Source organism: Paenarthrobacter sp. CAP02, assembly GCF_040137855.1.
Classification (GTDB): Bacteria; Actinomycetota; Actinomycetes; order Actinomycetales; family Micrococcaceae; genus Arthrobacter.
The window spans coordinates 286,037-343,149 of sequence record NZ_JBEEII010000004.1 but is presented as its reverse complement, the minus strand read 5'-3'; the positions used below and the strand labels follow the sequence as shown (position 1 = coordinate 343,149).

The following is a 57,113-nucleotide window of genomic DNA, read 5'->3' as shown; positions in this document are numbered from 1 at the left end:
ATAGCGGAGGGGTCGTTGGTGCCGGTCAAGTCTGATCGGTACCCGGCATGGCATGCTCCGCGTCCGCCGAAGTTCAATGTTCAGCCCATTCGGGCGCCTAAGAAAGAGGAAAGCTAAATGGCTGAAATTCCAGCACAACCAGCGGATGGTATGACCCTTGTGAAGGTTGTCACTGCCATCGCTGATACGTCCGCGCCGAAGGTTGCGACGGAGCTTAATGCTGTGTCTTCGGTGGATATTTCTTGTTACTTGACTGCTGGTGGTTGGAAGCCGTCGCTGTCTGAGCAGGTCATTACGGATGAGCGTCTTTGCACGACTCAGACGTATGAGCAGAAGGGCCGTTCGCAGCGTGGTCTTGAGGTCGAGTACATCGACAACACCAACACGGCGAACGAGACCTTGTACAACAAGGCGAAGGACACTCTGCTTCCTGGCACGAATCTGTTCATTGTTGTTCGTACTGGCCTTCCGTATACGACTGCTTTGGCGGCTGGGCAGAAGGTCACAATTTATCCGGTTACTCCTGGTGAGTACAACGAGATGCCGCCTGAGGCGAACTCGGTTTTCAAGATCGGTCAGAAGTTGTTTGTTCGTGCCGGTGTGAAGATCAGCGCGACTACTGTCGCGTAGCTTAGTCCACCTGCCTGCCCCTGTGTTGTGGGACCGGGGGCAGGCAGGTTCCACGTCCCACTCGTCCCGCTAAAAGACTTTGGAGTAGTAATGACTTTGACGGTGAAGCGTCCCGAAACGCGTGTGAGTTTTTGCTTGGACGGCGATTTGAAGGCTGCGCATGAGGCGGCTGATGCCGAGTACACGGCTGCTCGTGCCCGGTCTGTGGTTGATGCCCGTTTGAATGATCCGACGAAGGACCTGGCGCAGAAGGTCATTGACCTTGAGGATCAGATGAAAGCGGCGTCGGTGACGTTCCTGATCCGTGGGTTGCCGCGTGGTGATTGGTCTGGGTTGAAAGCTGCTCACGCTCCCCGCCCCGAGAACACGACGGATAAGGCTTATGGGTTCAATGTTGAGGCGTTGATGGTTGAGGCTTTGCCGAAGTCAATTGTCAGCGTGGAGAACCACTCTGGCGAGGCGCTGCCGTTTGATCCTGCTAAGGAGTGGGATGCGCTCGCTGATGACATGACTGATTCCCAGTATGAGGATTTCGTGTTGGCGGTTTTGCGTGTGAATGCGGGGCGAAATGATGTCCCTTTTTCGCTCAGCGCATTCAGGATGATCCAGGACTCAGAGCAGAAGTAGAGGCTGCGGCGTCTCTTGGTATTTCGTTGAAACGGTTTCATGGGTGGGAGCCCGAGACTGTTTACGAGTACCGGGCTGGCGTGCTGGTGTCGTCGCGTGCTGAGCCTGAGTGGGACGAAGCTGAGCAGACGGTGATGCTTGGCTTGCAAATGTACCGGTCAGGGTTGTGCCCGAAGTGTGGCGGCCCGATTTCGGTGTGCACGGATCCGGCTAACGAGATGCGATTTGACGCGGGTTTGCCTATCCGGTGCCATGCGACGACTGCGCGTGGGCGTGCTGCTGAGCCGTACCGTGACCAGCCTGGTTCTGAGGCGTTGATGTTTGTCCCGCGGTTGAGGGATTAGCGGACGGTGGGCGGGATGAGCCGGCCTACGACGATCAGCACAAGCGCGATGAGCCCTAAGAGCTGGTTCAGAACTGAATGTGTTCCTCCGGCGACTGCTGTTGCCGCTGATATGAGCACGGCGATTCCTAGCAGGACGAATCCTGCCCGCATGAGTGGGCGCGTTTGTTTCCCTGCTTTGGTCGCTTCTGTCATGCCCCTAGTGTAGCGGGCGCAACATCCTAATTGCATAGGGGGCCTCATGGCTGACCGGTCCATAAGCATTGCCCTTGAAGCTAAGGTTTCCGGTTTTGTTGCTGGGATGAAGACGGCTCAGCAGTCTGCTTCTGATTTTGCTTCTCGTGTTGGGCAGTTCGCTAAGAATAACGCTGAGGATTTGGATCGTGTTGGTAAGGCTGGCATGGTCATGGGCGGCACCCTGTTGGCGGGTGTTGGCTTGGCGATTAAGTCTTATGCGGAGTTCGATAAGCAGATGTCGGCGGTTGAGGCTAGCACTCATGCGACTTCGAGTGAGATGGAGTCTTTGCGTCAGGCTGCTATTGAGGCTGGTGCTGATACGGCGTTTTCTGCGACTGAGGCTGCTCAGGCTATTGATGAGATGGCTAAGGCTGGTGTTTCTACGGCTGACATCCTTGGTGGCGGTTTGAAGGGTGCTTTGTCTCTGGCGGCTGCTGGGTCGTTGGATGTTGGGCAGGCTGCGGAGATTGCGGCGTCGGCTATGACTCAGTTCAAATTGTCTGGTCAGGATTTGCCGCATATAGCTGATTTGCTGGCGGCTGGTGCTGGTAAGGCTCAGGGGTCTGTTCAGGACATGGGCATGGCGTTGAATCAGACTGGCCTGATCGCTAACCAGACTGGTTTGTCAATTGAGGAAACCACTGGTGGTCTGGCTGCTTTTGCTTCTGCTGGTTTGACTGGTTCGGATGCTGGTACGTCGTTCAAGACGATGCTGCAACGGCTCACGCCGCAGTCGAAAGAGGCCTCTGAGAAGATGGCTGAGCTTGGCATCAGCGCGTATGACGCTCAGGGTAATTTCATTGGGCTGTCAAAGTTTTCGCAAAACTTGAAGACTTCGATGCAGGATTTGACCCCGGAGGCGCGTAACGCGGCGATGGGTGTGATTTTCGGTTCGGATGCTGTGCGTGCCGCGAACGTTTTGTATGAGCAGGGTGCGGCTGGTATTGAGGCGTGGACTGAGAAGGTCAACGATGCGGGGTACGCGGCTGAGACAGCCGCGTTGAAGCAGAACAACCTTGCGGGGGACTTTGAGAAGCTGACTGGTTCCATTGATTCCGTGTTCCTCAAGTCCGGGTCTGGCGTGAATGAGGTTCTGCGGAACATTGTTCAGGGTGCTGAGGACCTGGTGGATGCTATCGGCAAAATCCCGGCACCGTTGCTTTCTGCTGGTTTGGGTATTGCTGCTGTCACTGGTGGTGCGCTGCTTCTGGGTGGGGCTTTTCTGACTGCTTTGCCGAAGATTCAGGAAGGCGTTTCGTCGTTCCGGGCTCTTGCTGATGCCTCTCCTAAGGCTGGTACGGCTATGAAAGCGGCTGGTATTGCCAGCGCTGCCGTGACGATTGCTTTGGCTTTGCAGGGTATCGCTAATGCGGTCAAGGACTCAGAGATTGAACGCTCCGTTGGGCGGACAACTAAAGCGCTGGTCGAGATGGCTAATCAGCGTAAGAACATTCAGACGACTGCTGAGGCGCTTGACCACTTGTTCCAGACGAAGGACGGCGGCGAGCTGGTTTCGGGCGTTACGGATCTGGATAGTGCTCTGACCAGGTTGTTCAAGAAGGACTTTTTGCAGTCAGCTAATGACTGGGGAAACGATATTGCCAAGTCCATCTCTGGCGGGCTGATCGATATTGGTACTGAGAAGACCATCATGGATTCTTTCAAGACCATTGATGATCAGCTCGCATCTTTTGTGAGTAATGGCAATGCGGATACTGCGGCGGCTGCTTTCCGGAAAATTGAGGAAGCGGCGAAGGCGCAGGGCATCAGCACTGATGATTTGAAGTCTAAGTTCCCTGGTTATGCGGAGGCTTTGAAGCAGGCTGAGGCGGAGGCGACGGCTACGGCTGCTGGTCAGGATCGTTTGACGACATCCATGGGTCAGAGCGTCCCGGTTACTGATGAGGTTAAGCAGGCTCTTGAGGATCTGGGGTTGACGGCTTCGGGGGCTGTTGCTGAGTTGGATAAGTATGCGGCTGCTTTGGTGAGGGCTGGGTTGTCGAACCTTTCGACTGCTGATGCGGCCCGGAATTACAACGCTGCGTTGGATGCTGTGACAGCTTCCATTCAGTCGAATGGCACCACGATGGATACGCACACGGAGAAGGGGCGTGCTAACGAGGCTGCTCTGCTGGGTGTCGCGTCTGCTGGTTTGGCTGAGGTTCAGGCTCTTGCTGCTGCTACTGACGCTTACGGCAATCACATCAATTCGTCTGACACGTTGCACGCGAAGATGATGACCACCTACACGGACTTGGTTGCTGCTGCTGGCCAGTTCGGTATCACGGGTAACGCGGCTGACACTTTGGCGCGTAAGGCACTGGGCATCCCTGACAACGTTGACATCTCCGCTTACCTCAAGGATTTTGCGTCTAATCAGTTGGACGCCATTGGGGTTAAGGCGAACGCGTTGAATGGCAAGGTTTCGACTCTGACTATCCGCACTATTCAGGAAACTTACGAGCGTGTCATTAAGGGCGGTCCGGATCCTAACCGCCCCGGCGAGATAGCTCCTATGGCTGTTGGTGGTGCTGTTATTGGTCGGGGGCCTAAGGGTATCGACTCTGAGCCTCGTTTGCTTGCCCCTGGTGAACATGTCCTGTCTGACAGTGATGTGGATGCTATGGGCGGTCAGGCTGCGGTTTATGACTTCCGCAAGCAGTTGCACTCTGGCTCTAACGCTATGGGTTATCAGTACGCGCCGGCTGGGGCTCCTGCCCGGACGGTTGTTGCTGCGGCGCCTGTCGCCTCGCAGCCGCCTGCCCCTGTCTATGTTCAGAACCCGTTCACTGGTGATTACTTGCTGGCTCAAGTGGGTTCTGTCGCTAACGGCGCTATAAAAGCCGCTGATTCTGGTTCTAAGTTCACGAGGGTTGGTGGTCGCTGATGGCTGTTGTTGTGACGGTTGAGGCGATCATGGATGCCCCGTGTGACAGGGCTGGGATCACGATTACCGGCCTTGGTATTGGCGAGTCCGTTGTGAGTGTGTGGCAGCTCGCGGATGGGGAGCGTAACGCGGTCCCAGGTTATCGGCGTGTGCGGATGAATGACGCATCATATTTGGTGGACTATTACGCGCCGTTGCAACGCCCAGTCTCTTATGAGGTTGAGGTTATCAGCGGTCCTGGCGGGGCGTCCCGTACTACGTCGGCGCCGGTCACGATCCCGTCTACTACTGGGTTCCTGATGGACGCGCTTGTCCCGCAGACCGCTGTGCCTGTTGTTGGCGATGAGGGCAGGGCCGGGGATTTCTTTTTGAGGTCTTCGGCCCTGTCCGAGTTGGAGTACCGGGCGGATGTTTCCATTTTCAATGTGATGGGCTCTGATAAGCCGTTGGCATTGTTTGGTCAGCGCATGGCTGAGATGGGTTTGGATACGTCGTTGGGTATCAACTCGGCTGAGGAAAACGCGAGGCTCAAGAAGCTCCTGCGTGGTACTGGGCAGTTGTTGTTCAAGCCGTTGCCGTCGTGGGGTGATGTGGGCTTGTCTGGTGCGATGTCGTTGGCGAATGCGACGGCTAAGCAGATCCCGGTGAATGTTGCGTGGGGTGGTGATTTGACTTGGTGGGAGTTGAAGTCTGATGTTGTGGCTGCTCCAACGATCAAGGTGTTGTCTGCGACGTTCACGTACGGGGATGTGGCGCTTCTGTTTTCGACGTATCAGGCGAAGCAGGATGCGGTGGCCGCTTTGGCTGCTGCGGCGGGCGAGTCGCCTACGTATTTGTTTGATTTGAAACGCCCACTTGGTTAGGAGTCTCCTTTGCGTCTGATTGATGATGTGTCGTTGGACGCGTTGGAGGGTTCTAGGCCTGCCGATAGTTTGACGGTGTGGGCGTGGCGTGGTGATTCGCTGGTCGTGCCTGAGCCGTTGGAAGTTATTGATTGGTCGTTTGAGGACCAGGCCGGCGATTCCGTGAAGGTTGGTCAACGTATTTCCGTTACGGTCGCTGACCCGGATGGGAGCCTCGGGGCTTGGCGTTTGGATGATCCTCTTTCGGTGGCGGGCGCTAGGTTGCAGATCATTTACCGGGTTGGTGGTGCGGGCGCCGTTAATTACGGGACGTTCCGTGTAACTGGTAACGAACCGGACGAGGTAACGGAGTCACGCGTCATTGACGAGTACGGCTACGTGGAGCCTGACGGTTTGCTGGAGCCCCATAAGCGCCGCGTGTATATGACTCGTTCGGTGGTGAAACTTGAGGCCGTTGACCTGACGGTGGAACCGGACCGGGACAGGTTCGAAGCGCCGCAGTCCCCTGGTCTTGGTGCGACTGTTTTGGGTGAGGTTCGCCGTCTGCTTTCAAGGTATTTCCCGGTTGTGGTTGACCCTGGCGTTGGTGATGTTGCGGTGTCACGGCAGTTGGTGTTCGACCGTGAACGTTTGGAAGCTGTGCAGGATTTGTTGGGCCGCGTGTCAGCTCGTTATCGGATGGGCGGCGACGGGGAACTGCACGTTTACCCGCGGGCTGCTGTACCGGTTTGGCGGGTCGGGCCGAATGAGGGTCTTGTCAGGGTGCAACGCAAGCAATCCTTCGATGGGTTGTATAACCGGTGGGTTGTTGAGGGTAAAGAGGACGGTTCGGGCAATCCTGTTCGCGCTGCGGTGAGTATCGACGCGGGGCCTTTGAAGTACGGTGGCCCGCATGGCAGGGTGCCGTCGTTTTACTCATCGGAAATGATCACTTCGACCGCGGCTGCCGTGTTGTACGCGATTGATCTGCGGGACCAGTTCCTTGCGTCCCTCGCGCTTGAGTTGAATGTTGAGTGTGTGCCCCGGCCTGAGTTGCAGGCTGGTGACCGGATCGAGGTTGGGTGCCCGTTCGAGGGCCGCGTGGTGTGGATCCCTGGCGAGATAACTTCCATCAAGCGCGCCGGTTCGACCGTCCCTAAGGGGACCAGCTTGACGGTTGTGTGCGCGTACGGGGACGTTACCGCCGCGTTGGATACAACGGATTGGGCGCAGCATCTCACCGGGCAGCTACCGCCGCTCACTTGGGATCGTATGCCAGCGACGTGGGGAACGATCCCCGCAGTTATTTGGGACAGTCTTTGATAGGGGCGGGCAATGGTTTTAGATAACACGCTCGCGGCGATCCAGCCGGGGGCGTTCACGCTCAGGTTCGGGACAGCCTATTATGACGGTTCTAAGTGGTTCGCTGAGGTTGGTGGGAACCTTCTGTCGGCTCGGTGGGCTGACCCTACACAGGCTGTGCAGGGCGCGAAGATCATGGTTGGGATTGTGAACGAGGGGCGCGGTCAGTCGTCGGCTTACGTCCTGTCTGGTTTTTCTGATCAGCCTCGCCCGTCGTCCGGGCAGATAACGGCTGTTGGTGTTGATGAGCTGTTGTTCGCTGGTGATGACGGCGGGATTTACGCGACTAAGCGGTTCATTGGCCCGACCAGTGATTATGCGTTGGGTAACCCTGTTCAGCTGATTTGGACGATGGGTTACCCGACTGTGTTGGGTGTTATTGCTGCGTTGGCTACCCCACCTCCTGCCGCGCCGCCCGCGCCTCCCCCTGTTGTGGCTGCTGGCACTGAGGTGCTGACGGCTACAGCGTCTGACACGTTCGGTGTTGGTGGTTGGGGTCGTTGGGCTGGTGGTGGAGAGAAAGTTTATTCGGGCACGTATGGCGGTTACACGCTGACGGGCTCGTTTTTTTATGGCGCACCGAGGCCTGCGTTGGCTGGTAAAACGATCACGGCTATCAGGTTCCGTGTACCGCAAAGGCTGACTGTTGGTAATTACAACAGTGGCGCGACGATCCATTTGTACGCGCACACTTCCGGTGCACGGCCTGGCGGGGATGTTGCCCGTGTTGCGGGTCCGTTCGATATTGCTGTTTCGGCTGGCCAGCCGCCCGCTTGGGTGACGATCCCTATAGGTAACGCGGCTTTCGCGGGTATCGCTGCTGCGCTCGTCAATGGTGGCGGCATTAGTTTCGCGGGCGACCCATACACCGGCTGGACAAGCCGCCTCACAGATCCGCTAGCGGGTCAACTCGAACTTGATTGGAGCGCCTAGTGCAGACTCTCGAAAACGGTGTTGTTGTTCCAACGAACAGTGACCCGTACAACCTGACCGATGATCTTGCTAACGCGTTCAAGAAAACGAACGGGGCGGTCCGGGTTTCCTCGCAGGCGCAGCGTGACGCGTTGACGAAGTACACGGGTTTGAAGGTGCAGCGCCTTGATCTTCCTGGGCAGCCTGAGGACACGTGGGACGGCACGAACTGGTTGCCGTTGGCGCCGGTTACGTTGTCGTTCACGTCAACTTACCGTCAGGCTGGGACGTGGTTCACGGATGCTTTGCGGCCCGCGTCGGTGTCTCGTATCGGCAGGCGCGTGTATCTTGCTGGTGCTCTCGCGAATGACGTTCCTGTGAATTACACGGCGAACACTGCTTACACGCTGGCGACGTTCCCGGTTGCTTATGCGCCGAAGACGTATAGCGAACCGTTTGTGATCCTGACGAACGCGTATCAGGCGAATGTGTGGGTTACGCCGGCTGGTGAGGTCAAGATTTATTTCTTGGTCACGGTCCCGTCTCAGGCGGTTGGGACGATGGTGTTCCCGTTGTCGGGGATGTCCTGGAACTCCTAAGTCTTAAGAGCGTGCGGCCCCTTGCTCGTCATAGCGTGGGGCCGCACTTCCCGAACCGTTCAAGCCTGTTAAGGAGGCTCGCCCGGATGGGTGAAATAAACAATACGCCCATTGGGGGGCCGCCGGTGAAACCCGTAAAACCGTACAAGCGTGTCGTGATCGGCAGGAACATCACTCTAACTGCGGGGGCGGTGTACGCGCTGACCCGTGCCCTGTATTACGCCACAGCCACACCGGAGTCACTCTCGCAAGCACAGAACATTATTGTCGCTGACGGGCGGGCGCTGGGTGCGTGGGCCGCTGTTTGGGGTATAACTGCTGTGCTGTGTGTCGCTGACATGATCAACCGCCACACCCGCCATGGGCTGTCTGCTGTTGTTGGTCTCGCGTTCGCGTGGGGCATCGGTTACGCGATCATGTGGGCTGCGACGGGCTACACCCAGTTCACGCTCATATCCGCGGCGATTGGTTGGCTGACACCAGCGGGCCTTGTGTTCGGGTTCCTCATCAAAGTTACCGCCCTCCAAGACATGCTCAGGCAGCGGGATCCGGGCGGCACGAATGGGTGAATTCAACTGGGCCATCGCATCGCCGTGGATTGTTGGTGTTATCGGCCTCGCTGGAATGTGGTTGACCGCGAAAATCCAGCACAAAGGCCGACCCGAGAACGCTTTGATTGATCAACTCCAAGAGGAAATGACTTCCATGCGGGGCGACATCGCTGCTTTGAAGACTGAGCAGAACAAAGCCCGCCGCCGCGAAATGATCCGCGACAACTACATCAACCGGCTCCGCGATCACATCAACGCTGGCAACCCTCCCCCGCCACCCGAATGGCCTGAGGGCCTATACGAATAGGACACCCCATGACTTATCCAGTCAAGGCCAACATCTCGCAGAACTTCGGGGATAACCCCACAGCTAACATCCGCCCCGGCTCTCCGGATTACTGGATCATCCAACAGTTCGGCAACTACCAACCAGACGGGCATACTGGCGTTGACTTCGCGTGCGCTGCGGGCACTGAGGTCAGGGCCGTTGCTGACGGCACGGTGCTGCATATCGGCTGGATGGGCGGCACATACGCTGACAACCCTTGGTGGATTGCGCCTGGATTCGCCGGGTACTGCGCGGTGATCGACCACGGCAGCTTCATCGGCATCTACGGGCACTGCACGGACGGGTCCGCGAAGGTCGGCAAGGGTGCCCGTGTTCGTGAGGGACAGGTGTTCATCCTGTCTGGCAACACTGGGGGATCCACTGGCGATCACCTGCACTTTGAGGTGCTGCCTGACGGTTACGTGCTCAACTCCCGCTTCTATGGGCGCGTGAACCCACTCCCCTACCTCGACTCAGCCTCCATCGAGTACGCCGGCGACATCACCGAAACAACGGAAGAAGACGACTTCATGACCTCCATGCACGAGTTCCTGCAAACACCCGCGTTCACGGGTGGCCCTACTATCTCCGAGATGTTCGTGAAGGTGAACGCAGTCCATGACGCGATCTTCAAGAATGACGGGTCTAACAAGTCGATTATTGGCGGCGAGTCGCTGCCAAGCCTGACAAACAAGAATGACCTCAAGATTCTGGAAGCTTTGGAAGAGCTGAGCGCCGAGGTGGCCGCACTGAAGGAAGGTGACAACTGATGTTGACGGTTGAGTTTTGGTTGGCTGCTGGTGAGCGTGCGGTTAAGACGTTCGCTCAGGTGTTGCTTGGGTTCATGACGACGGGCGCTATCGGTATCACTCATTTGCCGTGGGGCGAGATGTTGTCTGTTGCTGCTACTGCTGCTCTTGCTTCGGTGCTGACTTCGGTTGTGTCTGGTTATCGGGATGGGAACCCGTCAGCTACGAATGTTGAGACGACTGACGCGCCCGGTAAGCACGTCGCTGACTGACCCCACCATCTTTTGCGAGGCCGCACCAGTTCCGGTGCGGCCTCACCGTTCTTAAGGAGGCCTCGTGCCTGAACTCACCCCACTAGGCTTCCAGAAACCCAGCGGCGCGGAGCTGGTAAGGAACGGCGATAACGTCATTTCCGCTAACGCCCAAAAAGCCGATGACATCCTGCAAACGCAGAAAGCGCAGCTTGACGATCTGGACCAAAGAACAACGGCCCAGTTCGCGGCATGGGACCTACGCACTACGGCCCATATCGACGGCGGCGCCCCGGCAACCCTTTACACACCTGAACAGCTCATCGACGGAGGTACGGTCTGATGGCCAACCGCATTCAACTACGGCGCGGCACGGCAGCCGAATGGGCCACCGCTAACCCCGTCCTCGCCCAAGGAGAACCAGGGATCGAGTCTGACACTGGGAAGCAGAAGTTCGGTAACGGCTTAAACGTCTGGTCTGCGCTGCCTTACGCATCACAAGGCCCTGCTGGCCCACCAGGGCCAGCAGACGACTCAACGGTAGCCCCCCTAGTGTCCAACCCAGCATCGGCAACGAGGGCGGCGCTAGACGCAGCATACTCACCAACTTCCGCTGTTACAGAGAACATCCCTCGCCACGCGGCGTACCTAGCCCATGAGGACAAACTATCTGGTTGGCGGCAAGCACTAGCCGGGCAGGCGTCCGCGGCGGCGCAGGTCGTTGTGTTCGGGGACTCCATCAGTGAAGGAACCGGTAACACAACCGTAGCTAACCGTTGGATCAACCGGGCTCAGGCGAAACTCCGCTACCGTTACGGAGTCACTAGCGGCGCCGAGTTCCCGTTCATCCCGGCGATACCCAAAACAACCGCGCCAGGATTCCCGGTAACCCGATCAGGGTCGATCAGTGTTGACTCAACCTATGGGTTGGGCTGGCGGACAGCAGTTCTGACTGACGCCACAAGCACCGTAACGTTCACTTTCACTGGTACGAGCGCTAAGCTGATGTATTTCAAAGCCTCAGGCACAGGCGTGATGAGTATTGTCATCGACAGCGGCGCACCTACCGTCGTTGATACAAACTCGACTCGAAACCCCCCTGCCGGTAATGGGACGAACACGTGGAGCACTGGCGTGCTGGCGGCTGGTATCCACACCGTTCAGATTAAGTGGGACGCAACGTCAACACAGAACGTGTACGTAATGGGTTTGCTGACCTACAACGGCGACGAAACCAGCGGCATCCGTTTCCTTGATGCCTCCTACCATGGCGTAAGTTCTCCGTTCCTCACATCAACCCGAAACACCACAGCGTCTAACGCTCTCCTAGCAGCCGGTAATGTCAGCCTCGTCGTTATCGCCATCGAAACAAACGACTACGGGAACGCGACCCCGCTGGCAACGTACAAAGCCAACATCCAAGCGTTCATCGATGCCCTGCGGACGGGCAACGCCCTGTATAAAGGGAGCATTGCTCTAGTGAACATGTACAAGTCGGATGGCCGGGATGAGGCGACTTGGAATGGTTACGCACAGCAGTTGAAGGACATCGCCGCCGCGGATCCGAGGACGTCATTCTTTGATATCCGATTGAGGATGCCTGACATTCCGCTCCCTTACAACCTTCCTCCGGCTCTCGGGTTGTTTGCTGACTCGCTGCACCCAAATGACCGCGGATCAGAATGGCTTGGAACTGTCATGGCTGACTATCTGTCGTTGCGGACAACTCCTGTGCTGACAACCACGAAGACCAGCTCATACACCATAGCCGCGACGGACATGACCACTTATTGGGTGTTCAATGGGTCTTCGATCACCGCGACGTTGCCTGACCCGACAACGGTCGCCGGAAACGCGAGACTGGTTGTAAAGAACACCAACGCCAGCGCTTTGACAGTCAACAGCGCCGGCACTTCAAAAACCATTGATGGTTCTGCTTCCCAGTCCCTTGTGCAGTGGGCTAAGGCCACCTACATCAGCGACGGCACTAACTGGATCACCGTCTAACCGTAAGCCCCCTGCCCCATTTCCGGATGGGGCAGGGGCTAACGTCGTTTACTCAGACTGGTTCGTCTGCCAGTCCTTCGTGGTCGTAGTAGTAGTCCTTGAGATGCCGGGCGGCCTCGCGTTCGTTCTGGGCGTCTTCTTCGGCGTCCCGGGCTGCTGCTTCGAGGTTCGCAGCCTCAAGTCCTTCAATGGGCTCGTTGGTTGTCATCATGTGTCCTTTAGTTGGCAACTTTTTGGAGGTGTTCGTGCACGAGGATGTCAGAGACAGCGATCCTCGTTTCGTGGCGGCGGAACCGTTGAATACCGAAAGCCCGCAGACGCACACCTTCGGGAAGTTTGATGCTCACCCGCTGCTCCGTGGACCCCGGCGCTGTTGGAATGTAGGCGTAGTGCCCGATAGCCGGGTCCGTTGAGAGGGAAACCTTCGACGCCCGGGGGTCCAAGGCGAGCTCAGCGGGGCCATCCGCGAACTCGAACGTCATGACGGCGTTGTTCTCTGTCGCCCCTTCTGAGCAGTTGAGATGAAGCGCGAAAGTAATCGCACCTTCAAGGTCGGCAACCTCAAACCGGATCGGGTCCCGGGACAGTACAAGCTCCCGCTGGAACCTCTCTACCCGCCCGTTCAACGGCTCCGGCTGGTAGAACAGCTTGTCCGCGATCACCGGGAATGCGTCCCCGAAACCATTATCCGGGGACGCCGCAGGGTACTTATCCATGTATCGGCGGATAACATCATGCATGTCATCGTTGTCCCGTTCGCCCCAGCCGAGGGAAGTGTCCTGGCTGGCGTGCCGGGTCCAAAGAAAACCGGGCTTGCGGGAATCGAGAATGACCGGGTTCTTACGGTCAGAGAAGTTGTGCGCGTGCCCACGGGGCTGGATCAGATCACCGTTCGCTTGGAACTGGCAGATGCTGAGTAGACCGATGGCGATCATTGGCGCGTAGCACTGGCGGACGTTGTAATAGGCGCCGTTGATGTATAGCGCGGTTGCCCCTTCCCCAAGGGAGACCATCATGCCGGCGTTCTCTGGACGCACATACGGCGTCATCTGTTCAAAGAAGTCCACTGGCAGCAAGTCGTCATCGTCTAGCCGGTAGATTGCGAACGCTGGGCTTGCGCCAGCAGGTTGCTCACCCGAACGGAACTCGTTCCGTGCGATCGTAAGAGGCGTTATCGTCGGGGTCCCGCCCTCGCAACGGTCCAGCACTAAGAACGGGAAGCTCTGCCCTGCCTCTTCCAGAATGCGCTGGTGCTTCTCCGGCAGGTGCGCGGAATACGACACCACATGCGCCACATCGAAGTTCTCCGCAGCCAAAGCAAGCTGCGGCAGGGAGTGGTTCACGAATATCTCGCAACGAGGATCAAGCCGCTCATCAGCGAATAGGTACGCCTGGTATTCCTCGACGGTGGAGAACCGTGATCCGTTGGATGCCCTCCACCCTCCGGAGTTGGGATCGAACAGACTGAACCGTGTGTGGCCGATAAACAAGTGACAGACCCCGCTTTAGATTAAGGACAAACCTCACAGAGTCTACCAACTCTTTAGACATCGGTCCTGATGACAATGGCCCTGCATCCGTCTGGGATGAGTGCTGTTGCTTTGGTGCAGGCGTCTGTGTAGTTGGCTCCGAGGGCTGTGACGTGCCCTGTTCCGCCGTCAGCGTCTTCTACTGTCAAGGTTACTTCCACGCGTCTTAGTGTAGTGAACAAAACGAAAGCCCCCACCTCGCTCCGAGGGTGGGGGCTTTTTGTTGTTGGCGTTGGTTTTGTGTTGCTCGTTCGTTCAGGGGTGAACGTGCTAGTCGAGTTCTTCCCACGTGACAGCACAAACCACGTCACCGGGTTCGGGTGGTGGTGGTGCGCCGTCACCTTCTACGATCTGGATGCCTTCTGGTATGAGCAAAGGCAGTTCGGCTAGTGATCGTCCCCCAGGAATGTTCTCATTCATGGGCCTTAGTCTACGCCCGCCGTCAAGTCAACCACGGCACGCGTCAGAAACGCGCCGATAACGATTACTGGCGGGTAGGTTATAGGGTTCGTGTCAGTAAGTGTCATCTGTTCCCAAAAAAGACACTAGATGACATAATAGAAGGAACAACAACCTGAGCAGAGGACAATTAGGCTATGAGCAACGAACGCGACGAACAGACCGGACTAACCGAGCGACACGAAGCCTTGTGTGAAGAGGCGATAGAAGCTGCGGCCCGTGGCATGTTCGCTGAGGAACAGTGCTACGGCGTGCAAAAGCTGGATGTCGAATCAATTTGGTTGGACCGGCTGGACGACCAGGACCGAGATGAATACCGAACCCTCGCGCGCGCCCACCTCGCCGCCGCTGACATGTCACGCGCGATCCGCCTTGCAAGGAGGGAACGGTGAGTGCCAGTGGAGAACTCGTCGAGTCAGTAGCAAAGGCAATGGCGTTGGCTGACGGCTATACGGAGCAGGATTGGAATACAGTCCCGAAACGTTTCTGGCGGAGCTACCTTGACATGGCTCAAGCTGCGTCAGCTTCCATCGAAGGGGCACGCCGATGCGCTGGGCCTTAATGATCATCGCCCTCGTCCGCGAGGATCGTCGGCTGACTAAGGAAATCAACGCCTACATCAGATCCCGCAGGAGGAATCCGTGAAGTGGTTGCGCCGGTTGTTCTGCCCGCATAGTTCGAAGTCATGGACGACTGTCCACTTGTCAGATTCCGCGTCTAGGACGACTGGCGGCTGTGTCCGATGCGGCAAACCCATACCGCCCGGATGCGAACGATGCGGAAAGTAGCGAGGCCCTCACTTCGGTGGGGGCCTTTTTCGTAACCGTTGCGCAGTCCTTGCGAAAGTGCTGAGTAACCGTTGAGTAGCAGGGTGGGGTGTTAAACAGTTAGGGCCGGAAACCCTTGAGTTTCCGGCCCTGCTCGTGACCCCAGCGGGATTCGAACCCGCGTTACCGCCGTGAGAGGGCGGCGTACTAGGCCGCTATACGATGGGGCCTTGCACTTTTTATCACCGTTTCCGGCGATCAAGCTGAATGAGTATTTCATACTTTCAGCTCCGCTCCAAATCGCTTCAGCGAAGTGGAAGGTTCCGATTTTCCGCGTATTCACGCGGATTTTCAGAGCTGGGATACCAGGACTCGAACCTAGAATGACGGTACCAGAAACCGTAGTGTTGCCAATTACACCATATCCCAAAGTGACTTTTGGACCGGAGTTCCTCACCGCGGTTTCCCTTGGCTTTTCCCTCCGTGCCCCTCAGCACGAGTAATGACTCTACCGGAGTCTCGCCACCTGCACAAATCGTAAAGCCGTTACCTGCATCACACGGATCTCAGGCTGCCGTCGGAGCCGTCATCAGCAGGCGGGTCAGGGAATCCACCTGTCGTCCGGTGAACTCCTCCACCACTTCCCCGGTCCTGTTCAACCACACGCCTACCAGCCCCGCCGCGGTTGCTCCGTCCGCATCGAGAAGTCGGTTATCGCCAACGTAGAGGGTCTCCGCCGGCGAAGTCCCCAGTAGGCGTACACCTTCGAGGTATATGGCAGGGTCCGGCTTGGGCACGCCAACGGTGTCCGTTCCCACCAGTGTCGCGATCCTGGCCAAACCGGCACTGTCCAGCTTCGCGCGCTGGTAGTCGTGGACGTTGTTACTGACCGCACCGTAGGGAATCCCCGCTGCATCCAGGGCGTCCAGGACTTCTTCAACGTCGTCGAAAGCCCGCACGTATGACGTCTGGCGCTGGTGATACTCGGCCACCCAAGCCTGTGACTCCTCGCCGTCCTCCAGTTCCACGCCAAAGTGGCCCAGGGCAGCCCTGCCGCGGAGCAGCCGCTGCTCGTTGAACGTCAGCTCCCCTGCCAGGTAGCGGTCATAGAAGTGCGTGGTTTCGTGCGTGAAGATGCGTCCGAACTTCGCCCACCCGGCCTGGTCCAGGCCGGGCAGGAGATGTTCGCTGACATCGCGCAACGCCGTCGTCATGGCGTACTCAAGGTCCACCAGGGTGTCATCAATATCGAACAGGACACCACGGATAGTGCCAAAAGTGCTTGCTATCGCCATGACGTCCGCCGTTACTGGCCGCGGAAAGCGCGGACGCGGGCCAGTGAGGAATCCTTCCCCAGGATCACCATGGACTCGAACAGCGGCGGGGAAATACGACGACCGGAGATGGCCGTGCGCACCGGGCCGAACGCGGAGCGGGGCTTGATGCCCAGGTCCTCGACAAGGGCCTGCTTGAGCGCAGCCTGGATGTTCTCGGCAGTCCAGTCGGTAATGGGCTCCAGTGCCGCCAGGGCCGCATCAAGGACTTCCTCCAGGTTCTGGGGCAGACCCTTCCGGGCGTCGTCCGCGACGTCGATCGCGTCATCAGCCTTGAACAGGAAGGCCAGCATTTCCGGAGCCTCGCCCAGGAGGGTGATCCGTTCCTGGACCAAGGGAGCTGCCTCTGCGAGGATCTCCTCCTGCCGGGGGGTGAGGATCTCACCGACGAAACCGGCAGCGCGGAGGTAGGGAACCAGCCGCTGCTTGAAGTCTTCCGGAGCGAGCATGCGCACGTGGGTTCCGTTGATGGCTTCGGCCTTCTTGATGTCGAAGCGGGCCGGGTTGCCCAGGACATCATGGATGTCGAAGTTGGCAACGAGCTGCTCCACGGTGAAGATGTCCTCATCCGCGCTCAGGGACCAACCCAGCAGCGACAAGTAGTTGAGCAACCCTTCGGGGATGAAGCCACGCTCGCGGTGCAGGAACAGGCTCGACTCGGGATCGCGCTTGGAGAGCTTCTTGTTGCCCTGGCCCATAACGTACGGAAGGTGCCCGAACTCCGGCATGTACTCGGCAACCCCAATGGCGTAGAGCGCCCGGTACAGCGCAATCTGGCGCGGAGTAGAGCTCAGCAGGTCCTCTCCGCGCAGGACGTGGGTGATCCCCATCAGGGCATCGTCCACCGGGTTGACCAAGGTGTAGAGCGGGGCTCCGTTGGCGCGGACCACTGCAAAGTCAGGGACCGAGCCGGCCTTGAAAGTAATTTCCCCCCTGACCAGGTCGTTGAAAGTCAGGTCCTCGTCCGGCATGCGCAGGCGCAGGACAGCCTCCCGGCCTTCAGCCTTGAACTGGGCGAGCTGCTCCTCCGTCAGGTGGCGGTCAAAGCCGTCGTAGCCGAGCTTGGGGTCGCGGCCGGCTGCCTTGTGGCGGGCTTCGATCTCCTCCGGGGTGGAGTAGGACTCATATACGTGTCCCCCGGCCTTGAGCTTGGCGATGACGTCCTGGTAGATGTCGCCGCGCTGGGACTGCCGGTACGGTTCGTGCGGTCCGCCGACCTCGACGCCTTCATCCCAGTTGATGCCGAGCCACTTGAGGGCATCCAGCAACTGGTGGTAGCTCTCTTCGCTGTCGCGGGCAGAGTCGGTGTCCTCGATGCGGAAGATCAGCTTGCCGCCGGTGTGGCGTGCGTAGGCCCAGTTGAACAGGGCCGTCCGAATCAAGCCAACATGCGGAGTTCCGGTCGGTGACGGGCAGAAGCGGACGCGGACCGGAGTCTCGGCATTGACGGCAGGGATGACGCTGGGGGCAGCGTTGGACGCAGAAGCAGTAGTCATAGTGGTTCCAACTTTACCGCTTGGCGCAGCCTGGGTTTCCCGGCCCTAAAGGCTCGACGGCGGCACCCGCCTTTCGTGCGAAAGGCGGGTGCCGCCGTCGTGGTATGGCTTTGACTGAATGCCTAGCGGCGGACCACCGGGTTGGAGAGGCGGCCGATGCCTTCGATCTCCACTTCGAAACGGTCGCCTTCACTGACCAGGCCGACGCCGGCCGGGGTGCCGGTCATGATGACGTCGCCCGGAAGCAGGGTGAAGGCGTGCGAGACGATGGAGACGAGCTCGCGTACGCCGCGGATCATCTGGTTGGTGCTGCCGTCCTGGCGGAGTTCACCATTGAGGCGGCCCTGGATGGACAGGTCTTCGTGATCCAGCTCTGTCTCGATCCACGGCCCAAGCGGCGCAGAGGTGTCAAAGCCCTTGGCGCGTGCCCACTGAAGGTCCGTCTTCTGGACGTCGCGGGCAGTGAGGTCGTTGCCGCAGGTGTAGCCGAAGATCACGTCATCCGCACGCTCTTCGGGAACGTCCTTGCAGATGCGGCCGATGACAACGCACAGCTCAGCTTCGAAGGAAACTTCCTCCGAGAACTCAGGAAGGATGATGGGGTCATTCGGGCCGATCACGGACGTGTTGGGCTTGAGGAACAGCAGCGGCTGCTGGGGAACTTCGTTGCCAAGTTCCGCGGCATGCTCAGCGAAGTTCCGGCCAACACCGATCACTTTGCTGCGCGGAATGATCGGGGCGAGGAGCCGCACGTCCTCAAGCTTGTGCTTTACGTGGGTACGTTCGACGCCATTAAAGAAGGGGTCGCCGTTGATGACAGTGATTTCCTCACTGCCGGCCTCGCCTTCAACAACGCCGTAAAGGGGATCAGAATCAACTACAAACCGGGCGATACGCATGGGCCCAAGCCTACCGTCCCGGCTCAGCTTCGCAGGTAATCCAACTGGGCAGCCACGGACGTCTCGGCCGCCCACCTGACTGAGGGGTCGACGTCTGGATACACGGCGTCGGTGACTGCCGCGATGGACGCGTCTTGGCCAAGGCGGTCAAGGGCTGTCCTGATCTGGTCCAGCCGCTGCTCACGGTGATTGCGATACTCCCGGCACTTCTCGTCCAGGGCAGGGAGCACGGGGCCATGTGCCGGGAGGAGTGTCGCGGGCCCGAGCGCCTCCAGCCGATCCAAACTGGCCAGGTAGTCCCCCAGCCTGCCGTCCGGATAGTCCAGCACAGTGGTGCCACGGCCCAGGATGGTGTCGCCAGTGAGGACCGAACCATGAGGGCCATCAGCGGGGAGATGGAAGCACACCGAGTCGGAGGTGTGGCCGGGCGTAGCGATGACGCGGATTTCGACGCCGCCAATTGTCAGCACTTCGCCGTCGGCGAGCGGTTCTCCACCATGGCAATACTCGGGCAGGAAGGCACGCACAGGTGCGCCGGTCAGTTGGTGGAATCGCGCTGAAGCTTCAGTATGGTCCGCGTGCCGGTGCGTGATGAGTACGACGTCGACACCTCCTGCCGCCGCCAGCTCGGCCAGGTGCTGCTCGTCCTCGGGTCCCGGGTCCACCACGGCAACACGGGCGGAACCGGATGCACCGATGACGTAGGAGTTGGTGCCATCCAAGCTCATCGGACCCGGGTTGGGGGCCAGCCGGAATCGCGTCAATCCGCTGCTGCGCTGCAGAGAAGACGAGCCGCCGCCCTGGGGTGCGCTGCCTGGTGTGGGGTCGTCGGTTGTCGAGCTGCTGGAGGGTGAGTTGCCGGAAGGTGAGTTGCCGGATGGTGAGTTGCCGGAAGTCGCCATTGATTCAGAAGTCACCAGTCCATCTTGGCACTTCCCAACCCTCACTCACATCCCACCCCCTTCCGCCCGACCCTCACTCACATCCCACCCCCGTCACCCCAACCCTCACTCACTTCCCACCCCCTTCCGCCCGACCCTCACTCACATCCCACCCCCTTCAACCCAACCCTCACTCACTTTCAGGACAGCCGAAGTATGCTCGACGGCGATATTCGACGCCTACGGTTTGTGGCAACTTTGGCCCCTTGCACACTGAAGGTAAGAGAGCTTCCCGGGAAGCAGGCGGGACCTGAGAGAGCGTCCACCGCAAACAGGCGGGACGTGAGAGAAGCAGGCGGGACGTGAGAGAGCGTTCCGGGGAAGCGGGTGGGACGTGAGAGAGCGTCCACGGGAATCGGGTGGGATGTGCCCGAGCGTTTGGATCAAGCGTGCGGAAAGCAGGACGGCGGCCCTTCCGCCTGTTTACCAGAGGAAGGGCCGCCGTCGTGCGGTGGTGTTTCGGGACGTCCGGAAGGCTAGACCAGGCGGGTGAGCCAGCCGTGGGTGTCCTCAACGGTTCCGGTCTGGATGCCGAGGAGCTGCTCGCGGATGGCCATGGTGGTCTCGCCGGCCTTGGCGTCCTCGGCACCGATGAACTCGGTGGCGTCCTTGAGGACACCGATGGGGGTGATCACCGCAGCGGTACCGCAGGCGAACACCTCGATGATCTCGCCGGAGGCAACGCCATCGCGCCATTCATCCAGCGTGATCTTGCGCTCGCTGACTTCGCGGCCCATGTCCTTCGCCACCTGGATGACGGACATGCGGGTGACGCCTTCAAGGATGGTTCCGCTCAGTGCCGGGGTGACAAGTGAGCCGTCCTTCATCACGAAGAAGACGTTCATGCCGCCGAGTTCTTCCACGGCGTCGTCGTTGAAGTGGTCCAGGAAGAGGACCTGCTTGCAACCGTTCGCTTCGGCTTCCTGCTGGGCGATCAAGGACGCTGCATAGTTACCGCCGCACTTGGCCGCTCCGGTCCCGCCGCGGCCCGCACGGGCGTATTCACGGGAGATCCAGATGGAGACCGGCTTGAGTTCGCCACCGAAGTAGTTACCGGCGGGAGAAGCAATGACGCGGAAGGAGACCTCGCGCGCAGCACGGACGCCAAGGAAAGCCTCGGTGGCGATCATGAACGGACGCAGGTACAGGGCCTCGCCGTCGCCGGAGGGAACCCATTCCTGGTCCGCCTGGACGAGTTCACGGATCGCTCCGAGGAAGTACTCTTCCGGCAATTCGGGAAGGGCGAGCCGGCGGGCCGACTTGTTGAGGCGGGCGGCGTTGGCTTCCGGACGGAAGGTCCAGACCGAGCCGTCAGCGTGGCGGTATGCCTTGAGGCCCTCGAAGATTTCCTGGCCGTAGTGCAGGACCGCAGCCGACGGATCAAGGGAAATCGGTCCGTAGGGCTCGATCCGGGCGTTCTGCCAACCGCCATTGCCATCGGCGTCGACTTTGTAGTCGACGACGGCGGTGTGGTCGGTGAAGTAGTCGCCGAATCCCGGGTTCGCCAGGATGGCTGCACGCTCCTCAGCAGACTTCGGTGTTTCCGAAAGCTGCTGGCTGAATTCGACGCCATGGGCAGTCTGAGTCATGTTTCCTCCACAGTCAGCTACCTGGCAGGGCGAACGCGGCCCCGAAGGGTGTGGTTCAGCGATGGACCAGGGAAGCAGGTAAATAATTCAAGACAAGCTTACGCCTGAGATTTGGGCCTAAAGTGCGGCCGCAATGGCGTCGCCAACGGCAGCTGTGCTGCGCGGCTCGCCGGTGCGGCTTTCGACGTCGGCGACTACTGCCGCTTCAATCTTGCGGGCCGCCGTGGTGTAGCCAAGGTGGTCCAGGAGGAGCACTGCGGAGAGGATGGCCGCGGTGGGGTCGGCTTTCTGCTGTCCGGCGATATCCGGAGCGGAGCCGTGGACGGGTTCGAACATGGACGGTGCTGTGCGGTCCATGTTGATGTTGCCCGATGCCGCCAGGCCAATGCCGCCGGTAACGGCTGCCGCGAGGTCGGTGAGGATGTCGCCGAAGAGGTTGTCAGTGACGATGACGTCGAAGCGGGAGGGCTCGGTCACCATGAAGATGGTGGCGGCGTCGATGTGCAGGTAGTCGTGGGTGACCTCGGGGAATTCCTTGGCCACTGCCTCGACGGTCCGCTTCCACAGGTGCCCGGCGAAGACGAGCACGTTGTGCTTGTGGACGAGAGTGACGTGCTTGCGCGGACGCTCGCTGGCGCGGCGGAAGGCGTCGCGGACAACACGCTCCACGCCGTGTGCTGTGTTCAGGGAAACCTCGGTAGCAACTTCGTGCGGAGTGCCGCCACGCAAGGTTCCACCGTTGCCCACGTAGGGACCCTCGGTACCCTCACGGACCACGATGAAGTCAATGGTGCCTGGGTTTGCCAGGGGGCTACCGACGGTTCCGTACAGCCGGGACGGGCGCAGGTTCACGTAGTGGTCAAGGCTGAAGCGGAGCTTGAGCAGCATCTCCCTTTCGATGATGCCCGACGGGATACGGGTATCGCCGGGAGCAGCTCCGACGGCGCCGAATAGAATGGCGTCACGGGTGCGCAGGTCCGCCAGGACCTCCTCCGGGAGGGTCTCGCCGGTCTCAAGCCAGTGCTGTGCACCAAGCTTGTAGTGGGTCTGTTCGAGGGTGACGCCTTCGGCGGCGACGGCCTTTTCGAGGACCTTGACGGCTTCGGCGATGACCTCGGGGCCAATGCCGTCTCCAGGGATGACAGCGAGATTGATGGACGTTGCACTCATACGTCTATCTAGCCAAGCAATCCACATGCTGGTCAAAATCGTCTCACTCTTCGAACACCCCGTAGCGCTGGGTTCAGACCACGGCATGATGCCCCGACACTCCGGCTCCGCATAGAGTCGTATGCGTGGATAGACGGCATGCAATATACGACTGGTTCCGGGTCAACCGCTTCAAAGTGGACCTGACGGCCACGTCCCTCCTGATCCTCCTCTTTGGGCCGGTCTATCTCCTGGCCGGCCACCCCTGGCTCGCCCTGCTTTCCTGCAGCCTCCTGTTGCCCCTCGCGTGGCGACGCACCCGCCCCGCCACGGCGGCCGTCGTCGTCATCCTTGTGTGCCTGGTCCAGTGGGCCGTGGGCGCGGAACCCGTGGCGGGCCAAATCGCGGTTCCGCTCGTCATTTACGCCACCGCCGCTTACGGACCTGCCTGGGCAAGTCGGACAGTGCTGCTCGCAGGGATGGTCGGCGGCATCATGCTGACCACACGCGAGTTCTCCAGCACTGCGGAGTCGGGCATCATGGGCCTCACCATCGGCGCCCTCTATACGGTCCTGATTTGGATGCTGGTGCTGGTGAGTTGGACGCTGGGTGATCTCACCCGCGTTCGACGGCTCCAACTACAGGCACTGGAGGACCGCACACGGCGCCTTGAAGTTGAACAGCAGCAGGAACGCCAGCTGGCGGCAGCTGACGAACGATCCCACATCGCACGGGAAATGCACGACATCGTGGCCCACTCGTTGTCCGTGATCATCACCCAGGCGGACGGAGCACGCTACGCGGCCGCTGCGAAACCCGAGCTCGCCACCGAAGCGCTGGCCACCATCGCCGCCACAGGCAGAGATTCCCTGGGCGAAATGCGACGCCTGCTGGGAGTCCTCCGTTCCGACGACGACTCCCCCACCCGCCCGCAGCCCCGGCTTTCGGACCTTGACGAGCTCCTCCTGGGTTTCCGCGCCGCGACACTGCAGGTGTCCTTCGACCAAAGCGGTGTTCCCCGCAGGGCGCTTCCCGCAGGAGCGGAGCTGACCGCCTACCGCATCATTCAGGAGGCCCTCACCAACGTCATGAAGCACGCCGGGCCGAAAGCAACGGCGGGAGTCACCTTGACGTGGCAGGCCAGGGGCCTGCAGCTGGACATCCTCGACGACGGCCGTGGCGCCGCCGCTGATCCGCCGACGGCAGGTGGCGGCAACGGGCTCCGTGGCATGGGCGAGCGCGTGTCCCTCTACGATGGTTCCTTGACTGCAGGCCCGGAACAGGGCGGCGGTTTCCGCGTATCCGCATTCATCCCCTATTCGGAGGCCTAAAACCATGTCCGATGTTCCTGCGCCCATCCGGGTTGCCCTGGTTGATGACCAACACCTGGTCCGCTCCGGATTTGGCATGCTGATCAACTCCCAGCCGGATCTGGAAGTCGTGGCCGAAGCGGCGAACGGCATCGAAGCCGTGCAGGCTCTAGGGGCCACAGCGGCCGACGTCGTCCTCATGGATGTCCGCATGCCCGGGATGGACGGCATTGAAGCAACCCGGCGCATCCTTGAGCAGGCAGCAGCCCAACCCGCGGGATCGCAGCGCGCAGAGGTCAAGATCGTGGTGCTCACCACCTTCGATCTTGATGAGTACGCCTTGGCTGCCATCCAGGCCGGCGCGAGCGGGTTCCTGCTCAAGGATGCCCCGCCCGAAGAGCTCCTGGAGGCGATCCGCACCGTGTACCGTGGTGACGCCGTGATCGCACCGTCCACCACCCGTCGATTGCTGGACCATGTGGCGCCCCTTTTGAGAACGCAGACGCCTGAGCAGAGCGAGCACGCCGCGGGCGTCGAGAGCCTCACCGCCCGCGAGCGCGAAGTGTTCCAGCTGATCGCCCAGGGGCAGTCGAATCCGGAGATCGCGGCGGGCTTGTTCTTATCCGAGGCCACTGTGAAAACGCATGTTGGGCACATCCTGGCAAAGCTCGGCGCCAGGGACCGCGTCCAGGTTGTGGTCATCGCGTATGAGACCGGTGTGGTTGCGCCTGGGGCCTAGCCTCATCCCGGGTTCCTGCCAGGCTCAGACCACGGTATGAGTTGGTGTCCCCGGGAATCGGTCCCCGGCCCGATCCGGCAAGGGTGCACCGAAACCTAGCGTGGAACCATGACAACATTCACGCCTCTCCCCCACCCTTCAGGAACGAACCCGCCGCAGGGATCGGATGCCGCACAAGCCCGTCCCGCCGTCGAAGCATTTGAGCTGACCAAAAGCTACGGACACGCCGATACAAGCGTTACGGCCCTGAACAAGGTGTCGGTGAGTTTCGACGCCGGGAAGTTCACGGCCATCATGGGCCCCTCCGGATCCGGCAAGTCCACCCTCATGCATTGCCTGGCGGGCCTGGACTCGGCGGATTCCGGGCGCATTGTCCTGGGTGGCACGGAGCTGACCGGCCTCAACGACCGCCAACTCACGGCACTGAGGCGCGAACGGATCGGCTTTGTCTTCCAGGCTTTCAACCTGGTGCCTACTTTGACAGCCGAGCAGAACATCACGCTTCCGCTTGCGTTGGCGGGCACAACGGCCGACGCCGGATGGCTGGATACCGTTGTCAGCACACTTGGACTGAAGGATCGCCTGAAACACCGTCCACATGAGCTCTCCGGGGGCCAGCAGCAACGCGTGGCAGTAGCCCGGGCACTGTTGACCCGTCCCGACGTCGTGTTCGGTGACGAACCTACTGGCAACCTGGACTCGAAGGCCGGCGGCGAAGTTCTTGCTCTGCTTCGCCGGAGCAGCCAGGAAATGGGCCAGACCATCATCATGGTGACCCATGATCCGGTGGCCGCAAGCTACGCGGACCGTGTGGTGCTGATGAGCGACGGCGGCCTGGTGGGGGAAATCCACGATCCCACGGCAGATTCTGTCCTGGCGGCCCTTGGCAAGCTGGGGGCGTAAGGCATGTTGCGCGTTGCACTGTCCCAACTGACTACGCATTACCGGCGCTTCGTGGCGATCGGCCTTGCCGTGATGTTGTCGGTGATGTTCCTCGCTGCCACCCTCATGGTGGGCGCAAGCACCAACGCGTCCTTGGGTGCGAGTATTGGCGAGGCCTACCGTAAAGCGGACCTCGTGGCGACGTCCAAGAACGGCGAACCTTTCACCCAGGCCGCCGTGGACGCTGCTGCTTCTTCGCCCGCTGTGGCTGAGAGCTACGCGGAACGGTCGACGTATGTGACCTTCCAGGCCGGCGGGGGTGAGCAATTCGGCCGGCTCCGGAATGCTGCCCCTGCTTCCTTGGAGGGCGCTGTCCTTTCATCGGGGTCCATGCCCTCGCAGCCTTTGGAAGCGGCCGTGGATGTCAAGACCGCAGAGCACCTGGGTCTTACCGTCGGCAGCACCCTGGAATTGCACGGGGCCGGTCCGGTCAAGAACGCCAAGGTGACCATTACCGGGCTGACGCAGGCCACAAATGACCCCTTCTCTTCTTCGGCAGCCCAACTGCTTGCCTCCGAGTCGGTACTCAACGCGGTGCAAGACGCCGGAGCCGGGTATACGGGCTTGCAGTTCGCACTGAAACCGGGCGAGGACGTGTCCGCGGCGAAGGATTACATCTCCCGCCGAATGGACGCTGCCGGGGTGGTGTCGCCCGTCGTTGAAACGGCCCAGGAGAAGGTCACCTCAACGGTCGCGATGCTCAGCGCCGGGCAGGACCAGTTGACGGTGGTCCTGCTCGCCTTCGCCGGGGTGGCCATCCTCGTTTCAACCTTGGTGGTAGCCAATACGTTCTCTGTGCTGGTGGCCCAACGGACCCGGGAATTGGCCCTGCTGCGTTGTCTGGGCGCCGGGCGTTCCCAGATCCGCGGCTCTGTCATGCTTGAGGCCCTCGTGGTCGGGTTCGTTTCCTCAGTGCTGGGTGTCGTTGCCGCCACTGGCCTGATGTCGGCGCTGATCGCCTGGGCCAAGTCCCAACCGGAGCAGGCTTTCGCGACCTTGGCAGTCCCGCCGTCGGCCATTGTTGCCGGACTGGTGGCAGGCACCTTGTTGACCGTCGTTGCGGCGCTGGTTCCGGCCAAGGCGGCAACCGCCGTCGCGCCTCTTGCCGCCTTGCGTCCCGCCGATGACGCGTCCGTCCGGAACCGGCGTGGCAAGCTCCGGCTCCTCATCGGGCTGCTGGCTTTTCTGGGTGGTGCCGGCCTGCTGGCCTACGGCAGCGTGAACGTGTCGTTGCCCGTTGCCTTGCTGGGTGGTGCCGTGTCGTTCGTGGGCATCCTGCTCTGCTCCTCCCTTTTCATCCCCTCTGTGGTCGCCTTGGCAGGCCGGCTCGCGGCACCGGCCGGCGTGCCCGGCAAGCTTGCCGCCGTCAATGCCACCCGCAACCCGGCGCGTACGTCCGCGACGGCCGCGGCGCTGCTGATTGGCGTGACCTTGGTGTCCCTCATGATGACAGGCGCTGCAACGTCCCGGCAGGCGTTCAACGACACCCTGGCAGAGAACTACCCTGTTGACCTCTCTGCCCCAACGTCCGTGGACGGCACAGCAGACCCTTCCCAGGCGGTGGCCCGGATCAAAACCCTCGACGGCGTCAGCGCGGCGGTCCTGCTGCAGGCCGTGGGAACCTTGAAGGACGCGTCCACCCCCGATGGCGGACAGACCGTGTACGCCCTCCCGGGAGCTGACGCAGGATCGGTAGTGCGGGATGCCAACCTGAAGCCGGCCCCAGGCGTGCTGTACCTGCCCGAAGACTCCGCCGCCGGGCGCGCAAGTATCGGCACGACCTCCGGCGATGTTTCACTCGACGCAAAGGTCCTGCGCACCCGGAACGTCCCTGCCTTCGTCAACGCAAGCAGCATCACCTCAGCGGCGCTCCCGGAGACCCCTGGCATGGTTTGGGTGAAGTTGAACGACTCAGTCCCGGCGGACCGGGTCCAGGCCATCCAGAAGGAGATCGCCTCGGCCCTCGGCGTGCAGGAACGCACTGTCAGCGGCGCAGCGATCGAACGTGTGACGTTCAACAGCATCATCGATGTCCTGCTGCTCGTGGTCACAGGGCTGCTGGGCGTGGCCGTGGTCATTGCCTTGATCGGCGTGGCCAATACCCTGTCGCTCTCGGTTCTTGAACGGACCCGCGAAAACTCGCTGCTCCGTGCCCTGGGGCTGACCAAAGGCCAACTTCGCGGGATGCTGGCCATCGAAGCTGTGCTGGTGGCGGGAGTGTCAGCCCTCCTGGGCGCAGGCATGGGCATTGTCTATGGCTGGCTCGGCGCGCAGGCTACCCTCGGCGGCATGGCGACGGTGGTTCCCGCCGTGCCATGGCTCCAGCTGCTGGCAGTCTTTGGCGTGGCTGTGGTGGCCGGTCTCCTCGCGTCGGTGATTCCGGCCCGTCGAGCCGCGCGTCTGTCGCCGGTGGAAGGACTCGCCACTGCCTGACGCTCCATCACCAACTGGCGCTTAAAGCCGAACGCTCCCGCATTTCCTCCGGTCCTGCCGGGTGGAAATGCGGGAGCGTTCGCTGATGGGGATGGTTCGTGGAAGAGCGCTAGGCTTCGGCGGGTTCCTCGAAGCGCGGGAAGACAGGGGCAGGTGCCGGCAGTTCAGTGCCAGCGACAATCGGTGTGGCGATCGCAGCGAACTGGCGCGCGTCACCTTCCGGCTGCCCGAGGACCTCAAGGAGCTTGGCCGACGACGACGGCATCACGGGTTGGGCGAGGATCGCCACGATTCGGACCACTTCCAACGTGACGTAAAGGACCGTGTTCATCCGTTCCACGTCTGTTTTGCGCAGCACCCAGGGGGCCTGTTCTGCGAAGTAGGCGTTGGTATCACCGAGCACAGCCCAAATGGCCTCAAGGGCGCGGCTGAATTCCTGCTTTTCGAACGCAGAACGCGCGATGTCCAACAGTCCACCGGCCCGGGCCAGCAGGGCGTTGTCCTCGTCTGTGAACGCACCGGGCGTGGGTACCTTGCCTTCGCAGTTCTTTGCCACCATGGACAACGAACGCTGGGCCAGGTTTCCGAAGTTGTTGGCGAGGTCGGAGTTCATCCGGCCCACGATCGCTTCGTGGTTGTAATTGCCGTCAGCGCCGAACGGAACTTCGCGCAGGAAGAAGTAACGGCACTGGTCAAGGCCGTACTGCGCCACGAAATCCTGCGGTGCCACAACGTTGCCCAAGGACTTGGACATCTTGACACCGTTGTTGGTCAGGAAGCCGTGGATCATGACGCGCTTGGGCAATTCAAGCCCTGCGCTCATCAGGAAAGCCGGCCAGTAAATGGCGTGGAACCGCGAAATGTCCTTGCCGATCACGTGGACATCGGCCGGCCAGAACTTCCGGAATTGTTCGGACTCGACGTCGGGGTACCCCACACCCGTGAGGTAGTTGGTCAGGGCGTCCACCCAGACATACATGACGTGCTTCTCGTCGCCCGGGACCGGAACACCCCAGTCGAAGGTGGTGCGGCTGATGGACAGGTCTTCGAGGCCGCGCTTGACGAAGCTGATGACCTCGTTGAAACGGGACTGGGGAGCACCGAACTCCGGCTGCTCGCCGTAGAGCTCCAGGAGCTTGTCCTGGTAGTTGGAGAGCCGGAAGAAGTAGCTCTCCTCAGCCGTCCAGGTCACAAGCGTGTCTGTCTCCTTGGAGTAACGGAGGCCGTCCTCCTTGACCACGGTGTCGTCCTCGACGTAGTACGCCTCGTCGCGGACCGAATACCAGCCCTCGTACTTGGACAGGTAGATGTCGCCGTTGGCTTCCATCTTCTTCCAGATGGCCTGCGATGCGGCGTAGTGGTCCTGGTCTGTGGTGCGGATGAAGCGGTCATGGGAGATGCCCAGGTCCTGGCTCATCTGCTTGAACGCCGCCGAGTTCCGGTCCGCGAGCTGCTTGGCAGTGATGCCTTCCTTCTCCGCGGACTGCTGCATTTTGAGCCCGTGCTCGTCCGTTCCGGTCATGAAGAAGACTTCATGGCCATCAAGCCGCTTGAAGCGCGCCATGGCATCGGTCGCAATGACCTCATAGGCGTGGCCGATGTGCGGCACGCCGTTGGGGTAGCTGATTGCGGTGGTGATGTAGAACGGGGATTTCTCTGGAGACGTCACTCTAAAAAGTTACCTTTATTTCGGATGAAAGAGCTTAGTTAAGTTCGGTCAGCGTATCGCTGAGGCGTACCAACTCGTGGTCGTGGGAAGCCACCATGACAGCGATACCGTCGCTGGTGGTGTCCTTCAGGATTCCGATAATGCGGTTGGCCGCGGCACGGTCGAGGCTGGCTGTGGGCTCGTCCACTACCAGGACCCGGGTGCCCAGGATCAGTGCGCGTGCAATGGCCACGCGCTGGCGCTCACCACCCGAGAGCTGGGCGGGACGGTGCCGCATTCGGCGGCCAAGTCCCACCAGGTCCAAAAGGTCCTTGGCCATTTCCGTGCGCTGTTCCACCTCGCCGTCGGGAACGGCAGGAAGCAGGACGTTCTCCAATGCGCTCATGCCATCGATCAGGGCACCTCCCTGGTCCACGTAACCGATGAGGGCACGACGACGGTCGGCAATTTCGTCGTCGCCCATCGTGTCCAGGGGGACGCCTTCCCAGAAGACCTTGCCCGACGTCGGCAGCGTCAGTCCGGCGCTGACCGTCAGGATGCTGGTCTTGCCGGAACCGCTTCGGCCGGCGATGCAGTGCATCTCACCGGCGTGCAGCGTCAGGTTGAAGTCGTCGACGACGTCGACTTCCTCGGCTCCGCCTTTGTCGCCACCGTAGTGGATGGTGACGCGGCTCAGTTCCAGGGGCGTGGCGTGGTCCGCTGCCCGCACGATCGTGTTGGCGCGGGTCTGCAGCGACTCTTCGGGGGATTCCGGGGTGGCCGCCAGCTCGGGGTTGGGAGTCTCGGTCATTTGACTACTTTCGTTGCGATCGGAATCCAGCAAATAACGGCCAGCAACCCGGCCAGGCCGGCCCAAAGGGCCGCGTAGGGGGCAAGGAGCAGACCCAATCCCAGTGCGCCAAGGACGCCCAAAGGAAGAGCCACGGTGCCCACCAGTGCATTTTCGAAGAAGCGGACCTGTCCCAGCATGTCCGGGTTCCAGCCCATGGCACGCAGTGTGCCCAGGTACTCACGCTTGGCATGGAGCTCAAAGCGGCCGGTGACAAGTGTCAGGAGAAGCCCAACCACCACGCCAAAGACGGCGAGGATCACGCTGGGAGCCGCAATGCTGGCAGCCGCAAGGCCACTCAGCGCGCTGGCGCCTGCCGCACGGGGAATGTCGATCAGCAGGGCGATCAAGGCACCTACTGCGGCACCGAAAACGCCAACGGCGACAGCCAGCGAGATGGAGTTGAACCTGTTGGTGGTGAGCTGCCTGTTGGCGAACGTCAACGGGGAGTCCACGGTGACCAGGCGTTCATCATGCTGCGGTTCCTGGTCAACCACGACGCGGTGGCGCAGCTGCTGGGCGGCCAACAAAGCCGCTCCGATGTAGATGACCAGCATGGTCGCCGAGACGATCACGGTGGCAATGTTCCAGCTGAGGAGACTGAGGACCACTCCGGCAACCGTCAGTGCAGCGGCACCCACGGCGAACTCTTCAAGGACCCAGGACCGGATCCGCTTCTGGGTCCAACCCATGGCCCGCAGGATGCCGGCCTCACTTCTCCGCTGGCGTATGTAGCTCACCGTCGAGGCGCCGGTCAGGAGCGTGGCGCCCAACAGGGTCAGGAACAGGAGGGTGATGTTGGTTCCTGTCAGGGACCCGGAGACTGCATCTGCAGCATCCTGGCGTACCCACGACTGCTGGACGGTGCCCAGGGGCGACTCCTTGCCGGCGTCGTCCTTGCTGTAGCCGGGAACAAAGATATTGGCGTCTTCGCGGGCGGATCCAGCCACCACGGTGGCTTCGAGGCCGAGTTCGCGGATCTGGGTGGCCAGCTTCTCAACCTCGGGCTGAGCTGTCTTCCAGTTGCCCGCGGCGTTGGCACGGACGCGGACGGCGTCGATCACGTTGGCGTTGGAATCGTAACCGCGGGCAGCGGCCAGGCCGTAGTAGTCAGTGATGGCGCCGGCGGACTGGCTGACGAGGCCCGTGGCACTCAAGGAAGGCTTCAGGGCCGTGCTTTGGACGTCCTTGCCGTTGGCGTCCTTGCTCAGTGTCATCGGCGCGGGGTCGTAGCCACCCAAAGGCAGCTTGTTGACGTCACCGGCTGCGGCTTGAACGGCGGCCGGATCAAAGGTGCCGTAAACCATGGGCAAGGGGGCAGCGGGCTTCTTGCCCGTTTCGAGGTCTTCGCGGTACGACCGTTCGTCGACCGGCTTGCGCTGGGTCTGGTCCACAGGCGCACCGAAGGAGGACTTCTCCGGCAAGCGGTTCACAGTGACCCAGTCCCCCGGCGTGGCGCTCTTGTCCGAAGCGCCGTTGGCGGCGTCCTCGCCGTCCTTGTACTTCGGCGCAGCTGCGAAAGCGGTGCTCCACGTGGCCGGGTTGTACAAACCCTGACTGAACGACGCCGTGCTGCCAAGCAGTTGGCTGTGGTCGGTGGAACCGGGCCACTCCAGGGCAAACGGGGACTTGGAAACGAACGGGAGGTAGTCCTTGTCCAAAGAACGGGTGACCGTGCCGACGTCCTTGACGACCTTGCCGCTTGCGTCAATTTCCTCGATCTTGACCGAGTACTGCAGGTCCAAGGAAGTACCCGTGCGCACGATCAGCGGGATCGCCTTGGAGTCGTTCGTCAGCAGGCCATCACGCTTGGCTTGCTGGTACTGCGTCATGAGCGGTGCCCAGTACTTGAGCTTGACGCCCAGGAAATCGGGGCCCTCCTCGAGCTGTTGCATGCTCAGGCCTGTGGTGAAGAGGCTCTCAAAGTGGCGTCCGATGGCTCCCGCGTCGCGGGCGTCCGCCGGGGGCGCCTTTTCAAGCGGCGCCAGGAAGTCGCCCGCTGAGCCCAGCAGGGCCCTTTCGGCAGCAGGATCGACGGCGACGACGGACTCAGTCACCTCAGGCGCCAGGGGAAGCGCGACAGAAAGGTTGAACAGGTTGTGCTCGGACCCGAGGGCCGGAGCCGGGAACTTTACGCCGGTCTCCCCCTCAGGACCGGCGATCCGGACGTTGTTGCCACCGGCTGCCTGCTCCTGCACCAAGCGGCCCTTACCCAAGGTGCCCTCGGCACTGGTCTTGAAAAGAGTCTGCTGGTTGACTCCGTCAGAGCTGGTTGCCGATGCTGTCAGGCGGTACTTCTTCGGTGAATCGGACAACACGGACTCGGCCGCAGGCCACTTGCTTGAATCCATGGCAGAGGGGTCGCCCGCAGTGATAGCGCCGGCAAGGCCGGCGTTATATCCCAGGTAGTCCATGGCATTAAGCCGGGGGGCTTCCAGGTTCTGGGATACGCGCGAGACCAGGCTGATGGGAGCCGCTACGGCCGTCTGGCCCATGCCGCGGATCTTGTCCAGTTGATCAAAGCTGATGCCACCCTGACCATTGGCAATCTCCGGCTGGATCAATGCACCGCCGTCGCCGTTCCGGGACTGATCAGGCTTTGCCTGGACCAGAATGTCGTAGAGTCCCCGCGAGTTCTCGTCCACAGTACGGTTCAGGGCTGCCTGTGACTGGCTCTGAACTAGGACGGACAAACACATGGCGACGATCAAAATGGCCGCGGTCAGCAGCAGCACACGGCTTCTGATGAACCTTTGGACGGCGTTCATTGGGCTCCCTGAGACCTTGATTGCGGGCGCGCACACATGGTCCGGCATTTTGCGAAAAAAGCGGGAAACACCGGGCTGTATGTGCAAAAAGTTTGTGGCCGGCCTGCTGCCGGGTCCGAATCCCGGACCCAGCCATTGTAAGCAGACCGGCCACTCCTGCGTGCCTTAGGGTGTGTCGCAGGCACGCGAACATCAGCTGATACGGATCAGTCCTAGTCCTCCAGGTCCACTTCCCGGACCATGTCTGCACCGATACCGGCCTTGATGGCTTCCAGGACCTGCTGCGGAACGGAGCTGTCGATGGTCAGGAGGGCAAGGACCTGCCCGCCCTCGGTCTGGCGGGCAACCTGCATGCCGCCGATGTTGATGTTATTCATGCCCAGGATGTGCCCAATGGTGCCGATAACGCCCGGGCGGTCGGCATACGCCACTACCACCAGGTGTTCGCTGATGGGAATTTCAACGTCGTATCCGTTGACGCCCACGAGCTTCTCCACCTGCTTGGGGCCCGTCAGGGTTCCGGCAACAGAGATCTGCGACCCATCGCTGAGGGCTCCGCGGATCGTCAGGACATTGCGGTAGTCCTCAGCGTCCGGTGTGGTGATGAGGCGGGTGTTGATGCCGCGCTGCTCCGCGATGACAGGAGCGTTGACGTAGGAAACCTGCTCGGTGACCACATCAGCAAAAACGCCCTTCAGGGCAGCGAGTTCAAGGACCTTGACGTCAAGCGCAGCGATCTCGCCTGCCACTTCAACGTCGATCTGCGTGAGGGAAGCATGGGTCAGGGCTGTGAAAATGCGGCCCAGCTTTTCGATCAGCGGAATGCCCGGACGGACATCCGGTGCAATGACTCCCCCGGCGACGTTCACGGCGTCCGGCACGAGCTCGCCGGCCAGGGCAAGGCGCACGGACTTGGCCACGGAAACGCCGGCCTTTTCCTGTGCCTCATCCGTTGATGCTCCAAGGTGCGGAGTAACCACCACGTTGTCGAGCTCGAAGAACGGCAGGTCGGTGCTCGGCTCCTTGACGAAGACGTCCACGCCGGCACCAGCGATCTGGCCTTCCTTCAGTGCGGTGTAGAGGGCTTCCTCATCCACCAAGCCACCGCGGGCAACGTTGATGACGTATGCCGATTCCTTCATCTTCGCGAACGCATCCGCTCCCAGCATCCCCACCGTCTCGGGTGTCTTGGGCATGTGGATGGTGATGAAGTCGGCGTTTTCCAAAAGTTCATCCAGGGTGACCAGCTTGACGCCGAGCTGGGCTGCGCGCGCCGAGGTGATGTAGGGGTCGTACGCGAGGATCTCGGTCTCGAAGCCCTGAAGACGTGCCGCGACCAAGGCACCAATACGTCCGAGGCCAATGATGCCGATCTTCTTCTCGAAGAGTTCGATCCCGGTGTACTTGGAACGCTTCCACTCGCCGTTCTTCAACGCCGCGCTGGCCTGCGGAATGTGGCGGGCCAGGCTGAGGATGTGGCCCACAGTAAGCTCAGCGGCCGAGACGATGTTCGACGTCGGGGCATTAACCACCATGACGCCGGCCTGTGTTGCGGACTTGATGTCCACGTTATCCAGTCCAACGCCGGCACGGGCGATGATCTTGAGGTTCTTGGCAGCGGCGATCGCTTCGGCATCCACCTGGGTGGCCGAGCGAACCAGGATGGCGTCGACGTCGGCGATTGCGGACAGCAGCTGGGAACGGTCGGCGCCGTCGGTCTGGCGGATTTCAAAGTCCGGGCCCAATGCCTCGACGGTGGCGGGCGAAAGTTCCTCGGCGAGGAGGACGACGGGTTTGCTGGCTGACACGGGGTGGCACCTTACTTTGGACAACTTTGGGACAGAACTGGACAAGGAGCGGATGCGTGGCCCGGGCACGGCACCGGGACCAGCCCAGAATATCGAATCCGGGCTCTGTTTCCGGTGCCGGGGAGGGATGTTACGGCCGGCCGGACCGTTGCTGTGAAGAAGTTCACAGCCAAGGCTGCTGAGTATCTGGAAGGAAAAAGTGTGAGGAAACAACGACGCCCGCCCGGTTGTGTAGGCCGGACGGGCGTCTGCTGCAGTTCTTGGGCCCTAGGGTCCAATCAACCGGAAATCAGCGGGCTGCGGAACCTTCGACGTAGTCGGCGTCCTGCTGCTGCCAGGAGAAGAGCGAACGCAGTTCACGTCCAACTTCCTCGATCGGGTGCTGCTCGGCCTTGGCACGCAGTTCCTTGAACTCGACACCGCCGTTGTCCTGGTCATCGATGAAGCGCTTGGCGAAAGCGCCGCTCTGGATGTCGGCGAGGACAGCCTTCATGTTTTCCTTCACCTCTGGGGTGATGACGCGCGGGCCGGAGACGTAGTCGCCGTACTCAGCGGTGTCGGAAACGCTCCAGCGCTGCTTGGCGATGCCGCCTTCCCACATGAGGTCCACGATGAGCTTGAGCTCGTGAAGTACCTCGAAGTAGGCGATCTGCGGCTGGTAGCCGGCTTCGGTCAGGGTTTCGAAGCCGTACTGGACGAGCTGGGAAACACCACCGCAAAGAACGGACTGCTCACCGAACAGGTCGGTTTCGGTTTCTTCGGTGAAGGTGGTCTTGATGACGCCGGCGCGGGTGCCGCCGATGGCCTTGGCGTAGGACTTGGCCAAGTCCCAAGCGGCACCTGAAGCGTCCTGCTCGACAGCGATGATGTCCGGGATACCGCGGCCGGCTTCGAATTCGCGGCGGACGGTGTGGCCCGGAGCCTTCGGGGCGATCAGGATGACGTCGACGCCGGCAGGAGCCTCAATGTAGCCGAAGCGGATGTTGAAACCGTGTGCGAAGGCAAGCGCCTTGCCTTCGGTCAGCTTGTCCTTGATGGAGTCGTTGAAGATCGAACGCTGGTGCTGGTCCGGAGCCAGGATCATGATGACGTCTGCCCATTCGGCGGCGTCGGCAACGTTCTTGACCGTGAAGCCGGCGTCCTCTGCCTTGGCGGCCGACTTTGAGCCGTCCTTGAGTGCGATGACTACCTCGACGCCGGAATCGCGCAGGTTGAGGGCGTGGGCGTGGCCCTGGGAACCGTAGCCGACGATGGCTACCTTGCGGCCCTGGATGATCGACAGGTCTGCGTCGTCGTCGTAGAACATTTCAGTCACTTGCGTAACTCCTCTTGAGTGGTTTCTTGGATATTGATGGTGGTGCTGCGGTACTGGGCGCGTGCTCACGCGGAGCGGAGCGCCCTGTCACTCATGGAGCGGGATCCCCGTCCAACGGCCAAGGTGCCGGACTGCACTATTTCACGGATGCCGAACGGCTCCAGCACTGAAAGCAGCGCTGCGAGCTTCTCGGGGGTACCGGTTGCCTCAATCACCAACGAGTCTGTGGACACGTCGACGACGGCGGCACGGAACAGGTCTGCAGCCTGGGTAACCTGCAGACGTGTCGCGGCATCCGCACGTACCTTAACCAGGATGTGGTCGCGTTGTACGGAAGATTCAGAAGTGAGCTCCACAATCTTGATCACGTTGACCAACTTGTTGAGCTGCTTGGTGACCTGCTCGATCAGGTCGCCGTCGGCGTCGACGACGACAGTCATGCGGGACATGCCGGGAACCTCAGTGGGTCCCACAGCAAGGGAGTTGATGTTGAACGCGCGCCGGGCGAACAGGCTGGCCACGCGGGTCAGCACGCCGGGCTTGTCTTCTACCAGAACCGACAGTGTGTGGCGGGTCATGCCTAGTCCTCCTCTTCCCATTCGGGGGTCATGTTGCGGGCAACCTGGATCTGGTCATTGCTGACCCCCGAGGGCACCATGGGCCAGACCATCGAGTTGGGGCTGACGACGAAATCGATCACCACTGGGCGGTCATTGATTTCGAGGGCCTTCTGGATGGTGGCGTCGATGTCCTCGTCACGCTCACAGCGCAGGGCTGCGCAGCCGTAAGCGTCGGCCAGCTTGACGAAGTCCGGAATCCGGATGGTGTCGTGGCCTGTGTTCAGGTCCGTGTTTGAGTAGCGGCCTTCGTAGAACAGTGTCTGCCATTGGCGGACCATGCCCAGCGAGGAGTTGTTGATAATGGCGACCTTGATGGGGATGTTGTTGATGGCGCAGGTGGCCAGTTCCTGATTGGTCATCTGGAAGCAGCCGTCACCGTCGATGGCCCAGACCACGCGGTCAGGCTCACCAACCTTGGCGCCCATCGCAGCCGGAACCGAGTATCCCATGGTTCCTGCACCGCCGGAATTCAGCCAGGCGTGGGGGCGCTCATACTTGATGAACTGTGCCGCCCACATCTGGTGCTGGCCGACGCCTGCGACGTAGATGCCGTCCGGACCGGTGAGCTCGCCAATGCGCTTGATCACGCGCTGGGGTGCAGTCAGGCCGTCCTCGGGCTCGGTCCAGCCCAGCGGGTAAGTGTCCCGGAGGTTGCCCAGGAAAGCCCACCAGGAATCCAGGTCGGGGGTTCCGCTCAGCTCGAACTGCGTCTTCACGGCCTCGGTCAGTTCCGGAATGATCTCCTTGACCGATCCCACAATCGGCACGTCGGCGGTGCGGTTCTTGGAGATTTCCGCAGGGTCGATGTCGGCGTGGATGACCTTGGCGAACGGCGCGAACGTCTTCAGCACGCCGGTCACCCGGTCATCAAACCTGGCACCGAGCGTGATCAGCAGATCGGCCTGCTGGAGCGCGGTAACCGCGGACACGGATCCGTGCATGCCTGGCATGCCCACGTGCTGCGGGTGCGAGTCCGGGAATGCACCGCGTGCCATGAGAGTGGTGACGACGGGAGCGCCAGTTGCCAGGGCAAGCTCCATGAGCTCCGCCGAGGCGTGGCCCTTGACGACGCCGCCACCGACGTAGAGGACAGGCTTGCGTGCTGCGGCGATCAGCTTGGCAGCTTCGCGAACCTGCTTGTTGTGTCCGCGGACCACCGGACGGTAGCCCGGCAGGTCCACCTTCGGCGGCCAGGAGAACGTCATCTGGCCAACTTGGGCGTCCTTGGCGATGTCCACCAGCACAGGGCCGGGACGGCCCGTGGAAGCGAGGTGGAACGCCTCGGCCATGACATGGGGAATGTCGTTGGGGTCGGTGACCAGGAACGAGTGTTTGGTAATGGGCATCGTGATGCCCACGATGTCCGCTTCCTGGAAGGCATCGGTGCCGATGACTCCACTGGAGACCTGGCCGGTGATGGCCACCATCGGCACGGAGTCCATGTGGGCATCCATGATGGCGGTAACGAGGTTGGTGGCGCCCGGGCCTGAGGTGGCGATGCAAACGCCAACCCGTCCGGTAACCATGGCGTAGCCTTGCGCGGCGTGGCCGGCTCCCTGTTCGTGACGGACCAGGATGTGGTTCATGCTGGAGGCCATCAAGGGGTCATAGGTGGGCAGGATCGCGCCACCGGGCAAACCGAAAATATCATCCACGCCGAGTTCTTCGAGCGAACGGACAATTGCTTGCGAGCCGGTCATCACCGTTGGGGGTACAACGTTGTTCGGCCCAAGTACAGGAGAGAGAGGTGCAGCAGCGTCGACGACGACGGCCTCAGCCGTGCGGTCGACCTTTTCCGGAGCTTTGTGGGCTCCAGCGGACTTTGCAGCCATCAGCGAGGGGCTGATCGGCGATCCTTTGCTCATCGGACTCTTCCTTAGTGGATCTTCATTGGTGGGACTTGGGAATAAAAAAACCCCTCAGCCTTCCGGCTCTTCGAGGGGTTTGCGCGTGACGGTTCGTTACCAGTCGGGCTATGCCACGCGCTTGGTAAGGACGACGACGCCGACGGTAACGAATGTGATCATGCGTTCAGTGTTCCCTCTTAGGGAGATACGTGTCAATTGACGACTATCGTATCTCACTATTTGGACAGCGATGTCCGCCTGCCGGACTCCGACTGTCTCAAAACAATCGGAGCCCCCGGCAGGATTCAGCCGCAGTAGGCCCCAGTGGAGGCACTGTGGACCAGCTTGGCGTACTTGGCGAGGACACCCTTGGTGAACTTGGCCGGCATGGGCTCCCAGCCGACCTTGCGGGCTTCGAGCTCGGCTTCGTCGACCAAAAGGTCGAAGGAACGGGCCGCGATATCGACCCGGATCCTGTCCCCGTCACGGACAAAGGCGATGGGACCGCCGTCGACCGCTTCCGGTGCGACATGGCCGATGCACAGGCCGGTGGTACCGCCCGAGAAGCGACCATCGGTGAGCAGCAGGACATCCTTGCCCAAGCCGGCGCCCTTGATGGCTCCCGTAATGGCCAGCATCTCGCGCATGCCCGGACCACCCTTGGGACCCTCGTAACGGATGACCACAACGTCGCCCTTGTTGATTTCGCCGTTGTCCAAGGCATTCAAGGCACCCTGTTCGCGCTCGAACACGCGGGCCGTGCCTTCAAAGACATCCGCGTCGAAGCCTGCGCTTTTCACGACGGCACCTTCCGGGGCCATCGAACCGTGGAGGATGGTGATGCCACCGGTCTTGTGGATCGGGTTGTCCAGGGCGCGGAGGATCTTGCCGTCGAGGTCCGGGGGGTTGATCGAGGCGAGGTTTTCGGCCAGCGTCTTGCCCGTGACCGTGAGGCAGTCACCGTGCAGCAGCCCGGCGTCGAGCAGTGCCTTCATGATGACCGGCACGCCACCGATCTTGTCCACATCGGTCATCACGTAGCGGCCGAAGGGCTTGAGGTCACCCAGGTGCGGGATTTTGTCGCCGATGCGGTTGAAATCGTCCAGTGTCAGCTCGACCTCGGCCTCGCGGGCGATGGCCAGCAGGTGCAACACCGCGTTGGTGGAACCGCCAAAGGCCATGGTCACCGCAATCGCATTTTCGAAGGCCTTCTTGGTCATGATGTCGCGGGCGGTAATGCCCAGGCGCAACAGGTTGACCACAGCCTCGCCTGATTTACGGGCAAAGTCGTCACGACGGCGGTCTGCCGAGGGCGGCGCTGCGGAACCCGGGAGTGACATGCCGAGGGCTTCGCCGATGCAAGCCATGGTGTTGGCTGTGTACATGCCGCCACACGCACCCTCGCCGGGACAGATGGCCTTTTCGATGCGGGTGAGGTCTTCCATGCTCATCTTGCCGGCCGCGCAGGCACCCACCGCTTCGAAAGCATCGATGAGGGTGACCTCCTTTTCGGAGCCGTCCTCCAGCTTCACCCAGCCGGGCATGATGGACCCGGCGTAAAGGAAGACCGAGGCGAGGTCCAGGCGGGCGGCAGCCATGAGCATTCCCGGAAGGGACTTGTCGCAGCCGGCCAGCAGCACGGAGCCGTCAATGCGCTCGGCCTGCATGACGGTCTCCACGGAGTCGGCAATGACTTCGCGGGAGACGAGGGAGAAGTGCATGCCTTCATGCCCCATCGAAATGCCGTCGGAAACGGAGATGGTGCCGAACTGCATGGGGAATCCGCCACCTGCGTGGACGCCTTCCTTGGCGCCCTGCGCCAGGCGGTTCAGCGAGAGGTTGCAGGGGGTGATTTCGTTCCAGGAACTGGCGACACCAATTTGCGGTTTGGCGAAGTCGTCGTCGCCCATGCCGACCGCGCGGAACATGCCGCGGGCGGGCGCCGCATGGATGCCGTCGGTGACGACCCTGCTACGGGGCTTGATGTCCGGAGTGCTGTCTGTCGCGTTGTGGGTGGTGTCACTCATGGAGCAAAGTCTATGTGCACCCGGTGCCGCAGCACGCCGTTCGCTCCCGGGTTAAGCGCCACCGTCCAATTGTTGCGGACGTCCGCCGTCAGGCCCCACCCGCTCCCGGGGCGACGGGACCGGACCCGTCGAGTTCCCTGGCAAGAGCGGCCGCTTCACTTTCGAGCATGTCGAGGACGCCCCTGATGGTGGTGCGGGCAGCAACTTCCTGGCGCGCCAACGCCACAATGCTCCTGCTCGCCTTAACATCCGCGAGCGGGCGGAGCACCAGGCCCCTACGGGCGCTCGCCCTGGCCGTGTACCGCGGCAGCAGGCAGATTCCGTGGCCTGCGCCCACCAACGCCTCCAACACCCGAAGGTCAGGATAGCGTTGACCCCTTTGGGCAGGTCGCCCCGCATGCAGCTCGATCTGGCGAAGGACCGTATCGAAGGGAAATCCTTCAGGTACGCCTATCCAGGGAAAATCGATGACGTCTTCCGGGCGCAGTTCGTTCCGGGCAGCCAAGGGATGCCCGGCAGGCATGGCCACATCCAAGGCCTCTTCCAGGAGCGGCACTACCGTGAGCCCGCTCCGGGCAAACACGTCCGGCCCATCCACGCTGTGGGCAAGCACAATATCGTAGTCAGCCACCAAGGGGGCGAAGTGGGCCGTCCCGGGGTCCTCGAAGTGCGCATCGAAAGCCAGCCCTTCCACCGCCGCCACACGGTGAAGCACACCAGGCAGCAGCATCTCGGCAGCACTGGGGAAGAAGGCAACGGACACCCGCGCCTGCCAGCCCTTCCTGTAACTGTCCACGGTGGACTCCGCCCTGGCCATGGCCGTGGCTATATCAGCGGCAGCGGCAGCCATGGCTTGTCCCGCTTCGGTCAGTTGCACACCGCGCCCGACTTTCTCCACCAGGACAACCCCGATTTCGGCCTGCAATGTCTTCAACTGCTGCGAGACCGCCGAAGCCGTGACATTCATGGCGTCCGCAGTGGCGCCAACACTTTGCCGGTCCGCCAATTCACGCAAAATCTGCAGCCTTTTGAAGTCCATGCAGCCAGACTAGGCGACCTGCGGAAATTCGGAGACCGTGAACATAAAAGCCATAACCACTAAGCAGACTGACAAATTTGGGTAAACCAGCAGGTCAAACGCTGGACAGCCCAGAGGCGGACACGTAACGTCGGAAATACCACGAGCTGCACCCCTGTGAGCAGAAGGGCACCCGCCATGGATTGGTTAATTTGGGTCATTGTCATTGTTTTGGTCGTCGCGATTATTTGGTGGCTCATGAGCCGCAACAAGGCGCCGGATTCAACCCCCACCCGGACCGGGGCAACAACAGCCCCAGCGGCCATGGAGCCGGGAAACCGGGGGGCCATCCCCGATACCACAGCAGCAGCCGCGGGCGTGGCAGGTTTGGCAGGCGTAACGAACCTGGGCACCACAGCTGCCGAGGGCAGCGGGCCTACCCGCGAGGAACCTACGGCCGAGGAACCTGACATCATGGCGGAACCTGAGGTCATGGCGGAACCTGAGGTGGCCGAGGAAGCTGTGGTCATCGAGGATTCGTCCTCCGCCGGTTCGTCGGACATCCAGCAGGACCAGACTCCCGGCCTCACGGTGGAGGAGCCGGTTGTTGCCGCGCCTGTTGTGGATGAGCCCACGGTGAGCGAACCGAGGGTGGACATCGAACCGGTGGTGGATACGGACGTTCAAGTGGATACGGACGCCGTAGTTGATACAGACGCAGCGGTGAATACGGACCCGGCAGTCGATCCTTCCGTGGCCGGCGGCAGCCACGCCGACAAAGAAGCCGACAACGCCGAGTGGGAATCATCGTGGACGGATGAGAGCGGGGCGCCCGTGCATCACCACGAATACACGGACTCCCACTCCCCCACCCTGCCGGGCGCCGAAAGTGCAGCAGCCGAAGAAGCGGTTCCTTCAGGGCACCTGGCAGTTGAGCATCCCTACGGTACGGGTTCCTCGAGCTCGCCGAACGACGGCTACCCCGTGAAGGCGAGCGCTTCTGCCATGACCTATCACGATGAAGATACGGCTGGCTACGAAGACGTTGCCGCGGATGTCTGGTTCGAATCCGCGGCACATGCAGAAGCGGCAGGCTTCCGGCCTCCCCGGCGAAGCCGGCAATAGCGGGCGCTCCCGGCCTTGTTCCGGCGGCAGCGGGCAGGACAGGACCGTCCACCAGCAGGCGGGCGGGCGGGACTGGCGTGTGCCATCGCCACGGTCCTTGTCCTGACCGCCTGCACCGGCAACCCGTCGTCGCCCGGTTCGGCTGCGACTCCCGGTGGCAGCGGCGGCCCGGTGTCGCACGAAGCTCCAAGGGGCCTCCGGGTGGAGCAAAAGCTCGACGTCGGGTTGCAGCTGCCGTGGTCGGTCATCCTCCTGCCGGACGGCACAGCTCTGGTCTCCGAACGCGATTCGGGCATGATCAAGAGCATCCGCCAAGGCAAAGCAGCCACCATTGGCCAGTTACCGGGCGTGGTCCCCGGCGGGGAGGGCGGACTTCTGGGCCTTGCGTTGTCCCCGACGTTCGCATCCGATCACTGGCTGTACGCCTACCTGACAGCCGCCAGCGACAACCGGATTGTCCGGGTCCGGCTCAACATCGATGCGGACGGCAGCCTGGCCCTGGGCGAAACAGAGGTGATTTTCTCCGGGATCCCCAAGGCATCCACACATAACGGCGGCCGTATCCGGTTCGGCCCGGACGGGCTCCTGTACGTGGGCACCGGTGACTCCCAGCGACGTGACCAGCCACAGGATCCCAGCACCCTCGGGGGAAAGATCCTTCGCCTGACACCGGATGGCCGGCCGGCACACGGAAACCCTTTCGGCGATGACAACCCCGTCTACAGCTACGGACACAGAAACGTCCAGGGCCTGGCGTGGGACAGCGGAGGGCGGCTCTGGGCCAGCGAGTTTGGGCCCGATGTGGACGACGAGCTAAACCTGATTACCCCTGGCGGCAACTACGGGTGGCCGACAGTAACCGGAGCACCAGGACGGAAAGGCTTCATCGACGCCAAGGTGGTCTGGCCGTCAACGTCGGATGCCTCACCCAGCGGGTTGGAGATACTGGACGACGTCGCGTACACGGGCGCACTCCGCGGGCAGCGGTTATGGGCCATTCCCCTCGAAGGCGAAGCGACGGGCGCGCCTGTGGCCTATTTCACAGGCGAATACGGGCGCTTGAGGGACGTCGCCGGCGCTCCGGATGGGACATTGTGGGTCATCAGCAACAACAAGAACCCCGATTTTGCGCTGATTTTGAGGCCTTGACCCCGGGACAAACCTCCACGTGGGCCTCGATTTCACACTGACGGGCAAGTCGTGTAGAGTTACTTGTCGTTGCGGAGATCGCCGGGGAAAACAAAGCCCAGTGCGATCGAAGACAACAGATGCACCTCTAGCTCAACTGGCAGAGCAATTGACTCTTAATCAATGGGTTCCGGGTTCGAGTCCCGGGGGGTGCACCATTGGAAAAGGCCTTGGAGATCAAAGATCTCCAAGGCCTTTTCTTTTTAAGTATTGCGGTAAGAATAGCCATCCCCAAAGTGGGACAGGCCACCAGGCCGATGGTCATTAGCGCTCAAAAAGTAGTGTAGAGTTATTTGTCGTTGCGGAGGTCAACGAGGAATGCGAATTCTTCGAATTGATCTTTGTAATTGCTGCACCTCTAGCTCAACTGGCAGAGCAATTGACTCTTAATCAATGGGTTCCGGGTTCGAGTCCCGGGGGGTGCACCACAAGGAAAGGCTCCGGATCGTTATGACGATCCGGAGCCTTTCTGTTTCCCGCACAGGCTGAACCCGGCGGGGGGCGTGTTGTTACAAGGGGCCGTACGGGCTCAGCCTTGGGACGGCTCGGCGTCGTCGTCATGGACCTGCTGCTCAGGCGCCGGGATACCGGCAAGTCCCCGGACCACAATCCTGAGTTCTTCACGCAACCTGGCGGTGTCCACTGCCACGGGCGACAGGACATCCTGTTCAAGCTTCACGGCTTCCGCAAGGGCTGCCGTGCCGGCCTCCGTCAGTGTCACCACGTGGCTCCTGCGGTCGGAGTCACTGCGGTGGCGCGTGACGTGACCGTGCAGCTCGAGCCTCGCGAGGGTAGTTCCCATGGTCTGGGCCTTAACCCTTGCAACCTCGGCAAGTGCGGCCTGGGTTATGGCGCCCTTGGCGGCAAGCACCTGCATGGCAATGACGCCGGCGTGGGTAAGGCCGATGGACTTCAATTTTTCGTTCCACGAGATTTCCACCAGGCGCGCAGCCGTTGAAAGCAATCGGGTAGTGGGCCATCTCTCCATATCTGGCATGCCGACAGTATATGCGCGCAAGAGCCCAGGACGTGCCTTTTCCCCACTAAACTGGTAAATCGCGATCGTTAGCAAGGAGATTATTGTGGCTGAACGACTTATGCCGGGCGACACCGCACCGGACTTCACCCTTCAGGACCAAACCGGCAATAACGTGGGATTGTCGGACTTCCGTGGGCGAAAGACCATCGTCTATTTCTACCCGGCGGCCTCCACGCCCGGGTGCACCAAGGAGGCCTGTGATTTCCGCGACACGCTGGCTTCACTGCAGGCCGCCGGCTACGGGGTTGTTGGCATCTCCCCCGACACGGTCAAGGACCTGGCCACGTTCGCTGAAGCGGAGGCCCTGACATTTCCGCTGCTCTCGGATGCTGACCACGCGGTGGCAGATGCGTACGCTGCCTGGGGAGAGAAGAAGAACTATGGCAAGACTTACATGGGGCTGATCCGTTCCACCGTCGTGGTCGACGAGGACGGAAAAGTGTCGCTGGCGCAGTACAACGTACGGGCCACAGGGCATGTTGCCAAGCTCCGGCGCGATCTGAAGCTGGATAAGTAGCGGGTACACTGGAGGCCGGTAGACGGCAGCCCAGTGCTGCCAGGCTGCCGCCGGCGCGAGTGGTGAAATTGGCAGACACGCAGGATTTAGGTTCCTGTGCCTTCGGGCGTGGGGGTTCAAGTCCCCCCTTGCGCACAGATGCAGTGAAACAGATGCAGTAAAGAAGCACAGCGGCTTCTGGCCGCAGGAGTGCCCCCTGGCGAGACATCCGGGGGCACTCTCCTCCAGCAGCCGGGGAGCTTCCTGAAGACGCGCTGGGGAGCGCGCTCAGGACGTTCATTTACACTGGAATGCGGTCTGGCCGAAGCCGGCCACAGCACTTCCAACCGGCTTGAGGGGACAACAGTGGCAAGCAGCAAAAGGCGGCGCCTGACCGTACAGTTCGGAGCCGTGGTTGTGGCACTGGGGCTCTCAGCATGTACTGGACTAACGGGCCCCTCGCCTACCCCCAGCAGCACCACCACCGCTGAGCCCACCGCCACGTTCAACTTCGGAACATCCTCCATGCCGTTGGGCCTCGATCCGGCCTTGACCTCCGATTCCGAGTCCTACCGCATCACGCGCCAGGTCCTCGAAGGCCTGGTAGGCGTCGACGGCGAGACCGGGCAGACCACCCCGTTGCTGGCGACGGAATGGAAAGACAGCAACAATGGCCTCAGTTACGATTTCACGCTCCGATCCCAGGTCACCTTTCACGATGGCACCCCGCTGGATGCGGCCGCTGTCTGCGCCAACTTCGACCGCTGGTTCACCTTCTCCCCGGACCTCCGGAAACAAGCCCCGGGGATTTCCTTCCAGAGCGTCTTCAAGGCGTACTCGGACTCCCCGGTCTTCTCCATCTTCAAGGACTGCAAGGCAGTTTCAGCCAACAACGTCCAGATCAACCTGACGCGTCCCTTCACCGGATTCCTGAAGGCCCTCACGCTGCCGGCATTCGCGATCTCCTCTCCGGCAGCTTTGGCAGCCCAAAAAGCAAACGTCCTGGACCAGGTCCGCAACGGCGAAGCAATCTCCACGTACGCAAGCCATCCTGTAGGAACCGGCCCTTACGAATTCAGCGCCTGGGACGACAAGCACGTCACCCTCAAGAGTTACAGGAACTACTGGGGTAACCGGGGCCAGATAGCCACCATCAACTTCATCCCTTACGACCGCGCCGAGACCCGCCAGCAGGCTTTGCTGGATGGAAAAATCGACGCCTACGACCTCGTGACGTCCGGGACCTTCGACCAATTGGTCAAGAAGGGTGTCCAGATCATCCAGCGGGACCCCTTCTCGGTGATGTACCTCGGTATCAACCAAGCCGTCGCGCCCTTGGACAAGCCGGAGATCCGCCAGGCGATCGAAATGGCCATCGACAAGGAATCGCTGATCCGGAAGTTCTTCATCGACAACACCACGCAGGCGTCACAGTTCGTTCCGCCCAAGCTCAGCGGCTTCAACAACAATGCCCCATCTTTGGGGTACAACCCGGACAAAGCCAAGGACCTGTTGTCGAAGGCGGGCTATAAAGGCGAAGAGTTGAAGTTCTACTATCCGTTGAACGCCACCAGGGCCTATATGCCCACGCCGGAGAAGATCTACGCCGAAATCAGCCGTCAACTGGTTGCCGTGGGCTTCAACATCAAGCCTGTGCCCGTGGACTGGGAGGATGGCTACCTCCAGAAGGTGCAGTCACCCGGAGACCGCGCCCTGCACCTGCTCGGCTGGAACGGCTCCTATGCCGATGCCGACAACTTCCTTGGGCCCCTGTTTGGGGAAACCCGCGCCGAGTTCGGATACAGCGATTCGGACGTCTTCCACAGGATCGAGCGGGCACGCGCACTGCCCGACGGCGATGAGCGCAACGCGCAGTACCAGGCCATCAACGCTGCCATCGCTGCGTCCGTGCCGGCTGTCCCGATCGCTTTCCCCATCTCGGCGCTGGCTTTGTCCGACAAGGTCGAAAGCTACCCGGCCTCCCCGGTACTCAACGAAGTTTTCACGAACGTCCGGCTAAAGCCTTGACGAGCGGCCGTAATTTCAGTATTGGGACTTCGCGGGGATATTCTGTAGCAGCCAGTGCCGCCGCTAACGGAGATTGATTGTGACCTTCATTTCCAAGACTCAACATGCCGACGTCGTCCTTATTGGCGGCGGAATCATGAGTGCCACCCTGGGTGCGTTCATCAAGCAGCTTGAACCCTCCTGGACCATCTCCATGTTCGAACGACTCGACGAAGTGGGGCTTGAGAGTTCCGGACCATGGAACAACGCAGGCACCGGACACGCCGCGCTGTGTGAGCTCAACTACTCCCCGGCAGCCAAGGACGGCTCCGTGGACCCGTCCAAGGCGCTGCACATCAACGAGCAGTTCCAGCTGTCCCGGCAGTTCTGGTCCCACTTGGTGGACAGCAACGTCATTGGCTCCCCCAAGGGCTTCATCAACACCGTTCCGCACATGAGCTTCGTCATCGGCGATGACCACGCGAACTTCCTGAAGACCCGTTACGAGGCCCTTAAGCCCAACACGCTGTTCCGCAGCATGGAGTACACCGAGGACCAGGCCCAGATCGCCAAGTGGGCGCCCTTGATCGTCAAGGGACGTGACCCCAAGCAGCGCGTCGCCGCCACCCGCGCGGCTGAAGGCACCGACGTCGACTTCGGTGCCCTGACTCGCGAACTGACCGGCTACCTGCAAGCCACCGGCGCTGAAGTCAACTACGGGCACGATGTCACCAACATCAACCGGGCAGCCGACGGCGGCTGGGACCTTTCCCTCAAGCACGCCAAGTCGGGCGAGCACGGGCGTATCCACGCGAACTTCGTCTTTGTTGGCGCCGGCGGCGGTGCGCTCCACCTGCTCCAGGCCTCCGGCATTCCGGAAAGCAAGGGCTACGGTGGATTCCCGGTCTCGGGCCAGTTCTTCCGCTGCACGGATGACGCCATCACCTCCCAGCACAGCGCGAAGGTCTACGGCCAGGCATCCGTTGGCGCCCCTCCGATGTCCGTCCCCCACCTGGACACCCGGTTCGTGGATGGGAAGCGCTCCCTCCTGTTCGGCCCGTACGCTGGTTTCTCCACGAACTTCCTGAAGACCTCCAGCTACCTGGACCTTCCGCTGTCCATCCGCCCCGGGAACATCATTCCGATGCTGGCAGTGGCCAAGGACAACATGGACCTCACGGCCTACCTCATCAAGGAAGTTGCCAAGCGGCACGAAGCCAAGGTCGAGTCCCTGCGCGAATACTATCCGGAGGCTTCCGGCGGCAATTGGGAACTGATTACTGCCGGCCAGCGTGTGCAGATCATCAAGAAGCACCCGCAAAAGGGCGGCGTGCTCCAGTTCGGCACCGAAGTCATCGCCTCCCGCGATGGATCGATCGGCGCCCTCCTTGGCGCATCCCCGGGAGCTTCCACTGCCGTGCCGATCATGATCGAACTGCTGCAGAAGTCCTTCCCCAAGAACTTCAAGGGCTGGCAGTCCAAGCTCAAGGACATGATGCCGGGTTACGGTGTCAAGCTCAACGAGAACCCTGAATTGGCTGCCGAGCTGGAAGCAAGCACCGCACGTTCCTTGCAGCTGGAAGTGGCCAACGCCATCCAAAGCTAGGCCATACCCGGGGCTGCGGCCGGTTCCCGTCAGACGAATCGTTACGTAGACCCTGGGAGTCAATGCAATGTTCCGCCTGGCCAAGCTTTCTCTGGGAAACCGGGCCCTGATCGCGCTGATCACCGTCTTTGCGGCGGTGTTCGGCGTGATCACCATGGGATCGTTGAAACAGGAACTCATTCCTTCGATCGAGTTCCCGCAGATCACTGTGGTGACCTCCATGCCGGGCGCCTCCCCGGAAGTAGTGGACAAGCAGCTCAGCCAGCCGCTTGAGACTGCGCTGAACAGCGTCGAGGGCCTTGAGTCCACTACCTCAACGTCCCGCAACGGCGTTTCCCAGATCACCATGGTGTTCACCTACGGTTCGAATCTGGACCGGGCCAGGAACCAGATTGACCGGGCAATTTCCAACACCAAGCGGGCGTTGCCCGCCAATGTGGAACCCCAGTCCATCGCCGGGAACATCAGCGATTTCCCGATCGTCTTCCTGGCGGTTTCCTCGGACAAGCCGCTCAGCGAACTCAATGCCGACCTGCTGCGGCTCAGCGTTCCCAGGCTCCAAAAGATCGACGGCGTACGCGGCGCCGATGTGACCGGTGGCGCGAGCCAGCACATCCTGATCCAGCCCCGGCCGGCCGATCTTGCCAGCACAGGGGCGTCGGTCCAGTCCATCAGCAGCGCGCTGAAGAACAACGGCACCCTTGTCCCCGTGGGCACCATCGAGGACCAGGGCAAGACGTTGTCACTGCAGTTGGGCAGCCCGGTGGACTCCCTGGAGATCATCAAGGGACTTCCCTTGGCTGGCGCCAAGAACGCCGCAACGATTGGCGCTGTGGCCGATGTCAGCATCCAGGATGATGCCGCGACGTCCATCACCCGCACCAACGGTAAACCCACGCTGGCGTTGTCGGTCACCAAGAAACCCGACGGCGATACCGTGGCCATCTCCCATGCCGTGCGGGATGCCATCGGACCCATGCAGGACGAGCTGGGCAACAATGCGGCGTTCACCCCGGTCTTTGACCAGGCTCCGTTCATCGAGAAATCCATCAAGGACCTCACTACTGAGGGCCTCCTTGGCTTGGGCTTTGCTGTGGCCGTCATCCTGGTGTTCCTGATGTCCGTGCGGTCCACGCTGGTCACGGCCGTGTCGATCCCGTTGTCGCTGTTGATTACGTTCATCGGCATTTCCGCCACCGGCTACTCGCTGAACATCCTGACGCTTGGCGCACTCACCATCGCGATCGGGCGCGTCGTGGACGATTCCATCGTGGTGATCGAGAACATCAAACGGCACCTCAGCTATGGCGAAGACAAGCTGACGGCAATCCTGACATCCATTCGGGAGGTGGCCGGGGCTATCACCGCGTCCACGCTCACCACTGTTGCAGTGTTCCTGCCCATAGCGTTCGTCGGGGACCTTGCCGGAGAGTTGTTCCGCCCCTTCGCTTTGACGGTGACCATCGCCTTGTTGTCGTCGCTGCTGGTCTCGTTGACCATTGTCCCCGTCCTGGCTTACTGGTTCCTGTCTTCCAAAGGCAAGGGAGTGGAGGATCGTTCTTCTGCCAGGGAATCCGCGGAAAAGGCTCGGGAAGCGGAGCAGCGAAGCCGCCTCCAACGCGGGTACTTGCCCATTCTTGAAAAGACGCAGAGGCACCCGGTCCTGACGTTGTCCGCGGCGGCAGTCGTCCTCGTTGCTACCATCGCGGTTTCACCGCTGCTGTCCACGGACCTGCTGGGCCGCTCAGGCGAAAACAGCATGACGGTGCGGCAGGTCCTGCCCGCCGGAACGAGCCTCCAAGCCACCAGCGATGAAGCGGCGAAGATCGAGGACGCCCTCAAGGGCATGGACGGCATCAAGGACGTGCAGGTTACGTCGGGGAATGCCCAGACTGGCTTTGCAGCACTGACGTCCACGGGATCCTCGAATTCCACGTTCACGATCGTCACAGACGAAAAGGTGAACCAGGCCAAGCTCCAGGACGCAGTCCGCGCCAAGCTCGAAGGGGCAGCCGGCAAGGTCACCGTCGGATCCCAGCAGGGCGGCTTCGGTACTTCCTCCACGGTGGACATCACCATCAAGGCCGCAAACTCCGCGGACCTTCGGACAGCCAGCGACGCCATGGTCCAGGCAATGACGGGCGTCCCGGGAAGCACCGAGGTGGCTACCAACCTTGCCTCTACCCAGGCGGTCGTCCAGGTCCGCGTGGACCGCGCCAAGGCCGTAGCTGCCGGGCTGACGGAGGAGCAGGTAGGTGCTTTCCTTGCTTCCACCGTCAGCCCCATCCCCGCCGGCACGGTACGCATAGCCACCAATGACTATCCGGTGCAGATCGGCGAGGGAACCCGCTCTACCAGCATCGCGGCCGTGCGCTCCCTGCAATTGCCGACGGCGCGTGGTCCCGTGGCGCTGGAAAGTATCGCCGCCGTCGAACAGGTGGACACGCCAGTGTCCGTTACCAGCAGCAACGGTCAACGGACCGCGAAAGTGACCGTGACGCCGTCGGGTTCCAACCTGGGCAGCGTCAGCAGCGCAGTCCAGCAGCGGCTGGCTTCTGTCGAATTGCCCGCGGGCGTCACAGCCACGATCGGTGGTGCCACCACGCAGCAGGCTGAATCCTTCCGGCAACTCGGCCTGGCGTTGCTTGCTGCGATCGCGATTGTCTACGTCATCATGGTGGCGGCCTTCAAGTCCCTGATCCAGCCGTTGATTCTGCTGGTTTCGGTCCCCTTCGCCGCCACCGGAGCCGTGGGCCTGCTGCTCCTGACCGGCGTTCCCCTGGGCCTGCCCTCACTGATCGGTATGTTGATGCTGGTAGGCATCGTGGTCACCAACGCGATCGTGCTCATCGACCTCATCAACCAGTACCGCAAGCCACAGGATGGCCGTGCCGGCATGAACGTGGCCGACGCCATCACGCACGGTGCACGCCAACGCCTGCGCCCGATCCTGATGACTGCCCTTGCCACCGTGTTTGCGTTGACTCCCATGGCGCTGGGCCTGACCGGAGGCGGCGGCTTCATCTCACAGCCCCTGGCCATTGTGGTCATCGGTGGCTTGGTCTCCTCTACCGCACTGACCTTGATCCTGGTTCCGGTGCTCTACAAGCTGGTCGAAGGGCGGCGTGAGAAAAAGCAACTCCTGAAGGACCTTCAGGATAAGCCAACTCCGCATCCCCAAGAGGGCGCGGGCGGAACCGAGGAATTCCAGGACTGGACCACGGGCATGATTCCCCGGGTGAAGGGCCGCCGCGCGGCCCACAATCCCGCGGAGTAACCGCAGACAACCCATCAGGCAGGGCCGGGAACATTTCCCGGCCCTGCCCTGTTACAGACAGCGATACATGCAAATGCATCTAGTTTGAGGTACACTGTTTACAACGCCCGGGACTACGGGCAGGGAGAAAGGCACATCATGCAGATCGGTGTATTCAGCGTCAGCGACATCACGACTGACCCCACCACGGGCCGCACGCCCACGGAAAACGAGCGCATCAAAGCCTCGGTGGCCATCGCCAAGAAGGTCGAAGAAATCGGCATGGATGTCTACGCCTTGGGCGAGCACCACAACCGCCCCTTCTTCTCCTCCTCCCCCACCACCACCTTGGCCTACATTGCGGCACAGACTGAGCGCATTACGCTCTCAACTGCCACCACCCTGATCACCACCAACGATCCGGTCAAGATCGCTGAAGACTTCGCCATGCTCCAGCACCTCTCCGATGGCCGCGTAGACCTGGTTCTCGGGCGGGGCAACACCGCGCCGGTCTACCCGTGGTTCGGGAAGAACATCCAGGACGGCATTGAGCTGGCCATCGAAAACTACAGCCTGCTGCGCAAGCTGTGGGACGAAGATACTGTGAACTGGTCGGGCAAGTTCCGCACCCCGCTGCAGAACTTCACCTCCACGCCGCGGCCGCTGGATGACGTCGCTCCCTTTGTGTGGCACGGTTCCATCAGGACTCCCCAGATCGCAGAAGTTGCCGCCTACTACGGTGACGGATTCTTCGCCAACAACATCTTCTGGCCGAAGGAGCACTACCAGCAGCTGATCGGCTTGTACCGCGAACGCTACGCACACTACGGCCACGGGACTCCGGAGCAGGCGATCGTGGGCCTGGGCGGTCAGTTCTTCATGAGGAAGAACTCGCAGGATGCGGTCAAGGAATTCCGGCCGTACTTCGACAACGCACCGGTCTACGGCCACGGACCGTCCTTGGAGGACTTCACCTCCCAGACGCCGCTGACCGTGGGCAGCCCGCAGGAAGTGATCGAAAAGACGCTGACGTTCCGCGAAGCATTCGGGGACTACCAGCGCCAGCTGTTCCTGATCGACCACGCCGGCCTTCCGCTGAAGACCGTACTGGAGCAGTTGGACCTCTTCGGTGAAGAGGTGCTGCCGGTCCTCCGCAAGGAGTACGCGGCCATGAAGCCGGCCAATGTACCCGACGCACCCACGCACGCTTCCCGTGTTGCGGCAGCGCTGGAGGCCAAGGTCAGCGAGTCCGCTGCTGCCGGGGCCGCGGGTCAGGACGCCTGATGTCCGCCCCAGCAGGCACTGCGTCTTCCGCTGTTCGCCTCGCCGCCGAAACCTGGGAGTCGTTGTTCCGCTCCCAGGTGGCGGTGATGCGGAAGCTTCAGTCCGGACCGGCCTTCAAGACGCTCCCCGTCAAGGAGTACGACGTCCTGTTCACGCTGTCCAGGTGCCCGTCAGGGCAGCTTCGCCTCAACGAGATCAACGACAAGGTCCTGCTGAGCCAATCCAGCTTGAGCCGTTTGGTTGACCGTTTGGAGAAGCGTGGTTTGGTGGAGCGGACCGCAGCGCCCGACGACGGCCGTGGAGTCCTGCTCTCACTCACCGAATCAGGGCGCGAGTTACAGAAAACCATCGGCCGGGAGCATGTGCGCGACATAGCCCACTTGGTGGCTCCCGCGCTAACGCCGGAGGAGCAACGCGAGTTGTTGCGGCTGACCGAAAAGCTCAGGGCTTCGGTAGCGGGCCACTAGCGCAGGCTGACAAGCTCCCGGGGGTTCTCCTCCGGGAGCGTCCCGTTAACGGATGCGCTGACTTTGAGTGTCTTCAAGGACAGGCTGCCGCCCACCGTGGACAGGAACGCCGTGTCCGAGGAGTCGCGTCCCGCGGTAATGCGCAGCATGGATCCGCGCGGTGCCAGGCCAGTGGGGTCGATGACGTGCCAGGCACCGTCGATGAAGGCCTCAGCCACCGCATGGAAATCCATGGGGCTCAGGCCGGGTGCGTAGACAGCTGCCAAGCGCGCCGGAACATCCTTGGATCGCAGCAGTGCGATGGCCAGATGGGCAAAGTCCCGGCAAACACCCTTGCGGTGGAGCAGGGTCTCCACTGCCCCGTCGGTTCCCCGTGATGAGCCACTGACGTAGCGCAGCTCACCGTTGACCCAATCGCGGACGGCCTGGAGCAGCTCTACACCCTGCCGTCCGCCGAACTCGGCGTAGGAGGTCGGCAGCAACCTGTCGGACTCCGCGTAACGGCTGGGCCTGACGTACCTGATCAGTTCCATGGGATCCGAGGTAGTGGGCTGCCCTACCCCGAGGACAGTGGCCCGGTAATCCACCGTGACTTCCGTGGGTTCAGCGAATTCCAGGTAGTGGAAGCGGCCCCCGTGGTGGTCGCTGAGTTCGGCATACGGAACCTCGTTGCCGGCGACGGTAATGGAGAGGCTCTCCGTGACCGAGTCGTAGCCTGCGTTGCTGGCCACGGCAATGGCCATGGCCACTTTCGTGCTGGCTGTGGTCTTGAAAACGAGCGTGGCAGCTACGTTGCGTTCCATTAATCTCCGGAGTGGGTTGCGGCAGGCAGGCCCGTGCCGCCGTTTGCGTGAATCAGCCAAATCGCTGGGCTACAAATTGACCTTCAGTGACAGTAGCATCCGCTGGACGTTCGCAAAATCGGAGCCGTGGACTGCGTATTTGGCGGCCAGGTCCAAGGTATCGAATGCCTTGGCGGGAGCCACTTTCTCGTCTGCGGCATACGCATGGATGGCTGGAACGTCCGCGAAGGAATAATCGCCCTTGCCGGCCGGCCCCTGGACCCGGTTCCGGAGTTCGCAGGACTGCCCGTCACTTCCTGCCACCACATTGGTGACGCCATAGGATCCAAAGAACTTGTAGCCCTGGAACACGCGGAAAACAACCCTGGGATCGATGGTTTCGGGACCTTCGGAATGCGGGAGGTCCAAGGGAACGCTGCTGATCACCACGTAGGGTCGCGACTGCCCGGCAGGGCAGGCAGAGGGGGCCTGTGCCGGCAGGCCTGTCTGGAGTGTAGCGATGTACTTCCCGGCCCCGTCCTTCACCTCGACCTTCACCGCGCCTGGCAGGGAACCTGCCTCCGGCGTGAGGGACTGGGCTATCCAGTCTTCGGGCAACTCGAAGCTGACCGTCTTCGCGGGGTCGCTAAAGGTCTTCCAGGACAACGCTGTCGCCACGGGGCTGGCCCCTGCGCTGGGCGATTCACCCTGACCAGCCGACACGGAAGGCGAGCTGGACGCGGACTCGGCGGCCGTCGTCGTGCTCTCCGGCGTTGCTGTCCCGGATTCCGAGCTGTTGGGTTTGGAACTGATGGTGGGGCTGACCTGAGGGCCCTTGTTGTCGGCCGAACAGGCCGCGCCAGCCAAAAGCACGCCGCACGCCAGTACCGCCGCGGCAACAGGCCGCATTGCCGGCCGGGTCGGGATCATCAAGCCCTTCATGGTCCCAGCCTATCGGCGGGGATAGTGCGACACGCACAGGGCTAGGCTGATGGTATGTCTCCTGACCAGTACGACGAATTTGAGGACACCCTGCCCACCATGTCGGCGGTCGATATTGCCGACTGGCGGTTGCGGACCTTCGCCCTCTACGACAAGGTACGGCAACTCGCAGCCACCAACCCGTTCGACGCCCATGTGTTCTGGCGCCAGGAACGGGATCTGATGTTCGCCACTCACCCGGCATCGGCGCTCACTGCGGACATGAAGGCGCGCTTTTCCGGATTGCGCACCGCCGACTACGACCCCTCCTTCCGGATGTACGCTGCGCTCTCGCCTGAAGGTACCGGCCAGGAGATGAACGTCGAAACGGGCACGGACGGCGTGGTGCCCTTCACCAGGATCGGCACCTTCGAACTTCCCGGGCTCGGTTCCCTGGCCGTATGGCGGCTGAGGAGCTACGGCGGAGGAATATTCGTTCCCTTCCGTGACGCCACCGCCGGAAAACCAGGCGGAAGTTACGGTGCAGGCAGGTACCTGTTGGATACGGTCAAGGGATCCTTCCACGGAACGAGGGGCTCTGGAGGGGAGCAGGAGTTTATTCTCGACTTCAACTTCGCCTATAACCCGTCGTGCGCCTACAACGAAGCCTGGGCTTGCCCGCTGGCAGGACCGGCCAATCGGCTGGCCGCGGACATTCCGGTAGGCGAACTGTATCTGGGCTAGCCAAAAAGCCCGCCCGGGCTTACCCCGGCGAGAGCAGCCACCGCGGCGACGATGGTTAATGGGGCCACGATCAGGCCGAGCAGTGCATACCCTTTCCATTTGACCAGGACGTTCATGCGGACCAGCCGATCGTGCCACAGGAGGGTGGCCAACGACGCCCACGGTGCCACCAGCGGTCCGGCGTTGACGCCCACCAGCAACGCGGCCATCCTTTCCGGGGTTCCAGCCAGGGGCTCGGCCAGCAGGTAGGCGGGCAGGTTATTGACGACGTTGGAACCCAGGGCACCTGTCATGGCCAACCGCAACAGTTCAATGAAGCCATTGCCTTCGCCCGCTGCTTGCCCCAGCAGCGCTGATGCGCCAATGTACTGGGCGGCTTCCACCA

General features: G+C 61.5%; 51 protein-coding genes, 5 tRNA genes and 1 pseudogene (1 of these 57 cut by a window edge). 31 read left to right on the top strand and 26 right to left on the bottom strand.

Features of this window, described 5'->3' with window-relative positions:
- The first annotated feature begins 117 nt into the window (after window positions 1-117).
- Entirely contained in the window at window positions 118-630 is a 513-nt protein-coding gene (locus tag ABHM97_RS09375) for a phage tail tube protein (protein WP_349470422.1), read from the top strand.
- Between the two features lie 90 nt (window positions 631-720).
- Complete coding sequence (locus ABHM97_RS09370; RefSeq protein WP_349470421.1) at window positions 721-1,257, top strand: hypothetical protein; 537 nt, start codon at window positions 721-723, stop codon at window positions 1,255-1,257.
- Window positions 1,258-1,597: 340 nt separating this feature from the next.
- Here the strand turns inward: ABHM97_RS09370 and ABHM97_RS09365 are convergent, their stop codons facing one another.
- Window positions 1,598-1,795, bottom strand: coding sequence for a hypothetical protein (locus ABHM97_RS09365; RefSeq protein WP_349470420.1), 198 nt, complete (start codon window positions 1,793-1,795; stop codon window positions 1,598-1,600).
- Window positions 1,796-1,841: 46 nt separating this feature from the next.
- Here ABHM97_RS09365 and ABHM97_RS09360 point away from each other — a divergent pair, with 46 nt between their 5' ends.
- From ABHM97_RS09360 to ABHM97_RS09315, 12 genes and pseudogenes are all read left to right on the top strand, one after another.
- Window positions 1,842-4,724 carry a phage tail tape measure protein gene (locus ABHM97_RS09360; protein WP_349470419.1) on the top strand — a complete coding sequence of 961 codons (2,883 nt, stop codon included), beginning with the start codon at window positions 1,842-1,844 and terminating at the stop codon, window positions 4,722-4,724.
- Window positions 4,724-5,587: a hypothetical protein gene (locus ABHM97_RS09355; RefSeq protein WP_349470418.1), complete on the top strand. Its 864-nt coding sequence runs from the start codon at window positions 4,724-4,726 to the stop codon at window positions 5,585-5,587. Before ABHM97_RS09360 ends, ABHM97_RS09355 begins: the two co-directional genes overlap by 1 nt.
- Window positions 5,588-5,596: 9 nt before the next feature.
- A complete protein-coding gene (locus ABHM97_RS09350; protein WP_349470417.1) occupies window positions 5,597-6,889 on the top strand; it encodes a hypothetical protein in 1,293 nt (430 codons plus the stop codon).
- Between the two features lie 12 nt (window positions 6,890-6,901).
- Window positions 6,902-7,861, top strand: coding sequence for a hypothetical protein (locus ABHM97_RS09345; RefSeq protein ID WP_349470416.1), 960 nt, complete (start codon window positions 6,902-6,904; stop codon window positions 7,859-7,861).
- Window positions 7,861-8,439: a hypothetical protein gene (locus tag ABHM97_RS09340; RefSeq protein ID WP_349470415.1), complete on the top strand. Its 579-nt coding sequence runs from the start codon at window positions 7,861-7,863 to the stop codon at window positions 8,437-8,439. The genes ABHM97_RS09345 and ABHM97_RS09340 overlap by 1 nt, the downstream gene beginning before the upstream one ends.
- Before the next feature lie 86 nt (window positions 8,440-8,525).
- Entirely contained in the window at window positions 8,526-9,008 is a 483-nt protein-coding gene (locus ABHM97_RS09335) for a hypothetical protein (protein ID WP_349470414.1), read from the top strand.
- The gene (locus ABHM97_RS09330) at window positions 9,001-9,297 is read left to right on the top strand and encodes a hypothetical protein (protein WP_349470413.1); all 297 of its coding nucleotides are present in this window, start codon (window positions 9,001-9,003) and stop codon (window positions 9,295-9,297) included. Before ABHM97_RS09335 ends, ABHM97_RS09330 begins: the two co-directional genes overlap by 8 nt.
- An 8-nt stretch (window positions 9,298-9,305) precedes the next feature.
- Window positions 9,306-10,088 carry a M23 family metallopeptidase gene (locus ABHM97_RS09325; protein ID WP_349470411.1) on the top strand — a complete coding sequence of 261 codons (783 nt, stop codon included), beginning with the start codon at window positions 9,306-9,308 and terminating at the stop codon, window positions 10,086-10,088.
- Complete coding sequence (locus ABHM97_RS21485) at window positions 10,088-10,339, top strand: holin (RefSeq protein ID WP_502921270.1); 252 nt, start codon at window positions 10,088-10,090, stop codon at window positions 10,337-10,339. Before ABHM97_RS09325 ends, ABHM97_RS21485 begins: the two co-directional genes overlap by 1 nt.
- A gap of 64 nt (window positions 10,340-10,403) precedes the next feature.
- The gene (locus ABHM97_RS09320) at window positions 10,404-10,661 is read left to right on the top strand and encodes a hypothetical protein (RefSeq protein ID WP_349470410.1); all 258 of its coding nucleotides are present in this window, start codon (window positions 10,404-10,406) and stop codon (window positions 10,659-10,661) included.
- Window positions 10,661-10,771: pseudogene (locus ABHM97_RS21480) on the top strand (hyaluronate lyase N-terminal domain-containing protein); the annotation flags it as partial. The gene ABHM97_RS09320 and the pseudogene ABHM97_RS21480, both read left to right, overlap by 1 nt.
- Before the next feature lie 99 nt (window positions 10,772-10,870).
- Window positions 10,871-12,325: an SGNH/GDSL hydrolase family protein gene (locus ABHM97_RS09315; RefSeq protein WP_502921279.1), complete on the top strand. Its 1,455-nt coding sequence runs from the start codon at window positions 10,871-10,873 to the stop codon at window positions 12,323-12,325.
- A 52-nt stretch (window positions 12,326-12,377) separates the two neighbouring features.
- On the opposite strand, the gene ABHM97_RS09310 is transcribed toward ABHM97_RS09315, so the two are convergent.
- The 4 genes from ABHM97_RS09310 to ABHM97_RS09295 form a co-directional block, all read right to left on the bottom strand.
- Window positions 12,378-12,536, bottom strand: a complete 159-nt coding sequence (locus tag ABHM97_RS09310) for a hypothetical protein (RefSeq protein WP_349470407.1) — start codon at window positions 12,534-12,536, stop codon at window positions 12,378-12,380.
- A gap of 7 nt (window positions 12,537-12,543) precedes the next feature.
- Entirely contained in the window at window positions 12,544-13,815 is a 1,272-nt protein-coding gene (locus tag ABHM97_RS09305; RefSeq protein ID WP_349470406.1) for a glycosyltransferase, read from the bottom strand.
- A gap of 53 nt (window positions 13,816-13,868) precedes the next feature.
- The gene (locus ABHM97_RS09300) at window positions 13,869-14,015 is read right to left on the bottom strand and encodes a hypothetical protein (RefSeq protein WP_349470405.1); all 147 of its coding nucleotides are present in this window, start codon (window positions 14,013-14,015) and stop codon (window positions 13,869-13,871) included.
- Between the two features lie 109 nt (window positions 14,016-14,124).
- A complete protein-coding gene (locus tag ABHM97_RS09295; protein ID WP_349470403.1) occupies window positions 14,125-14,274 on the bottom strand; it encodes a hypothetical protein in 150 nt (49 codons plus the stop codon).
- 176 nt (window positions 14,275-14,450) lie between these two features.
- On the opposite strand from ABHM97_RS09295, the gene ABHM97_RS09290 reads away from it, so the two are divergent.
- Window positions 14,451-14,705, top strand: coding sequence for a hypothetical protein (locus tag ABHM97_RS09290; RefSeq protein WP_349470402.1), 255 nt, complete (start codon window positions 14,451-14,453; stop codon window positions 14,703-14,705).
- A 532-nt stretch (window positions 14,706-15,237) separates the two neighbouring features.
- Here the strand turns inward: ABHM97_RS09290 and ABHM97_RS09285 are convergent.
- From ABHM97_RS09285 to ABHM97_RS09250, 8 genes are all read right to left on the bottom strand, one after another.
- A tRNA-Glu gene (locus ABHM97_RS09285) sits at window positions 15,238-15,310 on the bottom strand.
- A gap of 127 nt (window positions 15,311-15,437) precedes the next feature.
- Window positions 15,438-15,509, bottom strand: a tRNA-Gln gene (locus tag ABHM97_RS09280).
- Between the two features lie 137 nt (window positions 15,510-15,646).
- Window positions 15,647-16,375 (bottom strand): HAD family hydrolase, encoded by a 729-nt coding sequence (locus ABHM97_RS09275; RefSeq protein ID WP_349470401.1) that lies wholly within the window; start codon window positions 16,373-16,375, stop codon window positions 15,647-15,649.
- A gap of 11 nt (window positions 16,376-16,386) precedes the next feature.
- Window positions 16,387-17,910, bottom strand: a complete 1,524-nt coding sequence (gltX, locus tag ABHM97_RS09270) for a glutamate--tRNA ligase (protein ID WP_349470400.1) — start codon at window positions 17,908-17,910, stop codon at window positions 16,387-16,389.
- A 122-nt stretch (window positions 17,911-18,032) separates the two neighbouring features.
- Window positions 18,033-18,809, bottom strand: a complete 777-nt coding sequence (locus ABHM97_RS09265; protein WP_235521528.1) for a fumarylacetoacetate hydrolase family protein — start codon at window positions 18,807-18,809, stop codon at window positions 18,033-18,035.
- 23 nt (window positions 18,810-18,832) lie between these two features.
- Window positions 18,833-19,726: an MBL fold metallo-hydrolase gene (locus ABHM97_RS09260; protein ID WP_349470399.1), complete on the bottom strand. Its 894-nt coding sequence runs from the start codon at window positions 19,724-19,726 to the stop codon at window positions 18,833-18,835.
- Window positions 19,727-20,226: 500 nt separating this feature from the next.
- A complete protein-coding gene (locus ABHM97_RS09255; RefSeq protein ID WP_235521530.1) occupies window positions 20,227-21,339 on the bottom strand; it encodes a branched-chain amino acid aminotransferase in 1,113 nt (370 codons plus the stop codon).
- 117 nt (window positions 21,340-21,456) lie between these two features.
- Complete coding sequence (locus tag ABHM97_RS09250; protein ID WP_349470398.1) at window positions 21,457-22,509, bottom strand: 3-isopropylmalate dehydrogenase; 1,053 nt, start codon at window positions 22,507-22,509, stop codon at window positions 21,457-21,459.
- 125 nt (window positions 22,510-22,634) lie between these two features.
- Between ABHM97_RS09250 and ABHM97_RS09245 the strand changes: the two genes are divergently transcribed.
- From ABHM97_RS09245 to ABHM97_RS09230, 4 genes are all read left to right on the top strand, one after another.
- Window positions 22,635-23,819 (top strand): sensor histidine kinase, encoded by a 1,185-nt coding sequence (locus ABHM97_RS09245; protein ID WP_235521532.1) that lies wholly within the window; start codon window positions 22,635-22,637, stop codon window positions 23,817-23,819.
- Window positions 23,820-23,823: 4 nt separating this feature from the next.
- A complete protein-coding gene (locus ABHM97_RS09240) occupies window positions 23,824-24,537 on the top strand; it encodes a response regulator (RefSeq protein WP_349470397.1) in 714 nt (237 codons plus the stop codon).
- Window positions 24,538-24,645: 108 nt separating this feature from the next.
- Window positions 24,646-25,440 (top strand): ABC transporter ATP-binding protein, encoded by a 795-nt coding sequence (locus tag ABHM97_RS09235; RefSeq protein WP_349470396.1) that lies wholly within the window; start codon window positions 24,646-24,648, stop codon window positions 25,438-25,440.
- A gap of 3 nt (window positions 25,441-25,443) precedes the next feature.
- Window positions 25,444-27,912, top strand: a complete 2,469-nt coding sequence (locus ABHM97_RS09230) for an ABC transporter permease (protein ID WP_349470395.1) — start codon at window positions 25,444-25,446, stop codon at window positions 27,910-27,912.
- 109 nt (window positions 27,913-28,021) lie between these two features.
- Here ABHM97_RS09230 and metG read toward each other — a convergent pair whose 3' ends face one another.
- The 9 genes from metG to ABHM97_RS09185 form a co-directional block, all read right to left on the bottom strand.
- A complete protein-coding gene (gene metG / locus ABHM97_RS09225) occupies window positions 28,022-29,581 on the bottom strand; it encodes a methionine--tRNA ligase (protein WP_235521536.1) in 1,560 nt (519 codons plus the stop codon).
- A 34-nt stretch (window positions 29,582-29,615) separates the two neighbouring features.
- Window positions 29,616-30,371, bottom strand: coding sequence for an ABC transporter ATP-binding protein (locus ABHM97_RS09220; protein ID WP_235521537.1), 756 nt, complete (start codon window positions 30,369-30,371; stop codon window positions 29,616-29,618).
- On the bottom strand, window positions 30,368-33,178 hold the full coding sequence (locus ABHM97_RS09215; RefSeq protein WP_349470394.1) for an ABC transporter permease: 2,811 nt from the start codon (window positions 33,176-33,178) through the stop codon (window positions 30,368-30,370). Before ABHM97_RS09215 ends, ABHM97_RS09220 begins: the two co-directional genes overlap by 4 nt.
- Before the next feature lie 212 nt (window positions 33,179-33,390).
- Window positions 33,391-34,986, bottom strand: a complete 1,596-nt coding sequence (gene serA / locus ABHM97_RS09210; RefSeq protein WP_235521539.1) for a phosphoglycerate dehydrogenase — start codon at window positions 34,984-34,986, stop codon at window positions 33,391-33,393.
- 289 nt (window positions 34,987-35,275) lie between these two features.
- On the bottom strand, window positions 35,276-36,301 hold the full coding sequence (ilvC, locus tag ABHM97_RS09205) for a ketol-acid reductoisomerase (RefSeq protein WP_235521540.1): 1,026 nt from the start codon (window positions 36,299-36,301) through the stop codon (window positions 35,276-35,278).
- A gap of 65 nt (window positions 36,302-36,366) precedes the next feature.
- On the bottom strand, window positions 36,367-36,879 hold the full coding sequence (gene ilvN / locus ABHM97_RS09200) for an acetolactate synthase small subunit (protein WP_021470923.1): 513 nt from the start codon (window positions 36,877-36,879) through the stop codon (window positions 36,367-36,369).
- 2 nt (window positions 36,880-36,881) lie between these two features.
- Window positions 36,882-38,786 (bottom strand): acetolactate synthase large subunit, encoded by a 1,905-nt coding sequence (locus ABHM97_RS09195; RefSeq protein WP_235521541.1) that lies wholly within the window; start codon window positions 38,784-38,786, stop codon window positions 36,882-36,884.
- Window positions 38,787-39,073: 287 nt separating this feature from the next.
- Window positions 39,074-40,795 (bottom strand): dihydroxy-acid dehydratase, encoded by a 1,722-nt coding sequence (gene ilvD, locus ABHM97_RS09190; protein ID WP_235521542.1) that lies wholly within the window; start codon window positions 40,793-40,795, stop codon window positions 39,074-39,076.
- 88 nt (window positions 40,796-40,883) lie between these two features.
- Entirely contained in the window at window positions 40,884-41,834 is a 951-nt protein-coding gene (locus ABHM97_RS09185; RefSeq protein WP_349470393.1) for a LysR family transcriptional regulator, read from the bottom strand.
- A 177-nt stretch (window positions 41,835-42,011) separates the two neighbouring features.
- On the opposite strand from ABHM97_RS09185, the gene ABHM97_RS09180 reads away from it, so the two are divergent.
- The 4 genes from ABHM97_RS09180 (at window position 42,012) to ABHM97_RS09165 (ending at window position 44,554) form a co-directional block, all read left to right on the top strand.
- Complete coding sequence (locus tag ABHM97_RS09180) at window positions 42,012-42,938, top strand: sunset domain-containing protein (protein ID WP_349470392.1); 927 nt, start codon at window positions 42,012-42,014, stop codon at window positions 42,936-42,938.
- Window positions 42,939-42,953: 15 nt separating this feature from the next.
- Window positions 42,954-44,087: a PQQ-dependent sugar dehydrogenase gene (locus ABHM97_RS09175; RefSeq protein ID WP_349470391.1), complete on the top strand. Its 1,134-nt coding sequence runs from the start codon at window positions 42,954-42,956 to the stop codon at window positions 44,085-44,087.
- 121 nt (window positions 44,088-44,208) lie between these two features.
- Window positions 44,209-44,284 (top strand) — tRNA-Lys (locus ABHM97_RS09170).
- Between the two features lie 194 nt (window positions 44,285-44,478).
- Window positions 44,479-44,554, top strand: a tRNA-Lys gene (locus ABHM97_RS09165).
- A 101-nt stretch (window positions 44,555-44,655) separates the two neighbouring features.
- Here the strand turns inward: ABHM97_RS09165 and ABHM97_RS09160 are convergent.
- Window positions 44,656-45,123: a MarR family winged helix-turn-helix transcriptional regulator gene (locus tag ABHM97_RS09160; RefSeq protein ID WP_235521546.1), complete on the bottom strand. Its 468-nt coding sequence runs from the start codon at window positions 45,121-45,123 to the stop codon at window positions 44,656-44,658.
- A gap of 85 nt (window positions 45,124-45,208) precedes the next feature.
- Here ABHM97_RS09160 and bcp point away from each other — a divergent pair, with 85 nt between their 5' ends.
- The 7 genes from bcp to ABHM97_RS09125 all read left to right on the top strand — a co-directional run bounded on the left by bcp (window position 45,209) and on the right by ABHM97_RS09125 (window position 54,281).
- Window positions 45,209-45,682, top strand: a complete 474-nt coding sequence (gene bcp, locus ABHM97_RS09155; RefSeq protein WP_235521547.1) for a thioredoxin-dependent thiol peroxidase — start codon at window positions 45,209-45,211, stop codon at window positions 45,680-45,682.
- Window positions 45,683-45,735: 53 nt separating this feature from the next.
- A tRNA-Leu gene (locus ABHM97_RS09150) sits at window positions 45,736-45,817 on the top strand.
- 210 nt (window positions 45,818-46,027) lie between these two features.
- Window positions 46,028-47,689 (top strand): ABC transporter substrate-binding protein, encoded by a 1,662-nt coding sequence (locus tag ABHM97_RS09145; RefSeq protein ID WP_257369094.1) that lies wholly within the window; start codon window positions 46,028-46,030, stop codon window positions 47,687-47,689.
- A 79-nt stretch (window positions 47,690-47,768) separates the two neighbouring features.
- The gene (locus tag ABHM97_RS09140) at window positions 47,769-49,274 is read left to right on the top strand and encodes a malate:quinone oxidoreductase (protein ID WP_235521549.1); all 1,506 of its coding nucleotides are present in this window, start codon (window positions 47,769-47,771) and stop codon (window positions 49,272-49,274) included.
- A 67-nt stretch (window positions 49,275-49,341) separates the two neighbouring features.
- Window positions 49,342-52,551, top strand: a complete 3,210-nt coding sequence (locus ABHM97_RS09135; protein WP_349470390.1) for an efflux RND transporter permease subunit — start codon at window positions 49,342-49,344, stop codon at window positions 52,549-52,551.
- 138 nt (window positions 52,552-52,689) lie between these two features.
- Complete coding sequence (locus ABHM97_RS09130; protein WP_235521551.1) at window positions 52,690-53,814, top strand: LLM class flavin-dependent oxidoreductase; 1,125 nt, start codon at window positions 52,690-52,692, stop codon at window positions 53,812-53,814.
- The gene (locus ABHM97_RS09125) at window positions 53,814-54,281 is read left to right on the top strand and encodes a MarR family winged helix-turn-helix transcriptional regulator (RefSeq protein ID WP_349470389.1); all 468 of its coding nucleotides are present in this window, start codon (window positions 53,814-53,816) and stop codon (window positions 54,279-54,281) included. The genes ABHM97_RS09130 and ABHM97_RS09125 overlap by 1 nt, the downstream gene beginning before the upstream one ends.
- On the opposite strand, the gene ABHM97_RS09120 is transcribed toward ABHM97_RS09125, so the two are convergent.
- Both ABHM97_RS09120 and ABHM97_RS09115 read right to left on the bottom strand, forming a co-directional pair.
- Window positions 54,278-55,084 carry a transglutaminase-like domain-containing protein gene (locus tag ABHM97_RS09120; RefSeq protein WP_349470388.1) on the bottom strand — a complete coding sequence of 269 codons (807 nt, stop codon included), beginning with the start codon at window positions 55,082-55,084 and terminating at the stop codon, window positions 54,278-54,280. The genes ABHM97_RS09125 and ABHM97_RS09120 overlap by 4 nt on opposite strands.
- A 69-nt stretch (window positions 55,085-55,153) precedes the next feature.
- Complete coding sequence (locus tag ABHM97_RS09115) at window positions 55,154-56,005, bottom strand: hypothetical protein (protein ID WP_349470387.1); 852 nt, start codon at window positions 56,003-56,005, stop codon at window positions 55,154-55,156.
- A gap of 54 nt (window positions 56,006-56,059) precedes the next feature.
- Between ABHM97_RS09115 and ABHM97_RS09110 the strand changes: the two genes are divergently transcribed.
- Window positions 56,060-56,728 carry a DUF1684 domain-containing protein gene (locus tag ABHM97_RS09110; protein WP_235521555.1) on the top strand — a complete coding sequence of 223 codons (669 nt, stop codon included), beginning with the start codon at window positions 56,060-56,062 and terminating at the stop codon, window positions 56,726-56,728.
- Here the strand turns inward: ABHM97_RS09110 and ABHM97_RS09105 are convergent.
- Window positions 56,725-57,113, bottom strand: the 3' end of a protein-coding gene (locus ABHM97_RS09105; RefSeq protein ID WP_349470386.1) for an SLC13 family permease. The gene runs 808 nt beyond the window's last position; the window shows 389 of its 1,197 coding nt (coding positions 809-1,197); the start codon falls outside the window, past its right edge — the gene reads right to left on this strand; it ends in the stop codon at window positions 56,725-56,727. The genes ABHM97_RS09110 and ABHM97_RS09105 overlap by 4 nt on opposite strands.

What these genes read in the sequence shown, in the direction of transcription:
- ABHM97_RS09375 (WP_349470422.1), top strand. Translation starts at nt 118, where the DNA reads ATGGCTGAAATTCCAGCACAACCAGCGGATGGTATGACCCTTGTGAAG.
- ABHM97_RS09370 (WP_349470421.1), top strand. Translation starts at nt 721, where the DNA reads ATGACTTTGACGGTGAAGCGTCCCGAAACGCGTGTGAGTTTTTGCTTG.
- ABHM97_RS09365 (WP_349470420.1), bottom strand. Translation starts at nt 1,795, where the DNA reads ATGACAGAAGCGACCAAAGCAGGGAAACAAACGCGCCCACTCATGCGG.
- ABHM97_RS09360 (WP_349470419.1), top strand. Translation starts at nt 1,842, where the DNA reads ATGGCTGACCGGTCCATAAGCATTGCCCTTGAAGCTAAGGTTTCCGGT.
- ABHM97_RS09355 (WP_349470418.1), top strand. Translation starts at nt 4,724, where the DNA reads ATGGCTGTTGTTGTGACGGTTGAGGCGATCATGGATGCCCCGTGTGAC.
- ABHM97_RS09345 (WP_349470416.1), top strand. Translation starts at nt 6,902, where the DNA reads ATGGTTTTAGATAACACGCTCGCGGCGATCCAGCCGGGGGCGTTCACG.
- ABHM97_RS09335 (WP_349470414.1), top strand. Translation starts at nt 8,526, where the DNA reads ATGGGTGAAATAAACAATACGCCCATTGGGGGGCCGCCGGTGAAACCC.
- ABHM97_RS09330 (WP_349470413.1), top strand. Translation starts at nt 9,001, where the DNA reads ATGGGTGAATTCAACTGGGCCATCGCATCGCCGTGGATTGTTGGTGTT.
- ABHM97_RS09325 (WP_349470411.1), top strand. Translation starts at nt 9,306, where the DNA reads ATGACTTATCCAGTCAAGGCCAACATCTCGCAGAACTTCGGGGATAAC.
- ABHM97_RS21485 (WP_502921270.1), top strand. Translation starts at nt 10,088, where the DNA reads ATGTTGACGGTTGAGTTTTGGTTGGCTGCTGGTGAGCGTGCGGTTAAG.
- ABHM97_RS09310 (WP_349470407.1), bottom strand. Translation starts at nt 12,536, where the DNA reads ATGATGACAACCAACGAGCCCATTGAAGGACTTGAGGCTGCGAACCTC.
- ABHM97_RS09295 (WP_349470403.1), bottom strand. Translation starts at nt 14,274, where the DNA reads ATGAATGAGAACATTCCTGGGGGACGATCACTAGCCGAACTGCCTTTG.
- ABHM97_RS09290 (WP_349470402.1), top strand. Translation starts at nt 14,451, where the DNA reads ATGAGCAACGAACGCGACGAACAGACCGGACTAACCGAGCGACACGAA.
- ABHM97_RS09275 (WP_349470401.1), bottom strand. Translation starts at nt 16,375, where the DNA reads ATGGCGATAGCAAGCACTTTTGGCACTATCCGTGGTGTCCTGTTCGAT.
- gltX (WP_349470400.1), bottom strand. Translation starts at nt 17,910, where the DNA reads ATGACTACTGCTTCTGCGTCCAACGCTGCCCCCAGCGTCATCCCTGCC.
- ABHM97_RS09265 (WP_235521528.1), bottom strand. Translation starts at nt 18,809, where the DNA reads ATGCGTATCGCCCGGTTTGTAGTTGATTCTGATCCCCTTTACGGCGTT.
- ABHM97_RS09255 (WP_235521530.1), bottom strand. Translation starts at nt 21,339, where the DNA reads ATGACTCAGACTGCCCATGGCGTCGAATTCAGCCAGCAGCTTTCGGAA.
- ABHM97_RS09250 (WP_349470398.1), bottom strand. Translation starts at nt 22,509, where the DNA reads ATGAGTGCAACGTCCATCAATCTCGCTGTCATCCCTGGAGACGGCATT.
- ABHM97_RS09240 (WP_349470397.1), top strand. Translation starts at nt 23,824, where the DNA reads ATGTCCGATGTTCCTGCGCCCATCCGGGTTGCCCTGGTTGATGACCAA.
- ABHM97_RS09235 (WP_349470396.1), top strand. Translation starts at nt 24,646, where the DNA reads ATGACAACATTCACGCCTCTCCCCCACCCTTCAGGAACGAACCCGCCG.
- ABHM97_RS09230 (WP_349470395.1), top strand. Translation starts at nt 25,444, where the DNA reads ATGTTGCGCGTTGCACTGTCCCAACTGACTACGCATTACCGGCGCTTC.
- ABHM97_RS09220 (WP_235521537.1), bottom strand. Translation starts at nt 30,371, where the DNA reads ATGACCGAGACTCCCAACCCCGAGCTGGCGGCCACCCCGGAATCCCCC.
- ABHM97_RS09215 (WP_349470394.1), bottom strand. Translation starts at nt 33,178, where the DNA reads ATGAACGCCGTCCAAAGGTTCATCAGAAGCCGTGTGCTGCTGCTGACC.
- ilvN (WP_021470923.1), bottom strand. Translation starts at nt 36,879, where the DNA reads ATGACCCGCCACACACTGTCGGTTCTGGTAGAAGACAAGCCCGGCGTG.
- ABHM97_RS09195 (WP_235521541.1), bottom strand. Translation starts at nt 38,786, where the DNA reads ATGAGCAAAGGATCGCCGATCAGCCCCTCGCTGATGGCTGCAAAGTCC.
- ilvD (WP_235521542.1), bottom strand. Translation starts at nt 40,795, where the DNA reads ATGAGTGACACCACCCACAACGCGACAGACAGCACTCCGGACATCAAG.
- ABHM97_RS09185 (WP_349470393.1), bottom strand. Translation starts at nt 41,834, where the DNA reads ATGGACTTCAAAAGGCTGCAGATTTTGCGTGAATTGGCGGACCGGCAA.
- ABHM97_RS09180 (WP_349470392.1), top strand. Translation starts at nt 42,012, where the DNA reads ATGGATTGGTTAATTTGGGTCATTGTCATTGTTTTGGTCGTCGCGATT.
- ABHM97_RS09160 (WP_235521546.1), bottom strand. Translation starts at nt 45,123, where the DNA reads ATGCCAGATATGGAGAGATGGCCCACTACCCGATTGCTTTCAACGGCT.
- ABHM97_RS09135 (WP_349470390.1), top strand. Translation starts at nt 49,342, where the DNA reads ATGTTCCGCCTGGCCAAGCTTTCTCTGGGAAACCGGGCCCTGATCGCG.
- ABHM97_RS09130 (WP_235521551.1), top strand. Translation starts at nt 52,690, where the DNA reads ATGCAGATCGGTGTATTCAGCGTCAGCGACATCACGACTGACCCCACC.
- ABHM97_RS09125 (WP_349470389.1), top strand. Translation starts at nt 53,814, where the DNA reads ATGTCCGCCCCAGCAGGCACTGCGTCTTCCGCTGTTCGCCTCGCCGCC.
- ABHM97_RS09120 (WP_349470388.1), bottom strand. Translation starts at nt 55,084, where the DNA reads ATGGAACGCAACGTAGCTGCCACGCTCGTTTTCAAGACCACAGCCAGC.
- ABHM97_RS09115 (WP_349470387.1), bottom strand. Translation starts at nt 56,005, where the DNA reads ATGAAGGGCTTGATGATCCCGACCCGGCCGGCAATGCGGCCTGTTGCC.
- ABHM97_RS09110 (WP_235521555.1), top strand. Translation starts at nt 56,060, where the DNA reads ATGTCTCCTGACCAGTACGACGAATTTGAGGACACCCTGCCCACCATG.